Source organism: Bariatricus sp. HCP28S3_D3 (assembly GCF_052065755.1).
Classification (GTDB): domain Bacteria; phylum Bacillota; class Clostridia; order Lachnospirales; family Lachnospiraceae; genus Allocoprococcus.
On record NZ_JBQHTK010000004.1, the window covers coordinates 57672 to 115342 of the forward strand.

A 57671-nucleotide genomic window follows, 5' to 3' on the forward strand; every position below is an offset into this window, starting at 1 on the left:
ATCAGTCGTAATTGTTCGATAATTACACAAATAATCACATCATTACCATATTGATTGCCGGTATGGCAGGCTCATTCCTCACATCTAAAGAAAAGGAAGGTAAAAAATTATGAAAAAAATGGTATCATTTGTAACTGCACTCGTTTTATGTGCAAGTTCTTCATTGCCGGTATTTGCCGCGACACCCAAATATTCTATCAGTATGCCAAAGATTCCGCAGATCCATGTTGAGTTATCCGACAGTGTGAAGGAAGCTGTCAATCAGGCTGTAAAGAAGCAGATTGAAAAGATGATTCTGGACAAACCGGAGTTGACTTCAACTACGTATCGCCATAAAGGGAAAATATATGGCACATATTCATTCCTCAAGATTGAATGGGGAGAAGTAGAAGGTGCGACTTCTTACAAAGTGGAGATTACCAAACCGGATGGAACCAAAAAGACTTATGAGACATCAAATGCTTATCTCAGTGTGAAAGAAGGAAGTGATGACTTTATCACAGAATGTCCGAAACAAAAGACGGAAAACGGTGTTGAGTGTGCGACGGTCAGAGTGCGCGCGTATGGTGAGGATGAGACTTACAGTGCGTGGTCTGAAGAAGAGCGCATCAGCTGTAATGCAATCCATTCGTAGTACTTAAGCCGTGTGCAAACGACGGTGATGATTATTGCGTTGTCCTCTGTAAAAATGTGAAAGAGAAAAAGGATTGCGGTGTACGGGTGGCATCGCAATCCTTTTATATAGCATTTTCTTATAGTATTTTCTGTATGTTGTTTTTGATCTTTTCTGTGAGTGCGGCATACTGGATCAGTTCATCTTCTGTAAAACCTGCATATTTGGCCTGCTCGAAATTACTCTGGGCAGCGGCGATCTCATTTTGAATCGGAGATGCAAGCGGAAGGAATGTGATCTTCAGCTCTTTTGTGGTGCGATTTTCTTCACATTTCAGCATGTTTTTTAAGGAAAGCCGTTGAAGTAAAAGTGAGAGACTGCGCACGGTGATTCCAGCAAAGTCTGCAATTTCCTTTCTGGTTCCGATATGCCTGAGCTGGCTGAGACATAAAAGCAGACGCACTTCGCCCAAAGTGAGATTGTTCTTCTGGGCAATCGGTTCCAGATAGTAATCCAGAAGCTTACGGTCACGATAGTCATCCATAAGAATGCCTTCTCCTGCAACAACTTCCTGACTGACGCTGTTGCGTTCTTCCCCAAGCTTTTTGGAGCCGGAGAAGAAAGAAGGTGGTACAGCTCCGTCGCCTGCCGCGTCCACCAGAAAGCGATAAACCTGCAGACGGTTCTTCTCATAATCTTCCTCATCGAGGACATGTTTGTAAAAATTATTATAGTATTCAAATACCATCAGTTTCATTTTAATGGTTTTGCTGATACTCATTCCCTGGCTTGCGAGGGAACCTTTTGTCTTCACATAGTAATAAACCGGAACCTGCAGTGCATAGAAAACTTCTGCATGCCTGATATACTCAAGATTAAACATAAAATCTTCACACCAGCTGATCTGAGGGTTCATTCGAAGATGGTATTTTTCAACGATGTCACGTCGATAGAGCTTGTTCCAGAGGACTCCGTAATAGAAATCAGCAGGATTCTGGAGCATATGTGCGGAAAATTCTTCCTGAGTCAGTACGCAGTCATCGTCGATATCTCCTTTCTGGGCAACTCGTTTTCCTACAACTCGGTAGAAATCAGAGATGACCATATCACAATGATAGCGCTCTGCTTCTTCGACAAACAGTCTGGTGGCGTTCGGAGTGATCCAGTCATCGCTGTCGAGAAACTGCAGGTAAGTGCCGCATGCAAGATCCAGCGCCATATTCCTGGTTTCGGAAACTCCGGTATTTTCTTTATGTATCAAACGGATTCTGGAATCTTCAGCAGCATAACGGTCACAGATCGTTCCTGAAGAATCGATACTGCCGTCATCGATGAGTAAAAGCTCAAAATCCCGGTATTCCTGGTTGATAATACTTTCAATACAGCGGGAAATCGTTGCCTCGGCGTTATAAACCGGTACAATAATACTTACGGTCGGGTTCATCAGTGCACACTCCTAACTATTTATAAACTAGTAACATTGTATCGCATTTATCCATAAAAATACAGTGGATTCTCAAAAATGTCTGGTGTAAAATAATGGCATGGTTGCAGGAAACGGGAAAATTCCTTATAATATAGAAGTGATTTTGGAAAATGGATTGGAAAAGGATTCATATATCATGGAAAACAGCAGAATAGTCTGGAAGAATCAGAAGAAGATGAGAACAGGATACACCACCGGAAGCTGTGCCGCCGCTGCTGCGAAGGCCGCTGCTGTCATGCTGTTAACCGGTGAGAAAATACAGAATGTCAGGCTTATGACACCGGCCGGCATTTTGCTCTATCTGGAAATTGAGCACATTGAGAGACAGAATGATTTCGTCAGCTGTGCGGTGAAAAAGGACAGCGGGGATGATCCGGATGTGACGAACGGAGTCTATGTATTTGCTAAAGTTGCAAAGAATGAGTCCGGCCGGATCACGCTTGACGGAGGGGAAGGTGTGGGCCGCGTGACGCGCAAAGGCCTGGAGCAGGCGGTCGGAGAGGCGGCAATCAATAAGATCCCCAGACAGATGATATTAAATGCCGTTGAAGAGCAGATGAAACTGGCCGGATATGACGGAGGCCTGGAAGTGGTTATTTCCATTCCGGAGGGAAAGAGGCTTGCTGCGCAGACGTTTAATCCGCGGCTTGGCATTGAAGGTGGCATTTCTGTACTTGGAACGACCGGAATCGTGGAGCCTATGAGTGAACGGGCACTGACCGATACCATTTTCATGGAAATGAAGATGCTGAAAGAAAACGGGGCATCTTACTGTTATCTGGTTCCGGGAAATTATGGAACGGATTTTTTGAGAGAAAGTCTTGGTTATGACGGGAATCTGGCTGTGAAATGCAGCAACTATATAGGAGAAGCACTGGATGATGCGGTTTGTCTGGAAATGGAGGGTATTCTTCTGGTTGGGCATATCGGCAAGCTGGTGAAACTGGCCGCCGGTGTCATGAACACACATTCCAGACAGGCGGACTGCCGGATGGAAGTGCTGGCGGCTCATGCGGCAGTTGCAGGGGCCAAAAGGGAGGATGTGGTCAGCATCATGGAGTGCATTACGACAACGGAGGCACTGGATATTCTGAAAAGTGCCGGGATTCTGGAAACGACGATGCGTGGCATCATGGAGAAGATCGAGGAACATATGAGGCATAGAGTGGGGGATCGTGTGGAAACAGCAGCGGTCATGTTTGAGACATCTTACGGGATTCTCGGGAAGACGCCCCTTGCCGATGAGATAGCGGCTAGTATACAAAAAAGGTTATAGAGCAGGGAGAAAAAAGTCATGAAAGGTAGATTTTATGTGGTAGGAACGGGACCGGGGGATCCGGAACTTCTGACGATAAAGGCAGTCAGGATTCTGAGGGAGAGTGACATCATTGCGATTCCTGTTTCGGGTACGGACTTTTCGGGGACCTATTATGAAGAAGAGAAGGAAACAGCTGTGAGGGAAGAACTGCTGGAACGCTGCGCGGCATGGAAAATCGTGCGGCAGGCGGTACCGGAACTGGAAAAGAAAGCAAAGCTGTATTTGTCCATGCCGATGATGAAGCAGAAGGATATTCTTCGGAACATTCATGATGAGGATGCAAAAGCAGCGGCAGGGTGGCTGGAGAAAGGAAAAACGATTGCATTTATTACACTCGGGGATCCATCTGTGTACTCGACGGGGATGTATCTTCATCACAGGATCAAAGAATGGGGATTTGATACCGTTATGGTTCCGGGAGTGCCGTCTTTCTGTGCTGCTGCTGCCCGGATTGATATGGAAATCGCGAAAAACCGGGAGGAAATCCATATCATCCCGGCATCTTACGGAGTGAAGGAGAGCTTGTCGCTTCCCGGGACAAAGATTCTCATGAAAGCGGGTAAGAAGCTCCCGGATGTCAAAGAAGAAGTTAGATCCCGGGGCATGGAAATCTGTATGGTGGAGAATTGTGGAATGGAGCAGGAGAGAATCTACAGATCAGCGGAGGAGATTCCGGATGAGGCGAGTTATTATTCTCTGCTGATCGTGAAGGAGGAAGAATGATGATTCAGTTTGTAGGAGCAGGACCGGGAGCAGAAGATCTGATCACGGTTCGGGGGCAGAAGCTGCTCATGGAGGCGGACATTGTGGTTTACGCAGGATCTCTTGTGAATCCGAAACTGCTGGATATGTGTAAGGAAACATGTGAAATATTCAACAGTGCATATATGACACTGGAGGAAGTGTTGGAGGTATTGATCCACGGGGAGAGAGAAGGAAAGCATGTTGTGAGATTGCACACGGGGGATCCTTGTCTGTATGGGGCAATCAAGGAGCAGATGGATGCGCTTGATGCCGAAGGGATTTCCTATGAAGTATGCCCGGGGGTCAGTTCCTTTTGCGGGGCAGCATCGGCACTAAAAGCGGAATATACACTTCCCGGAATTTCCCAGTCGGTGGTGATTACCAGAATGGCGGGACGTACGCCGGTGCCGGACAGCGAATCCATCCGCAGTTTTGCAGTGCATCAGGCGACGATGGTGATCTTCTTAAGTACCGGTATGCTGGGTGAACTTTCAAAAGAGCTGATTGCAGGAGGATATCCGGAAGATACACCGGCGGCTATCGTGTACAAGGCAACCTGGCCGGAGGAAGAGGTGCATCACTGCGAGGTGAGGACTTTGAAAGAAACTGCAGAAAAATATGGGATCCGTAAAACAGCGCTGATTGTTGTAGGGTCCATCTTAAATGGAGATTACAGGCGTTCGGAGCTCTATAATCCGGCGTTTACGACTGAATTCAGACAAGGAAAGGCAGAATAAGGAGCAGGTATGGGAAAAGTATATGTAGTGGGAATCGGCCCGGGTGCGAAGGACCAGATGACGGTACGAGCGGCAAAGGTTTTAAGCGAATGTCAGGTAATCGTGGGTTATACGGTGTATATTGATCTGATCAAGGAAGAATATCCGGACAAGATCTGTTTGTCTACTCCGATGAGGCAGGAGGTGCAGCGTTGCCGGATGGCGCTTGAGGAGGCCGGGAAAGAACAGAATGTAGCAGTGGTCTGCAGTGGAGATGCAGGGATATATGGAATGGCAGGGCTGGTGTATGAGCTTGCAGCGGATTATTCGGGTGTGGAGATTGAAGTAGTTCCAGGTATCACAGCCGCTTCCGGAGGAGCCGCAATACTTGGAGCGCCGCTGATGCATGATTTTGCAGTCATCAGTCTCAGTGATCTGATGACGCCCTGGGAAAAAATAGAAAAGCGTCTCCGGATGGCTGCAATGGCAGATTTCGTAATCTGCATTTACAATCCTTCCAGCAGGAAAAGAGTGGATTATCTGAAGAAAGCCTGCCTCTGTATGATGGAATATAAAAAGGAAGATACGGTGTGCGGCATTGTAAAAAATATCGGTCGGGAAGGCGAATGTATGAAGATACTGAGTCTTAAGGAACTATCTGAGACGGATGTGGATATGTTTACGACTGTATTTGTAGGAAATGAAGAGACCAGAATAATCGGAGATAAAATGGTGACGCCAAGGGGATACAAGAATGTGTAGAAATTGCAGGGTTTTCTGTGTCGGAGTCGGAGTGGGAGATCAAAAGCTTCTGACGCTGGAAGCAGAGGAATGTATTGAAGAAAGTGATCTGATCATCGGAGCAGCCAGGATGGTAGAATTATTTGCGGATGGGAAACGGCCGCAGTTTATAGAATACCGGCCGGAGAGGATCCGGGATTATCTGGTGGAACATATAGAATATGAAAAATGTGCGGTCCTTTTTTCCGGGGACACCGGATTTTACAGCGGGGCAAAAGCACTGGTAAAGGTCTTGGAGGAAAGTGGGATTGCGGTGCAGATTCTGCCGGGGATTTCTTCAATCGTGTATTTGGCGGCACGCCTTCACACAAGCTGGGAAGATGCTGCGATCTGCAGCATTCACGGAAGAAAGCAGAATTTTATCCAGGCAGTCAGAGAGAACCGAAAGACGTTTCTGATTCTTGGTAAAGATTCCGGCGCGATGATCTGTGAAAAACTGGAATACTACGGACTGCAGAATTTGAAGCTCTATATTGGAAATCGCCTTTCTTATGCGGAGGAAGAGATTCTTACCGTTCAGGCATCGGACGCGAAACCGGAGAATTTCGCGGAGCTTTCTGTTGTGATGATCGAAAACCCGGAGCCATCACGGAGAGCCTGTGTGCATTTGCCGGATGAAGCATTTATCCGTGGAAAAGTGCCGATGACGAAGGAGGAAATCCGAACGTTAAGTCTTGCCAGTCTTATGCTCACCCGGGATGCGGTCCTCTATGATGTCGGCGCCGGAACCGGATCTGTATCGGTCGAAGCGGCACTTCAGGCGCCGGGGATCCGCGTTTATGCTGTGGAAAAAAAGGCGGAGGGCATTGAACTGATTCTGGCAAATAAGAAAAAGTTTATGACGGACAATCTGGAGGTTATTCATGGTGTGGCACCGCAGGTGCTGGAAGGCCTGGAAATACCCACCCATGTATTTATCGGAGGAAGCTCCGGAAATCTGAAAGAAATCCTGCGATGCGTCCGCAGGAAGAATCCGGACGCAAGGATCGTGATCAATGCAATCTCGTTGGAAACACTGAAAGAAGTGATGGAAGCTGCAGAAGAAGGACTTCTTCAGGAACCTGAGATCCGTCAGATCACGGCATCAAGAGCGCATAAGCTTGGAGATTATCACATGATGATGGGAATGAATCCTGTTTATATTGTATCAGATGGGAGAATAGATGGATAAATGAAAATACCTGGAATTATGATTGCGGCTACGGCGAGCGGAAGCGGGAAGACGGCAGTCACCTGTGCCCTGATGGAAGCTCTTGTGAAAAAAGGAATAGGTGTGGCAGCATGCAAATGTGGTCCGGATTATATTGATCCCATGTTTCACCGGAACGTGCTGGGAATCGATTCGGAAAATCTGGATCTGTTTTTCTGCGAAAAAGAGCAGCTGCGCTCTTGTTTTACACGACATGCGTCAAATGCCGATGCAGCCGTCATTGAAGGCGTTATGGGATATTATGACGGGATGGGCCTTGGCACAGAGGAGGCGAGCTCCTATGATGTGGCACGAACGCTTGGCGTTCCGGTGATCCTGGTGCTTCCGTGCCGCGGAATGGCTCTGTCGATTCTGGCTGTGCTAAAGGGAATGCTGGAATTCCGGAACGACAGCCATATCAGCGGAATCATTCTAAACCGTATTTCACCGTCACTGTATCCGAAAATGAAAGAGATGATCGTGCACGGGCTGCGGGAGATGGGGCATGATGTGAAAGTGCTGGGATATGTGCCGGAACATCCTGCGTTTCAGCTGGAGAGCCGTCATCTGGGACTCATCCTTCCGGAGGAAATTGCTGATCTTAAGAAACAGATTGAAGAGGCGGCAGAGATCCTTGAGAAAAGTGTGGATCTGGATGCGGTGCTCGCACTGATGGATTCGGATGTAGAAAGAAAGAATTCAGCAGAAAGCGAAGTGGTACCGGGAAACCGGGATGCAAAGGAGCCTGTTACAATTGCTGTTGCGTGGGATGCTGCGTTTTGCTTTTATTATAAAGAAAATCTGGAAATTCTGAAAACGCTTGGATGTAGGCTGGTCTGGTTCAGTCCTCTGGAGGATAGCAAGATACCTGAAGAGGCAGATGGGATACTGCTTGGCGGAGGATATCCGGAAATCTATGCCAGACAGCTTTCTGCCAATGCATCCATGAGACAGGATCTGAAAGAAAAGCTGAATCAGGGAATGCCGTGTATCGCAGAATGCGGAGGGTTTCTGTATCTTCTGGAACAGCTTCAGGGAACGGACAAAAGCTTTTATCCGATGGTAGGATTGCTCGAAGGAAGTGCAGAAAAGAAAGAGCGGCTGATCCGTTTCGGGTACATGAATGTAAGAGCAGAAGCAGACGGATGTTATCTGCGGAAGGGAGAGTGTATCCGGGGACATGAATTCCATTATTGGGAAGCCCAAAAAATAGGAGAAGACTGTCTGGCTGAGAAGCCGGACGGAAGACGGAGCTGGAGAGAAATCCATATGAAGAACAGGATTTTTGCGGGATTTCCGCATCTTTACTGGGGCTCAAACCCGGAATTTGCCGTAAGATTTGTGAAAGAATGCCAAAGGAGACGAAAAGAATGCAGGAGAAAATAAAAACAGAACAGGAACAGCTGGAAGAGATAAAAATGCAGATTCGGCCTCTGGATGAAAAGAGCATGGATCTTGCAAAGAAGAGGTGGATGAGCGTTGCAAAGCCACTGTTCAGTCTGGGGAAGCTGGAGAAAGCAGTGATTCAGATTGCGGGGATCCTGGGAACAGATTACTATGAATTGAAAAAGAAGGGCCTTATTATCATGTGTGCCGATAATGGAGTGGTAGAAGAGGGAGTCACACAGACCGGGCAGGATGTGACGGCGGCTGTGGCGGATAATTTCACCAAAGGGCAGGCGAGTACCTGTATTATGGCTCAGGTAGCAAATGTTGATGTCTTCCCGGTTGATATCGGAATGGTATGTGATGTTGCTTCTGTCACAAAACCGGCTGATAAGGTGGCGTACGGCACAGCCAATCTGGCCAAAGGACCGGCAATGACCCGGGAACAGGTGCTGCAGGCAACTATGGTCGGCATCCGTCAGGTGAAAGAAAAGAAAGAGGCCGGTTATGCCATCCTGGCGACCGGAGAAATGGGAATCGGAAATACGACTACCAGCAGTGCGGTGGCAGCGGTGCTTTTAAATGAAGAAGCAGAGACTGTAACAGGAAAAGGAGCCGGACTTAGTAGTGATGGACTGAAGAGGAAGATCCGGGTCATCCGGGAAGCAATTGAAAAACAGAAACCGGAACAACAGGATGTGATCGATGCCCTTTCTAAAGTGGGCGGCCTGGATATAGCGGGCCTTATGGGGGTATTCCTGGGAGGAGCCATGTATCGGATTCCAGTCGTGATCGACGGGTTTATCTCTGCTGTGGCGGCACTTTGCGCGGTACGTCTTGTGCCGGAGGCGGCCGGATATATTCTGCCTTCTCATGTGTCAAAGGAACCTGCCGGGCAGCTTGTACTGGATGCGCTCGGCATGTCTCCACTTTTGACCTGTGACATGTGTCTCGGTGAAGGAAGCGGAGCGGTGGCGGTGATGCCGCTCCTTGAAATGGGCCTTCAGGTGTATCGGAAAATGGGAACATTTTCGGAAATGGATATTGAGCAGTATCAGGTATTATCATAACAGTGTGGAGTGAGTACGATGAATTGGATACAATCTTTGATCATTGCATGTTCCATGTATTCCAGGATCCCGATGCCGGTGATCGAATGGAATGAAAAAAATATGAAGTATGCGATGTGTTTTTTCCCGCTGATAGGCGTGGTGACAGGGGGTATACAGTATCTTGCCGGAAGCGTGATGTACCATCTTTCTGTAGGGAGAATTTTGCTCGCGGCGGTGATGACGTTACTCCCTGTCGTGGTAAGCGGCGGAATTCACCTGGATGGATTTATGGATACGATGGACGCGCTTGGTTCCTGCGGGGACCGGCAAAAGAAGCTGGAAATTCTGAAGGATTCTCACAGCGGAGCATTCGCTGTCATGGGAATGGGATGTTATCTGGTGTGGAGTCTGGGAATCTGGTCGGAACTTACGGAAGAAATGCTGGCACCGGCTGCGTGTATCTATGTCATTTCCAGAGCCCTCAGCGGATATTCGGTGGTCACTTTTCCTGCGGCGAAAGACAGCGGGCTTGCGCGGACCTTTCAGGATCGCGCACAGAAAAGAACGGTGCAGATTACGTCTGTCCTGTGGCTGCTTGCGGGAGCTGCGCTGATGTTGTGGACGGATGCACGTGCTTCGATAGGAGCGGCCATCGGCGTTTTCTGTTCTTGGGTCTATTATCGCAGGATCTGCAGAAAACAATTTGGAGGAGTGACAGGGGATCTGGCAGGATTTTTCCTTCAGGTCAGTGAACTTGCCATGCTGACAGGAATGGTGGTGATGCAGGCATGGAAGTGATATTGATCCGTCATTTTAAGACAAAAGGGAATCTGGAAAAAAGATATATCGGAAGAACGGATGAGCCGCTTGACCGGATGGCGATACCACAGCGTATGCAGGAACTGAAGACCGAGCGGGTAATTGTAAGCCCGATGAAACGTTGCAGGCAGACCGCGGAGATCCTCTTCCCCGGGCAGACACAGACTGTCTGTGATAGCCTTAGGGAATGTGATTTTGGAGAGTTTGAAGGTAAGAATTATTTAGAATTGTCAGCGAATCCGCTTTATCAGGGATGGATTGATTCCGGCGGTACGATGCCATTTCCGGGAGGGGAAAGTCATGATGGATTCCGGAAACGGTGTGTGCAGGGATTTGAGCATATGATGGATCAGCTTGAGAAGGATGCCTGTAAAAATGCCGCTTTTGTTGTTCACGGAGGAACAATCATGTCAATTCTGGAAACGTTTGATCCGGAACACAGAGAATTTTATCACTGGCAGGCGGCAAACGGAGAAGGATTTCGAATTAAGATTCCGGACGAAGCATGGAAGTCCGGCAGAAAATATTTTGCGGAGATTGAGAAACTATGAGAATACTTTGTGTCTGTGTGGCAGGTTTTGTGCTGGATGCCATTTTGGGGGATCCGGTGTGGCTGTATCATCCGGTGCGGCTGATTGGGAAATGGATTGAAATCATGGAAAAGGTGCTTCGGGCGATATGCGGAGAAACAGACCGGGCGCTGCACGTGGCGGGGATCGTTCTCTGGTTTGCAGTCGTTATCGTTTCGACAGGGATTCCTGTAATTCTTTTATACTTTATAAATTCTGTAAATCCGTGGCTGGCATTTGTCGTGGAAATGTTCTGGTGCTATCAGATTCTTGCGGGGAAATCACTGAAAACGGAAAGTCGGAAGGTGTATGATCGTTTGAAGGAACATGATCTTCCTGGAGCGAGATATGCGGTCTCCATGATCGTCGGAAGGGACACGAAAAATCTGAGTGAGCAGGGTGTGACAAAGGCAGCTGTAGAAACGGTGGCTGAAAATACATCTGACGGGGTGATCGCGCCACTATTTTACCTGATGATAGGCGGGGCGCCCCTCGGATTTTTCTATAAAGCTGTGAATACGATGGATTCTATGGTAGGATATAAGAATGACAAGTATCTGTATTTCGGAAGGTTTGCTGCGAAAATGGATGATCTGTCCAATTATATTCCGGCAAGGCTTTCCGCATTTTTTATGATACTGAGTGCGTTTTGCCTTGGAATGGATGGCAAAGGAGCCCTTCGGATCTATTTGCGTGACCGGAGAAAACATGCCAGTCCCAATTCGGCACAGACAGAAGCAGTCTGCGCAGGGGCGCTGGGAGTACAGCTGGCGGGAGATGCATATTATTTTGGAAAATTATATCATAAGGAAACGATCGGTGATCCGGTCAGAGAAATAGAGGCGGAGGATATTGTCCGGGCTGGCCGTCTGATGGACGGAACAGCGGTGTTAACGCTGATCGTACTGGGCCTTCTCCGGATTGTGGTTTTTTAGAAATAACAGAAGAAGTGTACAAATCAACAGAAAGGGGAAGAACATTGGAATATATACATGGCGGAGATATTTACACATACACGGGAATGACAGACTTTTCCGTTAATGTAGGACCGTTTGGACCAAGTATGGCAGTGATGGAAGCGGCGAGAAAGGCAGTCGCTGAGATTGGTAATTATCCGGACAGCCGGTGCGGGAAGCTGAGAGAGGCGTTGGAAAAAGACACCGGAATACCGGGAAAACAGTTCGTCTTTGGAAACGGCGCTGCAGAGTTGATTTACGATGTGGTTCGTGCGGTGCGTCCGAAGAAGGCAGTCATCAGTGTTCCGACGTTTGCAGAGTATGAGCAGGCCCTTCAGACAGAGGAATGTGAAATTCTGTATCATGAAAAGAAAGAGGAGGAAGGATTTGCGCTGGGTGAGGATTTCCTGGAGTTTTTGCGGGATGATGTGGATATAGTGTTCCTTTGTTCACCGGATAATCCGTCCGGAAGAAGCGTGCCGAAAGGACTGCTTCGAAAAATACTGAGAATATGTGAAGAAAAACAGATCTTTATGGTGTTGGATGAATGTTTTCTGGATTTTATGGAGAATGCATCCGAAATGACAATGATAAAAGAAGCGGCAAAGAGCAGTTATCTCATGGTGATCCGGGCATTTACCAAAATGCATGCCATGCCCGGACTCCGCTCGGGGTATGCAGTGAGTAGAAATGAAAGCATTCTGGAGAAAATGGAACGATGTCGGCAGCCCTGGAATGTATCAATCCCTGCTCAGGCGGCATCACTTGCGGCACTTAAGGAAAAGAAAAGAGTGCAGACGACCAGGGAATTTATTACCAGGGAAAGAAAATGGATGGAAGAAGGGCTGGCGGAGATTGGAGTTACCTTCTTCCCATCGGAAGTAAACTACATTTTGCTGAAAAGTGATCTGGATCTGTTTGAGAAGATGAAGGAATATCGGATCCTGATCCGGGACTGCAGCAATTACCGGGGACTAGAGAAAGGATTTTACAGGATTGCGATCCGGCAGCGCGGGGATAATCACAGATTGCTGGAAGCATTGTATGATATATATTCGAAGAGTGTGAAGGTAGAAGAAACGGAGGAGACAGATGGCGAAATCGATCATGATCCAGGGAACGATGTCTAATGTGGGCAAGAGTATTCTTGTCGGAGGGCTATGCCGCATTCTGAGGCAGGACGGCCTTCGCGTAGCACCGTTTAAATCCCAGAATATGGCACTCAATTCCTTTATCACCACGGAAGGTCTGGAGATGGGGCGCGCTCAGGTGATGCAGGCTGAGGCGGCAGGTATTCAGCCGTCTGTTGATATGAATCCAATCCTGCTGAAACCGACCACGGATACGGGATCGCAGGTAATCGTGCGGGGTGAAGTGACGCGAACGATGTCTGCATCGGAATATTTTCGAAAAAAGAAAGAATATATACCGATGATTCTGGAAGCGTATCATCGGTTGGAAGAACAGTATGATGTTATTGTGATCGAAGGTGCCGGGAGTCCGGCCGAGATCAATCTGAAACAAAATGATATTGTCAATATGGGACTGGCGGATATGGTGGATGCGCCGGTCCTTCTGGCGGGCGATATAGATCGTGGCGGAGTGTTTGCACAGATCGTGGGGACGATTGAACTTCTGGAAGAACATGAGAGGATGCGGGTCAAAGGAACGATCATCAACAAATTCCGGGGGGACAAAGGAATTCTGAAACCGGGACTTACGATGTTGGAGGAAAGAACCGGGATACCGGTCTGTGGGGTGGTACCGTATCTGCACCTTGACATTGATGAAGAGGACAGTCTGACGGAGCGGTTTGAAAGAAAAGGTGGTTCCGGCCTGGCAGACATTGTTGTCATACGGCTTCCGAGAATCTCGAATTTTACAGATTTTGCACCGCTGGAACACAGGAAAGAACTTTCTGTCCGATATGTCTCATCTGCAGGGGATTTTGGTAATCCGGATGCGGTTCTGATCCCGGGGAGCAAGAATACGATGGAAGATCTGTTGTGGATGCGCCAGAATGGTCTGGAAGGGAAAATACTCCGGCATGCGTCTTCCGGAAAATTAGTTTTCGGGATCTGTGGCGGATATCAGATGCTGGGAGAGGAGATTCTTGATCCTGAACAGGTGGAAAAAGGCGGCAGCATTCAGGGAATGGGACTGCTTCCGATTTGCACTGTTTTTCAGGGGGAAAAGACAAGGAGCAGAATTCATGGATGTTTCGGTGATACACAAGGAATCCTGAGCGGACTTTCCGGATCACATCTGGAAGGATATGAGATCCATATGGGCAGGACAACTCTGAGAAAAGGAAACCCGCTCCTTAAGATTCAGGAAGAACTGCATGAAGAGACGGGAAAAGTGGATGGCACCTGGCAGGGAAATGTGTATGGTTGTTATATCCATGGAATCTTTGATTCGGCTGAAGTGTCGGACGGATTGGTAAGGGCTGTCTTAAAAGCAAAGGGAGTGGATACGGATCAAGTCATGACGATGGATTACAACCGATATAAGGAAAATCAATATGACCTTCTCGCAGATGCCCTGCGGGAGAATCTGGATATGAATTATATTTATGAAGTAATTGAGAAAGGGATGAAGATGCCATGCAGTCTGTGATTCGAATCGGAAGCAGAAAAAGTAAGCTTGCGGTGATACAGGCCGAAATTGTAAAAAAACGGATTTTGCAGTTTCATCCGGAACTGGAAATTGAAATTGTAACGATGAAAACAACCGGAGATAAGATCCTGCATCAGAGCCTTGAGAAGATCGGGGGAAAGGGGCTGTTTGTGAAAGAACTGGATCATGCACTCATGGAGGGCAGGATCGATCTGGCAGTGCACAGTCTGAAAGATATGCCTTCGGAAATATCGAAGGAGTTACCGGTCTTTGCATTTCCGAAAAGAGGAGATCCGCGGGATGTGCTGGTCTATTCAGAGCAGGCCGTGCAAACGGGAAGGCTACAGATCATTGGGACCGGCAGCAGGAGAAGGCAGATCCAGATGGCAGAACGGTTTGGGGACTGCAGATTTGAAGGAATACGGGGAAACATCCGGACCCGCTTGGAGAAGCTGGAGACGGAGTCATACGATGCTCTTGTACTGGCGGCAGCAGGACTTCAACGGCTGGGGTTGGAGTCGCGGATCGGAAGATATTTCGATGTGGAGGAAATGATCCCGGCAGCGGGTCAGGGGATTTTGGCAGTGCAGGGAAGAAAAGGAGAAAACTGGATCTGGGAAGAGATTCTGGATCACAGAGAGACGCGAGCAGCAGCGCTTGCTGAACGGCAGTTTATTGCGGAACTGGGAGGAGGGTGTACATCACCGGTTGCGGCACACGCGAGGACGAAAGGGGAAGAACTCTGTCTGTCGGGACTTTATTATCGTGAGTCGGATGGTCGGTTTTTTAAGGAAAAGATCGCGGGGACTTGTCAAAAAGCGCAGGAAGCAGGCGCCCTGCTTGCAAAAGAGATGAGACGGAAATATGGTGATTGATAAAAAAATCAGGGAGACGGACATGGAGCAGCAAGGAAAGGTATGGCTTGCGGGAGCAGGACCCGGTGATGTCGGCCTATTAACAATAAAAACAAGAAAAATCATGGAGGAGGCAGATACAATCGTATATGATGCACTGGTCAGTACAGAAATCCTCAGCTTGATTCCGGATGAAAAAGAAATGATTGATGTAGGAAAACGCCAGGGAAATCATCCTGTCCCGCAAAAAGAGATCAATCAGATTTTGCTGGAAAAGGCAATGGAAGGAAAAAAGGTACTCCGTCTTAAAGGCGGGGATCCATTTGTGTTTGGAAGAGGAGGAGAGGAGGCAGAAGTGCTTGCGGAACACGGAATACTATTTGAAGTGGTTCCGGGAGTTACATCTGCAGCAGCTGTTCCGGCCTATGCAGGAATTCCGGTGACACATCGCGATTACACGTCTTCTTTTCATGTAATTACAGGACATCCGAGAAAAGACGGAAGCAGCCGGATCGATTATCCGGCGTTGGTTTCATTAAAGGGGACATTGGTTTTCCTCATGGGGATCACTTCGCTTGGAAAGATCTGTCGTGGACTTATGGATGCAGGTATGGATCCAGATACCATGGCAGCTGTCATAGCGAAAGGAACAACGGCTGGACAAAAAAATGTGGTTTCCACGTTGGAACATTTGGAAGACGAAGTCCTGCTTTCCGGAATCGGGACACCTGCATTGGTCGTAGTCGGGTCGGTCTGTTCACTGGCAGGACGGTTTGCTTGGAGGGCAGCTCTGCCTCTTAACGGGAAACAGATTGTAGTGACCAGACCCAGGGAAAATCCGGGACATCTGGCTGGGTGGCTGAGAACATTAGGAGCACAGGTCATTGAAATGCCTACTATACGTACCAAGGTGATCTCGCCGAATGAGAGACTATGTGAAGTGATGAAAAAATTCGGAACATGTGCCGATCAGGAATGGCTGATATTTACCAGTGCGATCGGTGTGCGGGTATTCTTTCAGGAACTGAAACATCTTAAAATCGATCTGCGGCAGCTGCTTGGGGGACCGGCGGATATAAAAATTGCCGCAATCGGTGCTGCAACAGAAAGGGAGCTTGCAGGAACAGGCATTTTTGCGGATGTGGTTCCGGAGATTTTTAACGCGGAGAGTCTGGGAACTTGTATTGCAGAAAAGGCAGCTCCGGGAAGTCATATCGTCATTGTGCGGGCGGAGCAGGGATCTCCCGAATTGTTGCCTCCACTTGCGAGAAAGAGACTTGCTGTTGAAGATATTCCGCTCTATACTACGGTGTATACAGGAAATGATGCTGTGACCGGAAGAGTGAAGCATCTGCTTGAAAATGGAGAAATTGATATCGTAACATTTACCAGCGCTTCTACGGTAAGAGGGTTCATGGCTTCTTTCGAGGAGAGTGGATTTGAAAACATGTGCGCAGTTTGTATCGGGGAGCAGACAAAAAGAGAAGCCGAGCGTTGCATGAAGACATCGGACGAGAGAAATGCACTACAGATTCTGACGGCAGAAGAAGCCTCAGAAGAAGGAATCCTTCAGACAATTTGTGATCATTTCCTGCAGAATACGAAAAGAGAATGAATATGGGGAACTATATTATAAAAAGAATTTTAACAGGCATTTTTTCTTTGTTTGTTCTGATCACGGTTACATTTTTCCTGACGAGAAGTATGCCCGGAAGCCCATTTCAGAGCAGCAACATTTCACCCAATATGGTAGAAACGATGGAAAAGGAATATGGACTGGATGAACCGGCAGCAGTTCAGTATAAGAATTACCTGACAGGCTTGTTAAGGGGAGAAATGGGGATTTCTTATAAAAAGCAGGGTGTACGGGTTTCTGATGTAATCGCAAGGGCCTGGCCGTATACGGTGAAAGTCGGAGGACTGGCAATCCTGACGGCGCTTGTTCTGGGAACGGCGCTGGGAATCTGTCAGGCGTGCAGTAGAAAGACTCTGGTAAGAGAAGGAATTTTTATCGGAACTGTACTTGGAGGTGCGATTCCGAATTTTGCGGCGGCAGTCTTGCTTTTGCTGATATTTGGAGTAAAGCTTGGGTGGTTTCCGGTTTCCGGTCTTTTATCCCGGGCGCATTATGTGCTCCCGGTCTTATCTCTTGCTTTATATCCGACTACGGTTGTGGCTAGAATGATGAACCAGTCCATACGGGAGGAGTCTGCAAAAGAATATGTGGTCATGGCAAAAGCGAGGGGAATCAGCCAGAAGAAAATTTTGTATTGTCATATTCTGAGGCATGCGTGGACTTCGATCCTGGGGTATCTGGGCCCTGCGGCCGCTTATCTCATTACCGGAAGTTTTGTGACGGAAACGGTATTTAATATCCCGGGACTTGGAAGAGAATTTGTGAATGCGGTATCCGGAAGAGATTATACGATGATCATGGGACTCACAATCTTTATGGGAATGGTCGTTATTATCGTTAATCTGGCAATGGACATCCTGCGTATGATACTGGAACCGTCGGTAAGGAGGAGCAAATGAAGACTTTCTGGAAAAGTAAATACAGCCGTCTGGGAATCTGTATACTGCTGGTATTGACTTTTTTTACGGTTTTGGTTCCGTTTCTTCCGTTTTATGATCCGGTTACGCAGAATGTAGATCTGAGAAATGCAGGTAGTTCTTTGATGCATTTGTTTGGCACCGATAAATTTGGCCGTGATATTTTCAGCAGAGTGTGGTATGGGGCCGGAATCAGTATGAAGGTGGGCATTCTTGCCAGTCTGATCTCATCGATAGTGGGACTTCTGTATGGCGGGATTGCCGGATATGCCGGAAAGAAAACGGATATGATCATGATGCAGGCAGCAGATATTGTGGATTCGATTCCATCGCTTTTGTATGTCATCCTGTTCATGCTGCTTTTCGGAGCCAGTGTAAAAACGGTGATTTTGGGAATCTGTATCTCCGGGTGGACACGGATGGCGCGCGTAGTTCGTGGCGAGATTCTGCGATTAAAAGAGATGGATTACATTCTTGCGGCCCGTCTCGAGGGATCCGGGGCAATGCGGATTCTGATCAAACAGATGCTTCCGAATCTGAAGGAAAAAGTGATTTTGAACGCAGTACTGCTTGTCCCGGAAGCTATTTTCACAGAGGCTTTTTTGAGCTTTCTGGGTGTTGGAATTGCTGCACCGGCTGCAAGTCTTGGCACTCTGATCCAGGAGGCAAGAAGCCAGATGCAGATTTATCCTACACAAATGATGTGGCCGGTACTGGTGCTGGTCTTATTGATCTTTTCGCTGAATCTGATCGTCAGGGAGAATTAGGTTATGAGTTTACTTAAAATAGATGATTTAAGTGTAAAATTTCATAAACGGCAGGAAGGAGACGGTGTAGTAAACCATTTCTCATTTGAGCTGAGAGAGGGAGAAATCACTGGACTGGTGGGGGAATCCGGTTGTGGAAAGACCACGGCAATGCGAGCGGTCTTGGGACTGCTTTCTTCAGAGACAGAGGTTTCTTTTGGGTATATGGAAGCCGAAGGAGAAGAAATCCTGCGAGGATACCACGAAATGGGCGGGGATTGTCCGGAAAAGATGAAGAAATTGAGAGGACATGTAATTTCTATGGTGTTCCAGGAACCGTCGGCGTATCTGGATCCTGCAATGACGGTGGGAAAACAGCTGACAGAGACGATAAGAGAGCATGTTCGATGTAGAAGGAAAGATGCGGAACAAGAAGCCGGTAAGCTTCTCAAAATGGTGGAGATCACGCGGGAGAAAGAGGTAATGAAGCAGTATCCGTTCGAACTGTCGGGAGGAATGTGCCAAAGGGTTTCAATCGCACTTGCGCTTGCCTGTCATCCGTCTGTTTTAATTGCGGATGAGCCGGTGACTGCGTTAGATGAAGCCATCCAGGAAGATATTCTGATCCTTCTTCGGCGGATCGCAAAAGAAAATGACATGGCAGTCATGCTGATCAGTCATGATCTGAGTGCGGTCGCTTCTATCTGCGACAGAGTTCTGGTTATGAAGGAAGGAAGTCTGATAGAAGAAGGTTCTGTGGAAGAGATTTTCCAAACACCCAGACACGAATATACAAGAGAATTGCTGCGATGTATGAAAAATCTGGGTCAGAGGGAACTTCGGGAGGTCCAAAGAAATGCAGAAGAGATTCTGAAGCTTGAGCATGTGAGTAAATCTTACAAAGTGACAGAAGCGGTCAAGGATGTGAGTCTGACGATTTTTCGAGGAGAATGCTATGGCATAATCGGGGAGAGCGGATGTGGTAAAACGACGCTTGCACGGATGATAACCGGAATGTTGAGACCGGATGCGGGAGAAATTCGGTATATGGGAAAGCCTATTGTGCCTTTAAGAAAATGGAAAAAGAACCGGCATCAGGAAGGAATACGTATGATTTTCCAGAATCCTCTTACGGCTTTGAATCCGGCATTAACAATCGAACAAATGTTGACGGAGACGATTTTTGCCGGTGGGAAAACAGACAAAATAGAAATGAGAGAGCGCTATGTAACAGCATTGGAAAGAGTGGGAATGGGAGAAGAGGTATTGACGAAATATCCGGATGAATTTTCGGGAGGACAGAGACAGAGACTTGCTCTTGCCCGTGCACTCTTAAGAAATCCCAGCTTCCTGGTCTGCGATGAGCCGGTATCGGCACTGGATTTTCCGGTGCAGGAACAGATACTGAGGCTATTAAAGGAAATACAGAAAAAAGAGAAAGTGACAATTTTATTTATTTCTCATGATTTACATGCAGTGCACTTTTTATGCCAGAGAACGTGTGTGATGTATCTGGGAACGATGGTTGAAGAGGGCTACACAGATGAGGTTTATAGGAAGCCTCTTCATCCCTATACCAGAGCACTTCTGAATGCAGGACACAGAACAGAACCAGAAAGTGTAAGGCAGAACTCAGAATCTGAAAATATGAATCTGGAGAATACAAATATGAGAGAGGAAGAGTCACATGGTTGTCCTTATGCCGGAAAATGTCCGGATGTCAGAGCGTATTGTTATCGAAAACGTCCAAAGATGTATTCAATCGATGGACGAAGAGTGGCATGTTTTTTATATACGGAACGGTAAACAAGAGGAGAGACAGGATGAAGAGAATATATGCAGTATTGACAGTGCTTCTTGCTGTCAGTTTGATTTGCGGCAGCTGTAGCCAAAAGAAAGATGAAATAAGAAATGAAGAGAAGGAGCTTACAGTGGCAATCAGTGCAGATACCGGATCAATGGATCCGGCCGGAAGTATTGCGCTGACCTACCTCGCGTATTCTGTAACTGCACTGGACGAACTTCTGACATATGACTCTGATGGAAGGATTGAGTACCGCGCAGCTAAATCTTATGAAGTGAATGAAGACTCAACGATTTGGACATTTCATCTGCGGGAAGAGGCGGTGTGGTCGGACGGAAGTCCGGTCACTTCTTCTGACTTTGTAAATACAATGCAGCGTGCGCTGGATCCGGTGAGCCAGAGCGGATATGCTGTCTATCTCTTTCCAATCCGGAATGCAGAGGCAATCTATAATGGGGAAAAAGGGATAGAAGAACTGGGGGTGGAGACTCCGGATGAGTATACACTGATTTTTTATCTTGAAAGTCCCTGTGTGTATTTCCTGGATCTGCTGCGCCTTCCGGTCTATACGCCATCCTGTCAGAAATATGCGACTGAGACCGGAAACGGCTGGGATAAAGATCCATCGACCAGTGTCTCAAACGGTCCTTTTTATCTGAAAGAATATGTGCCGGAACAGTATTTTGTGCTGGAAAAGAACGAACGGTACTGGAATGCAGATCAGATCCAATTGAACAGAATCACGTACCGCTTTTTTGCAGATCAGCAGTCCATGGCGAATGCATATGAGGCGGGAGAAGTGGATGTGGCGACTTCTCTCCCATCCTATGTTATGGAACTGTATCAGGGAAAAGCAGATCTGGTTGTGACAAATCAGATCGCAACACGGTACATTTACCCGAATCTGGATGTGGAGCCGCTTCAGGACGTGCGGGTCCGGAAAGCACTGAGTCTCGCAATCGAGCGGGAAGAACTCTGTAAAATCGTAGGCGATGATACGGAACCTACCGTCAATCTTGTCGCAAAGCGCATGAAAGATAAGGCTACCGGCAATTATTTTGTGGAAGAAGCGGATCCTCCATTTGAAGAGAATATAGAAGAAGCCAGAGAACTGCTGGCGGAAGCAGGCTATCCGAACGGAGAGGGCTTCCCGACATTGACTTATAATTACCCTACACTGGAGTTGGATTCGGATACGGCGCAGGTTCTGAAGGAACAGCTGAAACGAAATCTGAATATCAACGTGGAACTGAAGGCGCAGGAACTTCAGGTTAATTATTCCGATCGCCATGCAGGAAATTTTGAATTGTGCCGGATGAACTGGACGGCGGATTTCACAGATCCATATACCTATTTGTCGCTCCTTCTTACCAACAGTACATATAATTGCAGCGGAGTGAAGGATGCAGAATATGATGCACTGGTAAAGGCATCGGACTCTGAGACGGATCCGGAGAAACGATCACAGCTTCTTCATCAGGCGGAACAGCTTGCGGTGGGAAAGCAGTTTTATGTGATACCGTTATTCTCGATGAAGAGCTGCAATTTGATACGGCCGGAAATTATCGGGATTACGCAGATAGCCGCTACCGGTGCACTGGAATACCGGTACGCAGACAGGAGGTAGGAGTATGTTCCATCTGGTGACAGGAGGAAGCGGAAGCGGAAAATCGAAATACGCAGAACAGCTGATCACGGAATTTGGAGAAAAAGAGCCCTGGAGAAAACGGTATTACCTTGCTACGATGATGCCCTTTGGGGAGGAGACAAAACAGAAAATCGAACGCCACCGGAAAATGAGAGAAGGAAAAGGGTTCTGTACTGTTGAATGCTATCTGGATTTGAAAAAACAGCTTATCGGGCTGTTTGATGAAGAAAAACAAGCATGTAAACCATTGGTTTTGTTGGAGTGTATGTCGAATCTTGCCGCAAATGAACTATATGAAGAGAACGGTGCAGGGGAGAATTCGGCTGAAATAATTATGGAAGGAATCCGCTTTCTTGTCGATCACAGCTGTCTGCTTGTGGTCGTTACAAATGAAGTTTTTGCCGAAAGTGTACCGGATTCCCCCGAGATGACTGTATATAAAGAGGTGCTTGGGACGGTCAACTGCCGTATGGCAGGAATGGCAGATCAGGTAACGGAAGTGGTTTACGGAATTCCGGTGGAGGTGAAGAGATGAGAATGATCATTGGCGGGGCATTCCAGGGAAAAATGGAATATGCCCAAAAAGAATATCCCGGGATCAGATGGGTGGATGGAGCGGCGTGCTCGGAAGAAGAGCTGCTTCAGTGTGAAGGAGTCTATCATTTTCATCTGTATATCCGAAAGTCAATGGAAAAATATGAAGAGATGAGACTGTTTGCAGACAGAATCATTCGGGAAAATCCACAAATTGTGATCATAACAGATGAAATTGGATACGGACTCGTCCCGATCGATGCTTTCGAGCGCAGATATCGTGAAGAGACAGGACGGATCTGCACCAGGCTTGCAGCATTTTCCGAACGCGTGGACCGGGTGGTGTGTGGTATCGGACTGCCAATCAAAGGAGGAGATGTGCGATGAAAATAGAATTGGAGCAGGTAAAGCCTGCGGAGATAGAAAAGAGAAGTTTTGAGATTATTACAGAGGAACTGGGAGATACGATCCTCATTCCGGGGACGGAGCCAATCGTAAAGCGATGTATCCATACCAGCGCTGATTTTGATTATGTCGACAATCTGGTTTTTTCGGATCATGTTGTGGAAAGGGCGCTTAAAGCCCTGCGCGGCGGTGCGTCGATCGTGACGGACACTCAGATGGGAAAATCAGGGATCAACAAAAAGAAGCTGGCTGAATACGGAGGACACGTGTACTGCTTTATGTCCGATGAGGACGTGGCAGAGGCCGCAAAAAAGGGAGGAACAACCCGTGCCCAGGCCAGCATGGACAAAGCGGCCGGGTTAAGCGAGAAGCTGATTTTCGCAATCGGTAACGCGCCGACAGCGCTGGTGAGATTGTATGAATTAATTAAAGAAGGTAAAATAAATCCCGAGCTGATCATCGGAGTGCCGGTGGGATTTGTGAATGTGGTACAGTCCAAAGAGCTGATCCTTGGACTGAAGGATACACCTTATATCGTCGCAAAGGGAAGAAAAGGAGGAAGCAATATCGCAGCATGTATCTGCAATGCCCTTCTTTATATGCTGGATCAGGAGGCGTAAACCATGCGGAAGTCTTATTTCCCTATGTTTGTGGATATTTCGGAGAAAAAGATCGTTGTGATCGGGGCAGGCGTGATCGCGGCACGGCGTATACGGACCCTTTTGGCATTTTCAGGGAACATTCATGTCATAGCATCTGAGATATGTGAAGAGGTCCTGAGACTGAAAGAAGAACAGAAGGTTCATTGTATCAGAAAAAAGTTCGAAGAGCAGGATCTTGCGGGGGCGGACATCGTGTTTGCAGCCACTAACAATCACAGATTGAACAGGCAGATCGTGTGTTACTGTAATGCACATGGAATCCCGGTCAATACTTGTGATCAGAAAGAACTGTGCGATTTTTATTTTCCATCTATTGTTATAAAAGACGAAATCGTGATCGGAATTGGCTCCGGTGGGACGGATCCCGGAAAAGTAAAGTCTGTCAGAGAAAGAATTGAAGGGATGTTGGAGTGAGCGGTGTACGCTGTACAAAGACAAAAATATGAGGTTTGTGCAAATTGTTGCAGCGTATTTGGTAAAAATATATAAAAATACGGGATTGGGTTTGTACTTTGTGCATAAATGTGTTCTTCAGTGAAAAACGTTTGTTTATGTGCGTGACACAAAAACATAAACTTGTAGAATGTGCGCAATACACGGAAAAAAGTGTTGAAAATCCGGCTGATTTTCCTTATGATATAAGTAACGGTTAAGGGAAATATTTCAAGCACGGAGGTTGAAAACATGAATGATAATATGATGTGGGCACTGGTGAAAGAAAAACCGGAACAGGGACTTTGGATGAAGAGAGTACCGATCCCGGAGGTTGGACCAAATGATGTGAAGATCAAGATCCACAAAAATGCAATTTGTGGTACGGACGTACACATTTATCAGTGGAATGACTGGGCACAGCACACGATCCCGATCGGACTTACAGCCGGACACGAGTATGTAGGCGAAGTTGTAGAAGTCGGAGCCGGTGTACAGGGATTCAAACCGGGCGATCTGGTATCCGGTGAAGGACATATCACCTGCGGCAAATGCCGTAACTGTCTGGAAGGACACAAGGAGAACTGTAAAGATGCAAAGGGCGTTGGCGTAAACAGAAACGGTGCGTTTGCTGAGTATCTGGTAATTCCGGCATCCAATGTATGGCCATGCAACCCGGCTATCGATGAGGAACTCTATGCAATATTTGATCCGTTTGGAAATGCAACACATACAGCACTTTCTTATGATATGCTTGGCGAAGACGTTCTGATTGCAGGTGCCGGTCCGATCGGTATTATGGCAGCAGCAATCGCAAAATTCTCAGGAGCAAGACATGTTGTTATTACAGATATGAACCAGTATCGTCTGGATCTTGCGAAGAAACTCGGAGCAACAAGAACGGTCAATCTGACACAGGAAAAACTGCCGGATGTCATGAAGGAAATCGGAATGACAGAAGGATTTGACGTGGGTCTTGAAATGTCCGGAAGCCAGGTGGCTCTTCATGATATGATCCACAACATGAAACATGGTGGAAATATCGCACTTCTGGGTCTTCAGAGAACAGATGCTACGGTAGATCTGGAGACCGTAATCTTCAACGGACTGAATATCCGCGGTATTTACGGAAGAAAAGTATGGGATACATGGTACAAGATGTCTACTATGGTTCAGGCCGGACTGGATATCTCTCCGATCATCACGCATCGTTTTGACATCAGAGATTACGAAAAGGGATTTGCAGCAATGATTTCCGGAGAATCAGGAAAAGTAATTCTTGACTGGGCACATATCAACGATTAATAGAAAGGGGACCGCAGTAAATGGCACGTAAGAATGATATTTTAAGTATTTATACAAAAGAAGTAGAAGACATTAAGGAAGCAGGACTTTTTAAAGGCGAGGCTCCGTTCGTTTCTCCGCAGGGAGCTAGAGTAAAGATGGAAGACGGCAGAGAGTTGCTTTGCATGTGTGCAAATAACTATCTTGGACTGGGAGACAGCCCGCGTCTGATTGAAGCAGCAAAGAAAACATATGATGAAAAGGGATACGGAGTTGCATCTGTCCGTTTTATCTGTGGAACACAGGACATTCATAAACAGCTCGAGAAGAAGATCTCCAGCTTCCTCGGAACCGATGACACGATTCTTTACTCTTCCTGCTTTGATGCAAACGGTGGCCTTTTTGAGACGATCCTGACAGCAGAAGATGCAGTCATCAGTGATGAACTGAATCACGCATCCATCATCGACGGAGTACGTCTCTGCAAAGCAAAACGTTTCCGTTATAAAAACAACAATATGGAAGACCTGGAAGCACAGCTGAAAGCTGCAGATGAAGCAGGCGCAAGAATCAAACTGATCGCAACAGACGGTGTGTTCTCTATGGACGGAATCATCTGCAATCTGAAAGGTGTATGTGATCTTGCTGATAAATACAATGCGCTGGTTATGGTTGATGACAGCCATGCCGTTGGCTTTGTAGGAAAACATGGACGCGGAACTGCAGAGTACTGCGGTGTAGAAGGACGTGTTGATATCATTACCGGAACACTTGGAAAAGCACTTGGCGGAGCTTCCGGCGGATATACGAGCGGACGTAAGGAAATCATCGATCTTCTTCGTCAGAGAAGCCGTCCGTACCTGTTCTCCAATTCTCTTGCACCGGCAATCGCAGGCGCAAGCATTGAGATGTTCAACATGCTGGAAGAAAGCACAGAGCTTCGCGATCACTTGGAAGAAGTGACTGCTTACTACCGCAAACAGCTCGTTGATAACGGCTTCGACATCATTCCGGGAACCCACCCATGCGTACCGGTTATGCTGTATGACGAAAGACTGGCAGGCGAATATGCAAAGAAAATGATGGAAAAAGGTGTATACGTAGTAGCCTTCTCTTATCCGGTCGTACCGAAGGGAAAAGCAAGAATCCGTACACAGGTTTGCGCAAGCCATACAAAAGAAGATATCGATTTCATTGTAAAATGCTTCAAGGAAGTTAGAGAAGAAATCGGAAGATAATTATAGATAGATTTTGGAGGATGTCTCTTTGGGGAAGGAGATGTCCTCCTTTTTTGTGCTTCGGAGAAACGGGTTGAATAGTTGCCAACGATGAAGAATGTTCAGTTGTAAATGAAGAAAGGAACTGATATACTGAAAAAGAATGTATTTAAAGTCAGAGATTTGTTTTTGTAGGCTAAATGGTAGTAATTGCGTAAAGATAGATATGATGGAGCATTACAAATGAAAGAATGGAAAGAAAGATTCGATGAAACATCACTGGAATGGGGCAAAAAGGCATGCTTGAACAGAAAGGTTGTTGATTTGACCAGGACAGAGAAAGGGTATTCGGCAGCAGTATTAGAGAGACAACGAGCAGAGGTTGTTATCAAAATGACGGATGATGACATTTCACGTATGAACTGCCAGTGCGCAATCGCGAAAAGTGGGAAAAACTGCAGGCACATGGCGGCAGTACTCTATGCGATTGACATGAGAAAAGAGGCAGAACAGAGTCGAAAAAATGAAGAGGAACTCATGAAGCTATGGAGGGAGAACGAAGAAAAGCATGCAGCAGAAGAGCAAAAAAAATCGAAGCTTCAGATAAAAAGGAGAAGAACAGCATATGAAAAAGAAGAACTGAAGCGTCGTGAAGAAGAAAGAGTTGCGGAAGAAAAGAAACGCCTGGAGGAGGAAGAAGCGGCACGCGAAAAGAGACGAATCGAAGAAGAAAAAGCTGTGGAAGAAAAGAAACGTCAGGAAGAAGAAAAAGCTGCAAAGAAGCTTGCCAGAGAGCAGAGAAAAGCGAAAAAAGCACGGCAGGATGAGGAACGAAAGAAAATAGCAGAACAGCGCCGCGAAAAAGAGGCGGAGAGAATCCGTGCGGAAGAGGCCAGGAAGGAAGAAATCCGAAATAAGAAAAAGGAAGAAGCGAAAAGGCGAGAAGAAAAACGGCGTCTGGAGGAAGAAGGAAAACGCAGAGCTGAAGAACTGAAAAAAGAGGAAGAAAAGCGCAAGGCTGAGAAACTCAGGAAGGCAGAAGAAGAACGGATTGCAGAGGAACTGCGCCGAAAAGAAGAACAGCGGCTGGCCGAGGAGAGAATGCTGTCTGAAGTAAAGAAGCGTCAGCAGGAAAGAGCAAGAAGACAGATGCTGAAAAAGGATTATGAGACTTTGGAAAATCCATGGCATGATGACTCAGAAGAAATGGATTCAGAAAAGGCTCAAAAGAGAATGAATGCATTAGAGAACTATTCTTACTTCAGACCCGAGGTTATCAGAAATGCGATGAAATTTTCGAAGGCAGTGCAGAGTGAAGCTGAGAAAGTGATCAGAAACGGCAAACTCAGATTAGATGAGGTAGGAACCGGTTATAATCAGATGACAAGAGAAATACTGGGACAGATCAGTTTCAGTTGTGAGGAAGACGGGATCGAATTTCCGGTTTATGTCCAGTTTGCCAGAGATGAACTGTTGTCTCTTCAGTGTCATTGCCCTGAGTGCCGGATGAATTATTATGGCTGGTATTATTCGAAGAATCAGTTTTGCAAGTATAAGGCGGGAGCCTTACTTGAGACAGAAAGGATTTTAAAGGATCAGAACATCGGAGATGCAACGGACTACAGTGGAAAACGGGTCCTTTCCTCTTTTTCCAATAAACGAATGACGAAATTTGTGTCGGATATGGAAGCAGAACCGAAGAATCTGCGTCTGGTTCCGAGACTGGTCATGAAGGATGGAAAACTGACACTGACTTTCAAGGTGGGAGAGAACAAACTGTTTGTAGTAAAAAAATTGAATGAATTCTGTGAGAATGTTAAGAATGCTTCAACGGCAGTGTATGGAAGCAGTACGAATATTAATCATAATATTGAGAATTTCACAGAAGAAAGCCGGAAATGGATCCATTTTATTAATCAGATTGTCCGGGATGAGAATGCATTTGCGCGGAGAATGATGGAATCAAGAAACTATTATTCTTACCAGAAGCAGGATGTGGGAGGTTCTGTTGATCTCTATGGATGGAGGCTGGACGAATTCTATAATCAGATGGGAGGAGAGCCTGTCGAGTACGAAAACCGCGACAAGTCACCGGTGAAAAAGATTTATCTGGAACCGGGAATCGGTGAACCGAAGATCCAGATGAGAATCAGTGCGGATACACTGGGGACGCACAAGGAATTCCATGGAGTGAGAGTCAGAGGAAACTTGCCGGAATTATTCTATGGAGTAGATACAGCCTACTATATCAGTGGTACTCATTTTATGAAAGTGGAACCAGAATTTCTTGGCAAAATGGAACCTCTGACAAGAGCGGCTGATGGTGGCTCAATTGCCTTCTTGGTAGGACGCAATCATATGGCAGAGTTTTTTTACCGTACTCTTCCACAATTACGTGAAGTAGCAGATATTACGGAAGCGGAACCGGAAAAATTCCGTTCGTATCTGCCGCCGGAAGTACAGTTTCGATTTGATCTGGATGCACCGGAGCAGGATGTCGTATGCCGTGCACTGGCGTGTTACGGAGAACAGGAGTTCTCTCTGACTGACTATTTTGATGATGAATTAATTGAAAACATGGCTGCCTTTCGTGATTATGAGAGAGAACAGGAAACCATAGCATATCTGTTTCAGTATTTACCCGAAATTAATTGGGAAAGTGAAAGCTTCAGTTGTGGAAAAGATGAGGAACGAATCTATAATCTGATGAAGAACGGGCTGGATAAGATGCTGGAGCTGGGCGAAGTGAGATGCACGAAAAGCTTCCTGGGATACCGTACGATCAATAGAGTTCGTGTATCTGCGGGGGTATCTGTCTCCGAGGGAATGCTGAATCTGGAAATTTCGACTACGGATGTACCGATGCAGGAACTGTTGGAACTTCTGCAGAGTTATCGCACAAAGAAAAAATATTACCGGTTAAAGGATGGCTCCTTCGTTGATCTGGAGAATTCTCCACTGGAAGCTTTAAATGAGATGATTCAGGGACTGCATGTGAAGCCAAAAGAGTTCCTGAAAGGCCAACTACATCTTCCGATGTATCGGACGCTTTATCTGGATAAACTGCTGGAAGAAAACGAGAGCATTTACAGTAACAGAGACAGTCATTTCCGTAAGATCATTAAAGGATTTAAGACGGTAAAGGAAGCGGACTTTGAAGAGCCAGAGAGTTTAAGCAAAGTGATGCGTCCTTACCAGAAAGATGGATTTAAGTGGCTGCGAACACTGGAGGAGTGGGGATTTGGCGGAATCCTTGCGGATGATATGGGACTTGGGAAGACGCTGCAGGCGATTGCTGTGCTTCTTTCTGCAAAACAAGAAGGAAAAGAAGGAACGTCTCTAATCATAGCGCCGGCTTCTCTGGTCTTCAACTGGCAGGAAGAGTTCAGCCGCTTTGCATCGGAACTTCGGGTAAATGTGGTTGCCGGTACGCAGAATGAGCGCCGGAATATTGTTGAAAACTGGAAGGATGTGGATGTGCTGATTACGTCTTATGACCTGCTCAAACGTGATATTGGGTTTTATGACGAAAAAACATTTCTCTATGAGATCATTGATGAAGCGCAGTATATAAAAAATCATTCAACAGCTGCAGCCAAAGCAGTTAAGGTGATACAAAGCAAAACCAGGTATGCTCTGACGGGAACCCCGATCGAGAATCGCTTAAGTGAGCTTTGGAGCATCTTCGATTATCTCATGCCGGGATTCTTATATTCTTACGAAGCTTTCCGAAAAGAACTTGAGATTCCGATTGCAAAGAATCAGGATGAGGCTGCTACAAAGAGACTACAGAAGATGACGGCTCCTTTCATCCTGAGAAGGCTGAAAGAGAATGTTTTGAAAGACCTTCCGGAGAAAATGGAAGAAATCAGGTATGTCAAGTTTGAAGATACACAGCAGAAGTTATATGATGGACAGGTACTGCATTTGAAACAGGTAATTTCCGAGCAGGACAATCAGGAGTTTAATAAGAATAAGCTGCAGGTATTAGCGGAAATCACGAAGCTTCGGCAGATTTGTTGCGATCCTTCGCTTTGTTTTGAACACTATCGCGGAGAAGCCGCGAAGGTTGATGCATGTCTGGATCTGGTGCAGAGTGCGATGGATGGCGGACATCGTATCCTGCTGTTTTCACAGTTTACTTCTATGCTGGATATTTTGAAGGAGAATTTTGATAAGGCGGGAATCCCGTATTTCCTGATAACGGGAAGCACCGCAAAAGAAAAACGTCTTGAGCTTGTCAGGGAATTTAACGAAGGAGATACGCCGGTATTTTTGATTTCATTGAAAGCAGGTGGAGTCGGACTTAATCTTACCGGTGCAGATGTGGTCATCCATTATGATCCATGGTGGAATCAGGCGGTTCAGAATCAGGCGACAGACCGTGCGCACCGAATCGGTCAGACGCGGAAAGTGACAGTGTATAAACTCCTGGCGAAGAACACGATTGAGGAGAAGATTCAAAAGCTGCAAGAGAAGAAAACTGATCTTGCTACCCAGATCTTAAGTGGAGAGAATGGATATTTGGGAAGTATGAACCGAGATGAATTGCTGGAACTTCTGGATTCCAATCAGGCATAAAAAAGGGGAACGCAGTTTTGCGTTCCCTTTTAAAACATTTGCATTTCAATCACTGATTCAATGCGCCCAGAGACTTATAGAATTCCGGGTAAGAGACATCGACACACCGGCTGTCCTGTATTGTGGTCGTTCCCGCAGCAGCAAGTCCGGCGATGGAAAATGCCATTGCGATGCGGTGATCCAGATAGCTGTTGATGTCCGTGCCGTGGAGAGGATTTCCACCGTGGATGATCATGCCGTCTTCGGTAGGAACCACGTCTGCGCCCATGGCAAGCAGAGCTTCCGTTGTTGTTTTGATCCGGTCGGTTTCCTTCACTTTGAGTTCAGCGGCATCTTTGATCACAGTTGTTCCTTCTGCGAAAGCTGCCATTACAGCGATCATTGGAATCTCGTCAATGAGAGTCGGGATGATCGCACCTTCTACCGTCGTACCGTGAAGTGAACTGGATCTTACAAGCAGATCGGCGGTCGGTTCTCCGCTGGCACTGGTCTGGTTTACATAAGTGATATCAGCGCCCATAGCGCGGCATACTTCGAGAAGTCCGGCGCGGGTCGGGTTGATCCCGACATTTCGGATGAGCAGTTCAGAGTTCGGCACCAGAAGTCCGGCGGCAATGAAGTATGCTGCGGAAGAAATGTCACCGGGAACCTGAATCTGCCGGGCAAAAAGTTCTTCGCATGGCTGAATGGAGGCCGTGGCGCTTCCGTCGTCATGATTGATGGTTATTACATTTGCCCCAAATCCATTCAGCATCAGCTCCGTATGATTGCGGGACAGCGTAGGCTCTGTAACTTCAGTCACACCGTCGGCATAAAGTCCTGCGAGAAGAACGGCGGATTTGACCTGCGCGGATGCCACCCTGGAACGATAGTGAATATGTTTCAGCTCCGGGTGTGATCCGGGATTCAGGTGATGGTTGATCTGAAGCGGCGCACAGCCATTACCGTTCTGACTTTGAATATCGGCACCCATAAGGGACAGCGGTTCCATAATCCGTTTCATGGGGCGCGAATTCAGAGAGGCATCTCCCGATAAAGTGGTGGCAAAGGGCTGCCCGGAGAGGATTCCGGAGATCAGGCGGGTGGTTGTACCGCTGTTCCCGACATCCAGCGTTCCGGCCGGAGCGGTCAGACCATGAAGCCCCCTGCCGTGAACCAGTATCTTTTCCGGCGTATTCTCAATTTCGATCCCCATAGCGCGGAAACATCCGATCGTAGACAGACAGTCCGCTCCCTGAAGAAAATGAGTAATCTCAGTTGTACCTTTGGCCAGTGCCCCGAACATAACGGAACGATGGGAAATGGACTTGTCTCCGGGGATTTCAATCTCACCGTGAAGTCCGTGGGAAGTATGAATTTCCATAATTATGTATATTCCTTTCTGATTGTAGATTCGTTATCTTTCATATATGATATACCGATGCTTTCTGAGCAGAGCGGAAGCTTTATCGCAGGAATTGCCGTCGTAGAATTCAATTCTAAGAACGCCTTCTTCAAATTCGCGGTTATTTACAATTCCGATATTCTTGATATTGACACCGCCGCACGCAAGGATCGTAGCGATTGTTGCAATGCCGCCGGTCTCATCCGGTATGTCGCAGTAGATGGCGAACGTCTTCCGGATCGGTCCCGATGAACCGTCAGGGATCGAATTCCTGTAATTTCTGGAATGGTCAAACATATCATAAATTGCCTGAGAATCGCCTGCATCGATCAGTGATTTAGCCTGAGTCAGCATCTGAATATATTCATCCAGAATCCGGGAAATATTCTTTCCGTTCTGAAGGCAGATATGCTGCCACATCGTCGGTGAAGAAGAAGCAATCCTTGTGATATCCTTAAAACCGCCCGCCGCAAGATTCTTCATCAGTTCATCCGGAGTATCGGTATTCCGCACAAAATTAACCAGGGATGCGGCGATAATATGCGGAAGATGACTGATCGTGCCGGTAATCTGATCATGGATCTGATAATCAAGCACGACAGGAATGGAATGGAGAGCCTCCACGAACTCGGAATAGCTCTGTATTTTTTCTTTGGAAACTTCCGGAGAAGGAGTAAGGATGAAATAAGCGTTTTCAATTAAAAGCGGTTTGGAATTTGCAAATCCGCTTTTCTCAGAACCGGCCATCGGGTGACCGCCTATGAAGTATTTCCCCAGTCCCAGACGTTCAATCTCCTCATGCATCGGAGTTTTTACACTCCCAACGTCAGTGAGAATCAGTCCGTCATGGAGATAGGGCGTCATCATCTTCAGGTATTCGGTATTAAATGCCACAGGGGCACAGAGGAAAATGTAGTCGCAGTCGCGGAAATTGTCATCGATCGACGTGCAGGCTACATGAATGACCGATTCCTGTGTTGCAAGTGCCAGTGTTTCTTTATTATTATCGAATGCAATTATCTCGTAATCCGGATAGTAACGGCGGATGGCCCGGGCAATGGACCCGCCGATCAGTCCGAGACCAATAAATCCGATTTTCTTCTGTTTCATAGCTAAAGAATCCTTTCTAAACATTAACTTTCATTTTAAATGATAAAACGAATTCTGTCAATAATGCAACGCTTTAAAGTGAAAAAGCAATAGGAGTTGCGATATTTTTGTTAAAAATAAATAAAATAGTTGTAACTTTGAACAATATTTAGTACAATGTACCCATGAGAAACTTTTTACAAGGAGGCAGCAGCATGAAGGTTTACAGAACGGATGAAATAAGAAACGTTGTTCTTTTGGGACATGGGGGATGTGGAAAGACAAGTCTTGCAGAGGCAATGGCTTATGTTTCAGGAGCAACGAACCGTTTGGGCAGCATTGACGGAGGAAATACGATCAGTGATTTCGATAAAGAGGAGCAGAAGAGAAAGTTCTCAATCAGCACAAGTCTGATTCCGATAGAGTGGGAAAAAGCAAAGATCAATATTCTGGACACTCCTGGATATTTCGACTTTGTAGGTGAAGTAGAGGAAGCTGTAAGTGCGGCGGATGCAGCGGTGATCGTTGTTTCTGGTAAGGCTGGTGTTCAGGTCGGAACCGAGAAAGCATGGGAACTCTGCAACAAGTATAAACTTCCGCGAATGATTTATGTAACAGAGATGGATGTGGATGATGCAAGTTTCCGTCAGGTAGTGGAAGATCTGACAGCAAGATACGGAAAAGTAATCGCACCTCATTTCATGCCGATTCGTGAGAACGAGAAGCTGGTTGGCTATGTAAACGTTATTAAGAATGCGGCAAGAAGATATACAGGTCTCGGACAGAAAGAAGAATGTGAAATTCCGGAATATTCAAAGGAGAATCTGCAGATTTACCGTGAGAAACTTCTTGAAGCAGTGGCTGAGACGAGTGAAGCCTTTATGGAACGTTATTTCGAAGGAGATGAATTCTCTGTAGAAGAGATTCGTTCTGCTATGAGAAGCGAAGTTATGGACGGTTCGATCGTTCCGGTAGCGATGGGCTCCAATATTCAGGCGCAGGGCGTAACCAATCTCCTTTCTGATATTGTACGTTTCTTCCCGAGTCCGGAATATCGTGAGTGTGCAGGAATCAACCGTAAGACAAATGAGATCTTTGAGGCAAATTATGACTTTGCACAGCCGAAGAGTGCATATGTATTTAAGACTATGGTTGATCCGTTTATCGGAAAATACTCTTTTGTGAAAGTATGTTCGGGCGTACTGAAAGGCGATGATATCCTTTATAATGCAGAGACAGATGCAGAAGCAAAGCTTGGTAAAATCTACACCCTGAACGGAAATAAACCGGTAGAAGTGAGCGAGCTTTTTGCCGGAGATATCGGAGCAATCGCAAAACTTGGTACAACAAGAACCGGTGATACGCTCTCTACAAAGAATACTCCGGTTTCTTTTGGAAGAACCGAATACTCCAAACCATATACATATATGAAATATGTAGTAAATAATAAAGGTGATGAAGATAAAGTTTCCCAGGCACTTGCAAGAATGATGGCAGAAGATGTAACACTGAAAGTGGTGAATGACAGTGAGAACCGTCAGTCTCTTATCTATGGTATGGGCGATCAGCATCTGGAAGTTGTGGCAAGCAAGTTGGCAGAACGTTATAAAGTTGGTATTACACTTGAGACTCCGAAAGTTGCATTCCGTGAGACGATCCGCAAGAATTCCGATGTGGATACCAAGTATAAGAAACAGTCCGGCGGACATGGACAGTACGGACATGTTAAGATGAGATTTGAACCGTCCGGAGATCTGGAGACACCGTATGTATTCGAAGAAGAGGTTGTGGGAGGAGCTGTTCCGAAGAACTACTTCCCGGCTGTTGAGAAGGGACTTCAGGATTCTGTTGTTAAGGGACCTCTGGCAGGATATCCGGTTGTTGGCGTAAAAGCAACTCTTTACGATGGATCTTACCATCCGGTAGATTCCTCAGAAATGGCATTTAAGACTGCAACATGCCAGGCATTTAAGAAAGGTTTCATGGAAGCAGGTCCTGTTCTTCTGGAACCAATTGCATCCGTTAAGGTTACGGTTCCGGATGATTATACCGGAGATGTAATGGGAGATCTGAATAAACGTCGTGGAAGAGTTTTAGGAATGAATCCGGTTGCAGGCGGATATCAGGTGATTGAGGCGGATGTGCCGATGACAGGTATGTTTGGATATTGTACAACGCTTCGTTCCATGACGGGCGGACGTGGTACATATTCTTATGAATTTGCCCGTTATGAGCAGGCACCGAATGATGTTCAGGAGAAGGAAATCGCAAAACGCGCTGCAGAAGAGGCGTAAATTCAATTTGATAGAACAAGAGAAAAGCCGGGCATTTTGTCCGGCTTTCTTTAACAACACTAATTCGTTTTAAATTACAGACCTCGCTATTGTACTTTTGACATAAAAGTGGTATGCTACGTAGGTAAATCTAAAGAAAAATGAAGGGTAGCCTTAAATGAAAATTGTAATTATTGGGGACGGAAAAGTTGGACATAAATTGACGACACAATTATCCGAAGAAAATTACGATGTCGTACTGATTGATCGAAATGAAGGGAAACTGAAAGAAGCAATCAATAATTTGGATATTATGTGCATCAACGGGGATGGAGCAGATGCTCAAATCCAGAGACAGGCGGGAGTTCCGAATGCAGATCTGGTTATAGCCTGTGCGTCTACAGATGAATTGAATATGGTAAGCTGCCTTCTGGCAAGAAAACTGGGAGCAAAGCACACCATTGCACGTGTGAGAAATCCTATCTACTATCAGCAAATTGATCTTTTGAAAGAGGATCTCAGACTAAGTATGGCAGTGAATCCGGAACTTGCGGTAGCATTTGAAATCTCACGGGCGATTCTTCTTCCCGATACCGCAAAGGTTGAGACATTTATGAAAGGAAAAGCTGAGCTCGTAGAATATATTGTAAAAGAACAGAGCAGGCTGGACGGGATGAAGCTTTCTGATATTTATCAGAAGTATCAGATTAAACTGCTTATCTGTGCGGTGCGAAGAGGGAATGATGTGATTATTCCGGATGGAGATTTTCTGGTAAAGGTCGGGGACAGACTTCACTTGGTCGCTTCCCATAAATATATCGAAGAGTTTTTCCGATTTGTCGGAAGAAAAAGAAAAGTAAAGAAAGTCATGATCTGCGGAGGCAGCCGAGTGGCATATTATCTTGCAAAACAGCTGATTGCTCTTGGAATGCAGGTGAAGATCATTGAAAAAGATCTGAAAAAGTGTGAGTCACTCTGTGAAGAGCTTCCGAAGGCGACTATTATATGCGGAGATGCAGCAGATCATGATCTGCTGATTGAAGAGGGCATTGAAGAAGCAGATGCCATGATCAATCTTACTAATGTGGATGAGGAGAATATTATACTTGCATTGTTTGGAAGAACCAAGGGTGTGGATAAGATAGTGGCTAAGGTCAATGAAGACAGCAGAGCACAATTGGTGCAGGAACTGGATATTGATGCTTTGGTTTCCACGAAAACAGCGACTGCTGACGCGATTATGAGTTATGTGCGTGCTCGTCAGAATTCGCTTCGCAGCGTCAATGTTGAATCCATGTATCAGCTTGTCGGCGGAAGAGTAGTGGCTCTCGAGTTTATTATCAAAGAAGAGACAAATTATACGAATATTCCGTTGAAAGAACTTAGTTTTAAAGCGAACAACCTGATTGCTTGCATTGGGCGGGGACGTCAGGTGATCATTCCGGATGGTGATGAATGTATGAAGGTCGGGGATAGTGTAGTGATGGTAACGACAGAAAAAAAAGTACAGGATATCACTGATATAATGCTTTAGCAGGAGAATGTAAGCAATGAATAAGAAAATGACAAAATATATCATTGGAAAAATGCTTGGGGTTGAGGCGATTCTGCTTTTAATTCCGATGATGGTAGGGCTTATGTACAGTGAGAAGGAGTCGGCATATTTTCTTGTGGCGTCGACACTCCTTTGCGTCTGCTATTTCATATGGGGAAGAAAAGAACCCGAAGATACGATGATTTACACGAAAGAAGGGCTGATCATCGTGGCGACGGCATGGATCTTCTGGTCACTGTTCGGAGCGCTTCCATTTTTTCTGTCCGGGTGTATACCGAATTTTATCGACGCGTTTTTTGAGACTGTTTCAGGCTTCACCACGACGGGATCGACTATACTTATGGATATCGAAAGTATGCCCAAATGTATGAATTTCTGGCGTGCACTGACGCATTGGATCGGTGGTATGGGTGTGCTGGTGTTTGTAATGGTGCTGACATCCCTTGATGAAAAGAATTCCATGCATCTGATGCGTGCGGAAGTTCCGGGTCCGGAAGCAGACAAACTGGTCCCAAAGGCAAGGGGAACGGCGCAACTGTTGTATGGTATGTATTTCATTCTGACTGTATTGGAAATCATCCTGCTCCTTTGCGGAGGGATGAGCCTTTTTGACAGTGTGACGCATGCATTCAGCACAGCCGGAACCGGAGGATTTAATTCCTACAATAACAGTGTGGCACATTTTAACAGCGCTTATATTGATGGTGTGATCACTGTTTTCATGATTTTGTTCGGGATTAATTTTAACATGTATTTCCTCCTGTTAATGAAAGATGTTAAAAATGTTCTGAAAAATGAAGAACTTCGTGCTTACCTGGGAATTATCGCAGTCGCTGTCGTGATGATAGTGGTGAATATCACTCCAATGTATCACTCTGTTGGGAAAGCATTTCGCTATGCTTCTTTTCAGGTGGCGGCAATCATAACAACGACGGGTTTCGTGACTGTGGATTTTAATCTGTGGCCGGAACTTTCGAAAATGGTGCTTCTGATTTTGATGATCATTGGTGCGTGTGCAGGGTCGACGGGTGGTGGTATCAAGGTTTCCAGATTTCTGATCCTGATCAAGAGTATCGGACGGGAATTGAAGTCGATGCTGCACCCGAAGGGAGTATCCATTGTAAAGGTAAACGGAAAAAGGGTGAAAGAAGAGACCATGCGGGGCGTATATGTTTATATCAGTGCATATATTATTATTCTTGCTCTTTCTGTTTTGCTTGTTTCTGCGAACAATTATAATTTTGAGACATCCTTTACGGCGGTACTTACGACTCTGAACAATGTTGGACCGGGGCTGGGACTGGTCGGTCCGGTGGAGAATTTTGCTAAATTCAATAGCTTTTCAAAACTGGTACTTTGCTTTGATATGCTGATCGGAAGACTGGAGATATTTCCATTCCTGATGTTGTTTACACCAACACTTTGGAATAAAAAATTTTAAAAGAGGAGGAAATGAATGTGAAAAAGAAAGGAACTATTCTGGGAGTTGTTATTTTTTTGATTTTGGCAGGAATCTACTATTATCTGGCGCTCCCAGCATTTAATATTCATTCGGCGGATGTATGGTACTTTATTCTTGTACTGGTTGCCGTTGTTGGAATTATTTATGCCCTGAAAAGAGGAATTTCAAGAAGAAAGGAGATCAGTGATTCCAAGTTTTTGAAGGTGATCATCGGACTGTTCATTGTTCTTCTGCTGGTATACCTGATTGGAAGCTTTCTTTCTTCACCGGTGATCAACGCAAAGAAATATCAGCAGCTTCTTAAGGTGGAGGACGGAGAATTTACACAGGATATTGAAGAACTGTCCTTTGATCAGATTCCGCTTCTCGACAGGGATTCGGCACAGATTCTGGGTAACCGCAAGATGGGAAGTATGTCTGACATGGTTTCGCAGTTTGAAGTCGATGATATTTACAGCCAGATCAACTACAAAAACCGTCCGGTCAGGGTATCTCCGCTTCGGTATGCCAGTCTGATTAAATGGTTTACAAACCGCAAAGAAGGAATCCCGGCTTATATCCGGATCGACATGGCCAGCCAGACAACGGAAATGGTAAAGCTGGACGAAGGTATGAAGTATTCGACCAGTGAGTACTTTGGAAGGAATATTTATCGTCATCTGAGGTTTGCGCATCCGACTTATATTTATGGGGATCTCAGTTTTGAGATTGACGATGACGGAGTTCCATACTGGATCGCACCGGTAATGAAATACAATATCGGTCTGTTTGGCGGGGTAACCGTAGGACGTGTGGTTTTGTGTAATGCCATTACCGGTGAAATGGAAGACTATAAGATCGATGAAGTACCGGAGTGGATTGACCGTGCGTATTCAGCAGATCTTCTGATAGAATTATATGATTATTATGGCTCGTTAAAGCATGGTTTCCTGAACAGCATACTGAGTCAGAAAGACTGCCTGAAGACGACGAACGGCTATAATTATCTTGCAATCGATGATGACGTATGGGTTTATACAGGTGTAACTTCTGTAAACAGCGATCAGTCCAACGTCGGGTTCGTGCTGATGAATCAGCGAACGATGGAGACAAAATACTATGCAGTCGAAGGTGCGATTGAGGACTCTGCCATGGATTCAGCTGAAGGTCAGGTGCAGAATCTGCATTATGTGGCTACGTTCCCGCTGCTTCTGAATATCTCGGGCGAGCCGACGTATTTCATCGCACTGAAAGATGATGCCGGTCTGGTCAAGAAATATGCGATGGTAAACGTCCAGAAGTACCAGTTGGTTGCGATTGGTGATACGGTCAGCAAATGTGAGCAGGAGTATAATGAACTTCTCCTTACCAATGGAGTGAAAGAAGCAGAAAAAGATGAAAGAGAAGTTCTGGAAATCAAAGGAAAGATCACTAAAATTGCACAGGCGGTCATTGACGGAACATCGCATTATTATATCATGATCGAAGACTCGGAAGATATTTTTGATGTGTCTGTTGTGGACTATATTGATATCATCCGATATGAAATTGGTGATGAAGTAACTGTAGAATATAAAAAAGGAGAGAAGACGAACACGGTTTTGTCTCTGGAAAAATAAAGAAATGGATATCTGCCGGCGAGAATGTCGGCAGATATTTGTCTATGTATAGGAACAAAAAAGGACGCAACATTTATATGTTACGTCCTTTCCCTTGTTTATTTTCAATCTTAATTCAGAATCTGGCAGCCTTCCATGTTCACATCACCGAGCTGTTCATTTGTAGCGCTGATGCTGATATAGAAATCGATATTGTTGTCTTTAGAAATCTTTTTCAGTTTTTCAATAAAAGCAGGAATATTTTCAAGAGCGATATTAGCATGTTTTAAAATACCGTCAATGAAAATTGCCTGAATATCGTGGTCTGCACTTGTCATACCGTAAATGAATCCCAGGTATTCATCGATGTTCGTGATTACATCGTAATCATCCATGCAGATAGCGCGGATGTTGAAAGATAAGCTGTATGTATCGCGATGGCTCTTCTTGATAAAAAATACATGTCCGTCGCAACCTTTCACCAGTTCATTCGCACGCTCGATCATCTGCTGTGTTTTTCCACTACCCTTTGGGCCTGTTAATAAATTTACCATATCTACAAGTCTCCTTTTTACGTATATTTTGTACTAAAAATGGTACTCTTTCTCTTGGAACCATTATACACTAATCACAAAGGATAAACAACCCCATTTATTTGCAACTTTTTAGGAAGTGTGATACAATTAGCCATGCAGACGTAAAGATCGATTGAAAAGAGGATGAAAAATGACAAAAGTAGATATTATTTCAGGTTTTTTAGGTGCAGGTAAAACAACATTTATAAAAAAGCTGATCGAGGAGGTGTTTCCCGGAGAGAAGCTGGTTCTGATTGAAAACGAATTCGGCGAGATCGGTATCGACGGCGGTTTTCTTAAAGATGCAGGAGTTGAGATCACAGAAATGAATTCAGGATGCATCTGTTGTACACTGGTCGGGGATTTCAGCAAAGCACTTCAGAAAGTTCTTACAGAGTATCAGCCGGACAGAGTGATCATCGAACCATCCGGAGTCGGAAAACTGTCTGACGTAGTAAAGGCTATTGAAGGTGTCAAAGAAGAGGCAGATATTGAGATCGATGGCCGGATCACGGTTGTGGACGGGAAAAAGGCAAAGATTTATATGAAGAATTTCGGAGAATTCTTCGAAAATCAGGTGGAGCATGCATCCACGATCGTAATCAGCAGAACACAGATGATGAAGGATGAAAAGATTGAAGAATGTGTTCATATTTTGAGAGAGAAGAATCCGGATGCGGCCATTATTTCAACACCGTGGGAAGAACTTGGAAAAGAAGCAGTACAGCGCGCATTGGAGCATGGTGCCGAGATTGAAGGCATTCTGGAAGAACACCATCACCATGAAGAGGAAGAATGTTGCGATCACGAGCATCATCACCACCATCATGAAGAGGAGGAATGCTGTGATCACGAGCATCATCACCATCATCACGATGAGGAGTGTTGTGACCATGACCATCATCATGACCATGGTCCGGATTGCACTTGCGGATGCCACGATCATCATGATCACCATGGACATCACCATGCGGATGAAGTATTTACAAGCTGGGGCAAAGAAACAGCTCACAAATATATCGAGGATGAACTTGATTTTATCCTGAAAGCATTGACAGAGACGGAAGCTTACGGAACGATTCTTCGCGCAAAAGGCATTATTCAGATGGAAGACGGTTCATGGAAGCAGTTTGATATGGTTCCGGAGGAATTTGAGATCCGTGCAGGACAGGCTGATTATACAGGCCGCCTTTGCGTGATTGGAACAGATCTGAAGGAAGACGAGCTTATGAAGCTGTTCCATATTTAGACCGGAGGTGGGAAAGATGATGACACCGGTTTATATCTGTACAGGATTTCTGGACAGCGGCAAAACGACTTTCGTGAAGGATACCCTCATGAAGCAGGAATGGATCGAAGATGGGCCGACACTTCTTTTACAGTGCGAAGAGGGTGAAGAAGAGTACTCAGAGAGTTATCTGGATGAAAATGGTATGTTTCTCCTTGAAATAGAGGAACGGGAGCAATTGAACGGGGATTTCTTTGATAATTGTGAACGCACGTATCACCCGGCGCAGGTTGTCATTGAGTACAATGGTACATGGGATCTTCAGGAGATCATGGACGAGGAATATCCGGAAAACTGGGAAATCCAGGGCGTTTATTCTACGGTAAATGGCGAAACGCTGGATATGTATCTGAAAAATATGCGCAATATGCTGATGAGCCAGCTCACCGAATCGGAGCTGATCGTCATCAACCGCTGTGGAGAAGGGACAGACCGGTCTGCATTTCGAAGAGCATTGAAGATCCAGAACCCGCAGGCACAGCTGATCTTTGAGGATGAAGACGGACAGATCATCCCCCAGACGGAAGAAGACCTTCCATTTGATATCAAAGCGGATGAGATTGAGGTCGATGATGTGGATTTCGGAACCTGGTATGTGGATGCGTATGAGCATCCAGAGCATTATCTGCACAAAGAGATCACATTTCTGGCGCAGACGTTCCGACCGAAAGGAATGCCGGATAACCTAATGATTCCGGGAAGACAGATCATGACCTGCTGTGCGGACGATGTGAGATTTTATGGGTATCCGTGCAAAATATCCGGAAAACTGCAGTTTGAACAGAGAGGATGGGCTCGGATCAAGGCGCGTTTTGAATATGAATCTGTACGAAGATTTGCTCCGAAACAGCCGGTACTTTATCTGTTGGAGATGGAAAAAGCTCAAAAGCCGGAAGAAGTAGTAGTCTATCTTTAACTGAGGTGAAAATGACAAAAACAGAAGAAAAATATCAGATTTTAAAACAATATTTTGGATATGAAGATTTCCGCCCCGGACAGGAGAAGCTGATCGACAGCATCCTGTCCGGGCGGGATGTGCTCGGAATCCTTCCAACCGGAGCAGGAAAATCACTCTGCTTTCAGATTCCGGCACTTATTATGGAAGGAATCACTCTTGTAATCTCGCCGCTGATCTCACTTATGAAGGATCAGGTGGCATCTCTTAATCAAGTCGGAATTCATGCAGCATTCCTCAACAGTTCCCTTACATATGGACAATATCAAAAAGCACTCGCGTTTGCGGCAGAAGGACGATATAAGATTATCTATGTAGCACCGGAAAGGCTGGAGACTGCAGAGTTTTTAAGTTTTGCACTGCATGCAAAGATTTCAATGGTGGCTGTGGATGAAGCACACTGCGTATCCCAGTGGGGACAGGATTTCAGGCCCAGTTATCTTAAGATCACCGATTTTGTGGACAAGCTTCCGGTGCGCCCGGTCATCAGTGCATTTACCGCTACTGCGACGAAAGAAGTCCGTGAGGATATGATCGATATTCTGATGCTGAGGGATCCGGTACTGGTGACAACAGGTTACGACCGGCCGAATCTCTATCTCGGGGTACAGACACCAAAGGATAAATACAGTGCCCTGAAACAATTTGTGGAAATGCATCCGGGACAGTGCGGGATCATTTACTGTCTGACCAGAAAGCTGGTGGAGGAAGTGTGTGTCCGCCTGGAGGACGACGGATTTTCGGTGACCCGTTATCATGCGGGACTTTCCGATAAGGAAAGACGTGAGAATCAGGACGATTTTATCTATGACCGGAAGCAGATCATTGTTGCGACCAATGCATTTGGTATGGGCATCGATAAATCCAACGTCCGTTATGTCGTGCATTATAATATGCCGAAAAATCTGGAATCCTATTATCAGGAAGTCGGACGATGTGCGCGGGATGGAGAGCCCGGAGAATGCATATTATTTTACAGCGGGCAGGATGTGGTTACAAATCAGCGGTTTATTGAATACAATCAGGATAATGAAGAACTGGATGATTTTACCCGGGCAATCGTGATGGAGCGTGACCGTGAAAGACTGAAGAAAATGACGTATTATTGTTTTACAAATGAGTGCCTGCGAGACTATATCCTTCGTTATTTCGGTGAGTATGGATCGAATTACTGTGGAAATTGTTTCAACTGCCTGAGTCAGTTTGAAACGGTCGATGTGACCGTCGAGGCGGAAAAGATTACAGAATGCGTGAAGACAAGCGGACAGAGGTATGGAATCAATGTGATTCTGGATACCGTACACGGTGCGAACACTGCAAAGATCAGACAATATAAAATGGATAAAAATCCATGTTACGGGACTCTGGCGAAAGTACCGGCGTGGCGGCTCCGTCAGATTTTCAATCATTTATTATTGGAAGAGTATCTGACGACAACGAATGACGAATATATGCTGGTGAAGCTGACTGAAAAATCCGATTCCCTACTTGAAGGTAAAGTTTCGGTCTCCATGAAAATGGCGAAGGAACAGGAGAAAACGGAAAAGACTGCGGTGAAAAAGAAGAAAAAAACGGCTGGGGTACTGCTTTCAAATGAACAGGAGGCACTCTTTGAAAAGCTGCGTCAGCTCAGGATGGAGATCGCAAAAGAAGAAAAAGTTCCGCCATATATTGTGTTCTCGGATAAGACCCTGGTACATATGTGCCAGGTGAGGCCGGAAAATAAAGCGCAGATGCTTAAGGTAAGCGGTGTTGGGAAATTTAAGTATCAGAAGTATGGGGAGAGCTTTCTAGAAGTGATATTGAATTGACACACGTAATAATACGTAGTATAATTGCAAGTAAAGAAAGGAGCCACATAAGAATGCCGATAACTCCCAAGGAGATGATAAGACTTCTCAAAAAGAATGGAACAGGCAATTCTAAAACAGGCGGGGATAACAGATAGATAGTATAAAAATGGAGGTGTCTTTATGGGCAAAATGTTTTATCCTGCGATCTTTCATCAGGAAGAAGGTGGATTCTGGGTGTCCTTTCCAGATTTGCCGGAGTGTTATACAGAGGGGAATGATATGAAACATGCTTATGAAATGGCAGTGGAAGCACTGGGGCTTGCACTTGTTAGCAGGAAAACGGAAAAAGAAATGATTCCTGAACCATCAAGTCCGGAAAACATTCATGTAGAAGATGGTGTGTTGGTTGTAATCAGTTTTGACATGATGGAATATCAGAAAAAGCATAATTCAAAAGCCGTTAAAAAGACATTGAGCATCCCTGAGTGGTTAAATGAAGAAGCTATGGCGTTGGGAATTAATTTTTCACAAGTCCTTCAGGAAGCTTTGATTCAGAGAATTCAAGCAAAGGGAAGAGGATAATGTACATCACGTATGAGATAATTAAGTCTTCAAGGAAAACAATAGCAGTGGAAGTGCGCCAGGACGGTTCTGTCCTGGTACGCGCTCCGCGGAATTGTCCACAGTCCAGAATTGACACATTTCTAAAAGAGAAACAAGCATGGGTTCTTGCCAAAGTGGAGGAACAGAAGGAGAAAGAAGCGGATTCGATGAAAATCCAGCCGCTCAGTGAAGCGGAGCAAAGATTGTATAGAGATAAAGCGAGAGAAATTTTTGAACAGAAGGTTTCCTATTATGCCCAAATGATGGGTGTCAGTTACGGAAGAATTGCGATTCGCGACCAGAAGACCAGATGGGGAAGCTGCAGTGGCGAAGGAAATCTGAACTTCAATTGGAGGCTGATATTTGCCCCGGCGGGAGTGCTGGATTATGTAGTGGTGCATGAGCTCGCTCATCGGAAGGAAATGAATCATTCTCCACGCTTCTGGAAGGTTGTGGAAGATACCATGCCGGAATACAGGAAGTATCAGAAGTGGCTGAAGGAGAATGGGAGAGGACTTCACAGGTATTGATTGAAAGGATTTTTGGAAAATGTGATAACTGCCCTGGGAACGGCATTTATTGACAGTGCAGTTGAAATCTGCAGCTGGTTACAGTTGTTTGAGTCAGAAGAAGAGAAAGAATGTTTTATACAATTGTATACTGGATTGTAACAAGAAATGGGAGACATGAGGAAAAGCTGAATTAAATATAACTGGATCAATCACCTGTTTGTTACTTTGAGAGATTGTGATTGATCCACTTATTATCGCTCGTTACACTAGTGTTCTAGCAATCGTACCCCCATCTTAAGATTTCCGGCTTCGGATATTCCACCCCAAAAGTTTCAATCTCAATTTTCTTAATAAATTCATCTGTAATAGGCTGCTTAATTACAATATCAGGCCCTTCTGAATGATCGGTAATGTCACGAAGAGGAACATTTTCAATACGTTCTATTTCCTCAAACCCATCGATAACCCGTCCGAAAGCAGCAAATTTGCCTTGGAGTCTTTCCTTAACATCGTCGGATAATGTAATAAAGAATCCGCAACCATGCGCTTCTTTGCTTGCGTCACCGGCCATGCCCAGAACACCTTTTCCAAATTGAATTGGATTGTTAAATCCATTAGAAGCAAACTCCCCGTTAAGTACCAGGTCGCAGTCAGGTTCTTTTGAAAAATCATAAGTTGACTGAATGACAAAGCCCGGAACAACACGAGAAATGAGTCGATTAGTGTACATACCCTGCGTTATGCACCATATAAAACTATTTACAGTGTTTGGCGCATATTCGGGATAGAGTTCGGCGGTAATAATTCCCTGATTCGTATATATTTTTGCAATTGGATGTTTCATCAGAGTCACCTCGTTCATTTATTCTGATCTTATTATACTACAGAACCCCCAATAATGAAAAATAAAAAAAGATTTTATTGAGAGTAAATGGTATTATGATAAAAGTGGATAAAATCCGGAAAGGGAAAAAGCATAGTGGGATAAAGTCATTGAATGTGGCTAATAACTCTTTTGAAGGAATCTTTAGCATAAAGGAGTGAATTTCGAATGTTTCAAACGAAGAAAAAGAAGATTATCAACTATCTTAATGAGAAAAATACGGCGAATGCTGAGCTCTCACCGTTTGATCTTTTATTATCTGATTATATTAGTGGTGAACTAAAAATCAGAATGGAAGAAATGGATATTGTAAAACCAGACATATATATTGATTGGCTTCCGGATTATAAATGTATAGGGATTCAGGGGAAGTATAAGCAATATTATGTGGATTTACAGGTTGAGCCAACAGAGATTTCGATTGGATGTGATCCGGATGAACCGGATGAGCACACTGTATTTCCTTTAGAAAGCAGAGATCAGATGTATAAAGCAGTAAAAGATATACTGGTTTATTTGAAGTAATGATTTTGAATGGAAGAGGCTTGTTATGAAGAAATACACAATTGGTTTGATTATAATGCTATTGGCTTTGCTATCGTTAATAGGCTGCGGCAGAGACGAGAAGACAGATTATAGCGAGTATACTTTTTTCACCGATATTGATTGGTGTCGGGAGACAGAGATTGATGTAGAGCATATCTGTTTTTCTTCGGATGGCAGTTTCAGTTATTATTATGGATGCGGGAATCCTGCGAATGATTCTGATTTATGTGAGGGTTATACATATGATGATGAAGGCAGAAACTGGGGAACAAATTCAGTGTTCTTTATGGACGGAGGTATGAGAGAATGAATGAACTTCTTTTTGGAGCAGCATACTATGAGGAGTATATGCCATATGATCGTTTGGAGCAGAAAGTGGATTTGCCGGAATATGCTTATCCGATTATTGTACGAAAGGGAACGAATGATTTCGGTAAAAAAGTCAAATATTTCTTAAACTACTCCGCTGAAGCAAAGAAGGTGCCATATACTTATGAAGATGGCGTGGAATTGTTATCCGGAAGACGGATTGAAGCACAGGAAATGCTGGAGATTCCGGCATGGGGTGTTAAGATTATTGAGGGATAGCCTCTTCGATATATATAATAGCGTACACGGAATCGATTCCGTGTACGCTAATCTTATAGTCTATTTCTTACGTGGAACGATCTCCAGCCAGTATCCGTCCGGATCGGCGATAAAGTAGATTCCCATGGCAGGATTTTCAAAGCAGATGCAGCCCATTTCTTCATGCAGTTTATGGGCGGCTTCGTAGTCATCTGTCCGGAAAGCAAGGTGGAATTCACATTCACCGAGATCATACGGCTGTGGATGATCCTGAAGCCAGGTCAGCTCCAGTTCAAAATCGCTCTCGTCATTTCCAAGATATGCAATGACGAAATCTTCACCGTTCACACGGCGTTTCTCTTTGAGTCCCAGAGCTTTCTCATAAAAGGCCAGAGATTTGTCCAAATCTGTTACATTGTAATTTTCATGATACATTTGAAATTTCATAAAGGTCCTCTTTTCCGCGCGGATGCGCATGATTGATAGTAGAATAAATGGGGATACCGATTATTTGGCATCTGCGGTTTCTGTCAGAATAATCCGGTTCTCATACTGCGGATATTCTGCAAGAAAACGTGTGATGATCTCAGGCTGTTCCCAATAATGCATGGGATAAATGCGGTCGCAGGATATTTTCTTCAAAAAATATAACATGCCCCGGGCATAATCGTTCTCCTGTCTTGGATCCAGAACAACGAAAGCTGCAGTCAGTGCCGAGCCGTCAAGATCCTGAGCCAGTGTATCGATCTCTTTCCGGTAGCTTCCGGTCATCTGCCGGTTGTAGGAGTCGGATTCTTCTTCCCATACCCAGTCGTTCAGATCACCTGCGTGGTAGAAGCATTCTTCCTTGTCGCGAATGAGAAATGCCACTCCTTTATCCGTAGAAAGAAAGGTTGACAGTGTCTGTCCCTGTGGCAGGCTGTAGGTGCGGCGGGACGAAACAGATAGGAGAGGGATGTCCTTGGGAACCGTTCTCCCTGAAATGTCACGCGACAAAACGGCATGAATCTGTTCCATTCCCATGTCCTTCAGTAAAGAGAATACGGAAGGATGATAATGATCTGCGTGTTTGTGGCTGGCCAGTACCAGAATGGGTTTCTGCGGATTCAGCTCCGGGAGTTCTCCCTTAAAATAATCAAACAGATAATAGCAGCTTTCGGTTTCTGCCAGAAAACAACTGTGGTGAATATAGGTCACTTTCATAAGCATTTCCTTTCTGTCGGATTTTGATCTACCGGTTTATTTATAGTAACTGTTCAGAGCCAACCTCGAAAACACTTCGTGTTTCCTCAGTGTGGCGTATCCGCCAAATAGATTTGTACAAAAAAGTGCTCATGAATGCAAGCATTCAACGCCCTTTTTTGACAAATCTGCTTGGCTCTGAACAGTTACATTTTACAATATTGAGAGGTTTTTTACAAGAAGGTGTACATTGCTATTTCTATGGGGGATTGGTATAATACGAAGAGAAACGCTGCCTCTATATATATAATAGAGGAATCGGGGACATGGACCCGGAAAACAAATAAAGAGAACACTCTGATCGAATGGGCAGGTCAGACAGAAAATAAGAGAGGGCGAATGCCCGGAAAGGCAGATAATTATGGAAAACAGCAAAGCAAAAGATCAGAAAGTACTTCAGATGGTCCGCAGTCAGAAGGAGATGTATGTGATTTTTTCGGAATGTACGAAAATGCCGTATGTAGTGTGTGATCCGAAAACATATGACGATGAAATTCTCATCTATTTCAATGTAGACGAATGCAAAAACAAAGTAAGACAACTTATGAATGAAAAAATTCCGGTAAAAATCGTTAAAATCGAAAATCGGAGTTTCCTCGAGTTTTATGTCAGCCTTTATCCGATGGGGGTAAATGAGATCGTATATGATCTGGGATTGCCGAAAGAGATAAGAATACAGCTGGCGGATCTGGTGACCAGGAAGAACGACGGGAAGATGCCGAACGGACAGGAACGAATCGAAAATTCCGAATTTCAACTGACGGCACTTTACTATATGCAGGAGGCGCGGAGACTTCCGCAGGAAAAGGTTCTGGAAAGTGAAGAACTGCGCGAACTGAGCGAAGAGATGATGGCACATTTCCAGAAAGGAAAGTATTTTGTTGTATCTAAAGAAGGAAAAGAGATGGTGATTCTCAAACAGAAAGATGGAAAAGTATTTCAGCCGATCTTTACAGACGTGCAGGAGCTTGGAAAATTCCTGAGTGTACACCGTAAGGAGAAGCTGCAGACCGGAATCGTAGAAGCGGGAAAACTGATTGAAATACTGGTGCCGGGAGCCGAGGGCGTAGCGGTGAATCCCTTTGGTGTGAATCTTCAGATGAAAATGCAAAAGAAACAATAATGAAAGAAAACGAAAGTAAAAATAAAAAAATAAAAAATAATCAAAAAAGGACTTATAATTTTCGCAAAAGTATTGTATAATGGATACGATATCAAAATACAACTCAAATGGAGGGTAAAACAATGAAAATTGCAATCGGCTGTGATCCAAATGCAACAGAGTACAAAACAATCTTAACACCGTTCATCGAAAGTCTCGGACATGAATGTGTAGATTTCGGAAGTGATGATCCGATTTATGCAAATACTGCAATCCGTCTGGCTGAGGCTGTAGCTGCAGGGGAGTGTGAACGGGGAATTCTCATCTGCGGGACGGGTATCGGTGTATGTATCGCTGCAAATAAAGTAAAAGGAGCATATGCAGCACTAGTGAATAATGTATATCAGGCACAGAGAGCCCAGCTTAGTAACAATGCAAACATCATCACGATGGGCGCACAGGTTACCGGAATTGAACTTGCAAAATGTCTGGTTAAAGAGTACTTAAGTGTATCTTATGATCCGAATTCACGTTCTGCCCCGAAAGTAGCAAGAATTACAGAGTACGAGAATGAAAAATAAGAAAAATAAGAGATAATAATCAGAGAATACCGTCGTAAAAGATAAGCATCGAGCGAAGCAGAAAACTTTTCCGGCGGTATTTTCATTGCCATGCATATGTCAAAGATGTCCAGTGGATCTTTTTTAATTGCCATGCATATGTCAAAAAGGTCCAGTGGACCTTTTTTAATTAAAAGTTTACAATCCTGTTATTGAATATCTGGGGCGCAGGTTCTATAATGTGCATATTAGAGTATAGAAATGGAGATTTTTTTATGTTTTTTAGCGCTTATGGAATGATTGTGAAAGCAATTTATACTTTTTTTCAAACATTGATCTATGTAGTGCCTGCACTCCTGATTGCAATTTCCATGCATGAATTCGCACATGGATATATGTCTTATCTTCTTGGGGATCCGACACCGAAGATGGACGGAAGGCTGACACTGAATCCGTTCCGTCATCTGGATGTATGGGGAACCTTGTGCCTGCTGGTTTTTCATGTCGGATGGGCAAAGCCGATCCGGGTCAATACACGGAATTATAAAAATAAACGAAGAGATATGATTCTGGTGGCAGCAGCGGGGCCTCTGATGAATTTTATTCTGGCGTTTCTGTTCATGCTGCTTTACGGTCTGATCTACAAATTCGGAACCAGCGGAGTGCTCTTGAATTATCTATATGTGTTGAGTTATTATGGGGCACAGCTGAATGTGGGACTTGGGGTATTCAACCTGATTCCGGTGCCGCCGCTTGACGGGGCAAATATTCTGGCAGAGATCGTGCCTGCGGTTAACAGATTTTACAGCCGTTTCCGGCAATATGGATGGCTGATTCTGCTGCTTCTTCTCGGAACAAGAGTGCTGTATGTTCCGATGGAAGCGCTGATGAGTGCGATACTGAGTGTGCTGAAGAATGTGGTATGGTTCATACTGCGGATCGGCGTTGTTGTGGGAAGCGGCGGAGGAACCATTTTATAGTGGACTAAGGGGGAGTGAAGATGGGGGAATTACAGAATCATGCAGTGGAGATCATCCGCGAAGTCAAGAAAGCTGTTGTCGGAAAGGATGATGTGATCGAGCAGATCATGACTGCGATCATAGGAGGCGGCCACATTCTGATCGAGGATATGCCGGGGGTCGGGAAAACGACGATGGCACTGGCATTTTCCAAAGCGATGGGAATTCAGGAAAAGAGAGTACAGTTTACGCCGGATGTGATGCCGGCGGATCTGACCGGTTTTTCCATGTATCAAAAGGAAACCGGAAGATTTGTTTACCAGCCGGGAGCTGTGATGTGCAATCTTTTTCTGGCGGATGAGATCAACCGTACTTCTCCGAAGACGCAGTCAGCGCTTCTGGAAGTTATGGAGGAAGGATGTGTGACGGTGGACGGTGTGACGCGAAGCACCGGAAGGCCGTTCGTAGTTATTGCGACCGAGAATCCGGAGGGGTCGGCGGGGACACAGCTTCTGCCGGAATCGCAGCTGGACCGCTTTATGATCTGTATCCGGATGGGGTATCCGACGGTAGAGGAAGAGGTAGAGATTCTAAAGCGCCGTCAGATGGGCAACCCGGTGAATGAAGTGCAGAATGTGACGGGAGCGGAGCAGATCCTCTGGATGCAGGAAGAGGCATCTCAGGTGTTTATCCACGATTCCGTGTTTGAATATATCGCCAATCTTGCAAAGGCAACCAGAGAACATGAGCTTCTGACTGCCGGACTCAGCCCGAGAGGAACAGTGGCACTGGCGGCGATGGGGAGGGCAAGAGCATGGCTGAAAGGGAGAAATTATGTTCTGCCGGGAGATATCCAAACGGTATTTGGAAGCGTTGCGCTTCACCGGATCCGCCTGAATACCAAAGCGAAAGTGGGACATGCAAGGCCTGAGGAGATCCTGGAGCAGGTCTTAATGCAGGTGAAGGAACCGAATGTAAGGAAGAGATAATGTTTCGATAAAAGCGGGGAGCATGGGGAGACTATGATCAAACGTGCATGTATTTATATGGCGGCGGTATTGCTGACATTATATTGTTTTTTCCTGTATGAGGATGAAATCGTGGCGGCCATGCTGGTGGCCGAATTGATCTATTTTCCGCTGGCGTTCGGGTATCTGATGCTGCAGAAGAGGAAGATCATTGTCGGTCTGGATGACGTTCTGCCAATTGCGGAAAAGAATCAGGAAATTCCGGTTCGGCTGAGCATGAAAAATGCTTCATCCTGGGCTGTGGCGCGGTATCGAATTGAACTGTCCGTGGAAAATGAATTTACCGGGGAAGCGTTCCGGCATGAAGTGAGCGGGACGGTGAAGGCGGGGCAGGAAGAGAAGGAAGTACTTCTGCTACGTTCGTCCAGATGTGGAAATCTGATCATCAGACTGGAAAAGTGCTGGCTCTATGACAGCCTGGGAATATTGAGGGCAGCTTTGCTAAACGGGAGAAGAGCTGCGTTTCGGCGACGCCGGGAGATGGCGGTACAGCGGCAGTCGGTGGGAATTCTTCCCGATTGCCATCTGATTCCGGTGGAGGTGACGAGACGCACACGGGAATTTCCCGCGGATGCAGATGAGTACTCGGAGCGGGAGAGCGGAGACGATCCGTCAGAGACGTATCAGATCCGAGCGTACAGGGAGCAGGATTCGATTCATGATATTCACTGGAAACTGTCGGCAAAAGCCGATGAGCTTCTGGTCAAGGAACATGGAAGACCGCTTGGCTGTGTGGTCTTGCTCTGGCTGAATCTGGAAAAGAAACCCGGGCAAAGGAGAACGCGCCGGAACAAAGACTCCAGAAAAGAGAAACGGATCGCCTCTGGGGTTCTGGAGACGGCAGCCTCGATTTCATTCTCCCTGGTGGAAGCAGAGTGTGTGCATATGGCAGCATGGTATGAGAAGGCCAATCAGAGAATCTGTAAAAAGAGGATCAGTCGGACGGAACATGTTTATGAGCTGATGAACCGTCTGCTTTTTGTGGAGGAATACGATCATTCGGATGAAGTGGAGGCTTTATATGAGGAAGCCTTCCGCGGGGAACAGTTCAGTACGAAGCTGGAATTGTGTTCAGACGGTACTTTGCTGGTACATGGGGAGAAAAGGTGTGTTGTTCCGGCAGACGAGGAAAAGATCGCATGGGAAGAGATGTATCTGATTGTATAGTTCCGGTTCAAGGGGAGAAGATGAGGGGCCAAGATGAATGGATTAGAGATTATAGACCGTTCAAAAAGAGAACAGACGGCAGGATATGCGGTAAAAGAAGCGGCAGCAGTGTACGGAATGCTGGTGCTGGTTTTTGCCGCATATTTTTCTGTTTTTGAGGTCCATAACCGGATCATAGAACTCTTTCTTCTGCCGATACCGGCATCAGGGATCGCTGTCTGGGCGGGCGGAAGAAATAACAGGAAATGGCTTTGTATTCTCACCGGTGTTACTTCGGCAGTACTGACGCTTACACCGTGGAATTTTCTGAATGGGATTTCCTGTTTTGCAAATGATTATATCCGGCTTAACAACGAGTTTTATGGGGTGAGCCAGCCGTTTCTTAAGGTGGATGAGATTCCGGCAGATATTCTGGCGGCTCTGCTTGGAACCCAGATTCTTCTGGCACTTCTTCTGAAACTGGCGGGAAATTCAAAGCATGGCGCACGCGGAAATGTCTTAGTGATCCTGGTAAGCGCCCTTCCGGTGGCAATGGCTGCCACGGTCGGTAAAATGCCTTCGACAGCCGCTTCCTGGTGTCTGCTTGGTGGAACGATCTTTTATTTAAAATGGAAGACGTGCGAAAGTGTGCCGCTGAGAGAAGTGGCCGGAATCCTAATGATACTGGGCGTTCTGTTTGGGTGTACGCAGGCATGCATGCCGTATATCCGGACATATAAACTGGAGCATGAGGATCGCCTGATTGAGATCTATGACAGACTGACCCAGATGCAGCAGATCGATATGCAGGGGATTCTGGAAGCCCGTTTTGGTAAAGAAGGGACTTACTCAGGAGGAGGGATTGGAAAAGGAAATCTGGAACATCTGAGTGAATTCAAGCCCACCGGCGAGAAAGCACTGGAAGTCATAGTGACGGAAAAACCCAGGGAAACACTGTATCTAAGAGCATATACCGGGGTAAATTATACCGGAAGGGCATGGGAGAAAGAAACGGCTTCTGCATTTCGGCAAGGCATGCCGTCGGCCTTGGGTGAATCCGGCCGCAGGGCACTGATGAACGAACCGTTTACAAGGATCAGCGATGGGACGGCCGGTTCGGAACAACAGAAGATCGTCATCCGCAGAGAAGGAGCTTCTTCCGATTATTCTTATATACCGTATTTTGCGGAAGTAAAGCAGAATGATAAAATCTATCTGGATGCCTGGGTGAAAGGAAGATGGACGGATGAACAGGAGTACAGCTACTTCCCGGCGGCAGAGGCAGAAGGAATATCATCGGGAAAGCTTGCCGAAGAGTCTGATATCTGGAATGAATACAGGACATTTGTTAAGGAAGAGTACAGCACGGCTCCGGACGGACTGGAGCAATTGAAAGCATTAACCCGTTCGATGGATCACAGCAATGTGGAACAGATGTCAGATGAGATCGATTGGCTTTTTGGGGAAACGCTGGGACTTCGTTACAGTAAGACACCGGGAGAAGTGCCGGAAGGAAAAGAATTTACGGAATATTTTCTGACAGAGAACCGGAAAGGGTTCTGCGTTCATTTTGCTTCGGCGTCAGCGCTCATATACAGGATGTGCGGCTATCCATCACGGTTTGTTGAGGGATATGCAGTCCCCTCTAATGCATTTGTGCGAGAAGAGGACGGAACTTACCGTGCTGCGGTGACGGATGAGATGGCACATGCATGGTGTGAGACGTTTGACGATGAGATTGGCTGGGTGGTGCGGGAGCATACGCCGCCGTACCTGGATGAGACCGATGCGGCAGGCGCTTCTGATGGCTGGGAAAACGAAAAGCCGGATACCATGGAAAATGAAGAGAAACCGGCTCAAACAGCTCAGACCCAGGAAGAGGCTCAGCCGACGCAGCCGGAAACGGAGACAGATGATGGGGGGAACGTGGCAGATGAGCTCGAACAGAAGGCGGATGCCGCGGAAAATCCTGATAACGATGAAGTGAGAAATGTGCCGGGGTCTTTTCAAACGATTGTAAAGAAAATGGCAGTTGTCGCAGCAATGGCGGCGGGAGTGGCATGTCTGGTTCTGTTCATTTTCGCTGTATTTGGAGGCCTTGTAAGGCAGAAACGATATGCCGGTTTCCGAAGGAGAAAAGAGAATCGGGGAATCGCCAACCTGTATCAGGCCGTATATGAAATTTGTCTGTTTGACGGCATGGAGCCGGATCAGCAAGATGAGAGGATGACTCTGGAAAAAATGAAAGCACAATTCACCCAGCTTTCAGAGGAAGAGTGGGAATGGATGTATCTGTGCGCGGAAAGGGCTGCGTTCTCCGGTGAGGAGATCACAAAAGAGGAACAGAAGCAGATGTTCCGGTTGTACCAGAAATTCCGCAGGGCATACCTGAAGACGTTGAACAGAAAAAAGAAATTCTGGTTCTTATATGGGAAAGGATTGTAGATGTAAAAATACCGGGTCGGCAGGGTGCCGCCCGGTATTTTTCTATTCTTTTGATGGCTCTGTTTTGGTCGTTGCGGTTCTGGCACTGATGCCGTTGATCTCAACACGGTCGTCGACTGCGATGACCAGGCATTTTCGGCCGTCGATGATGCGGGTCTCGACCAGATCGGCGCATTCCGGATTCACCTGAATGGTAATGTCCGGTGTTTTAATCTCAAATTTCTTCGTGTTCGCGACATTGGCGGCCAGGAGAGAAGTGTTCTCTCCGGCGGCAGCATCAAACTGTTCGTCGAAGGTTTCCAGTTTCGCTTCTTCCACACCGCTTTTGGCGAGCAGATATTTCACTTCTGCTTTATCCAGTGCAAGTGGTTCCGGATTTTCTGCGTTCTGCTCAATCAGTTCGTTCAGGTTCTCATGGATATTTTTGACTACTTCATATTCGCAGTCGTCACCAAGTGTTTCCTCGATCAGAGCTTTGAAGGTTTCCTTCTGGCTCCCGGCTGTGAGCGGAGGTACGCAGCCGAGCAGGACATCGGTGAGGCCGTTGGAAAGGTTCTCTGCATTCTTGGAATAATACAGGAGACTGTGGATATCGGTGCTTCGGTCGTTAAATGCCGGGAATAAAAATCCGGCATCCGGCATTTCCACGATCCAGTCGCGGATCCTTTCATGGAAACTGTTTTCATCGGCGTGATAGCTGAGCGCCGGTTTGGAGAGTTTGACCGGACAGAAGCAGCAGAGGATGTAGTCAAAGACTTCATCCGATGCGTCAAACATTTCTGTTCCGTCTGAAGCTTTTCCGGGAATATCATAAACAGCGTGTATCAGCAAAATCAGATAATTTTCCGGGAAATCATAGGAATCAATTACCCGATTGTAGAATTCGGTGAGAAGGTCATCGTCAGTTAGACGGCTGTTCCTCAGCTTCAGGAGAAATTCCTGCGTACCGCCTTCGGATTCCGTCTCAAGCGGGAATTCCATGTTTAAAAGATTTTTCCCGATGGTACCGGAAAGGGATTTGCGAAAAATATCAAAATATTTGAACATCTCCTCTTCCGGAAGGGAGAGGAATGCTTCTTTCAGTTCCGTCTTTTTCTCTTTTTCCCCGTCTACATAACATCCGCAGATCCGGGTGATCG

The 57671-nt window shown here is 45.8% G+C and carries 52 protein-coding genes (1 of these 52 only partly in view); 44 read left to right on the top strand and 8 right to left on the bottom strand.

The genetic code is table 11. The features are described from left to right. Positions 1–109: 109 nt before the first annotated feature. Positions 110–634 (top strand): hypothetical protein, encoded by a 525-nt coding sequence (locus ACTNB3_RS04880; protein WP_441024658.1) that lies wholly within the window; start codon positions 110–112, stop codon positions 632–634. Positions 635–752: 118 nt separating this feature from the next. Here ACTNB3_RS04880 and ACTNB3_RS04885 read toward each other — a convergent pair whose 3' ends face one another. Beyond that, positions 753–2057, bottom strand: a complete 1305-nt coding sequence (locus ACTNB3_RS04885) for a glycosyltransferase family 2 protein (RefSeq protein ID WP_441024659.1) — start codon at positions 2055–2057, stop codon at positions 753–755. A 178-nt stretch (positions 2058–2235) separates the two neighbouring features. On the opposite strand from ACTNB3_RS04885, the gene cbiD reads away from it, so the two are divergent. From cbiD to ACTNB3_RS05010, 25 genes are all read left to right on the top strand, one after another. Next, positions 2236–3375 carry a cobalt-precorrin-5B (C(1))-methyltransferase CbiD gene (cbiD, locus tag ACTNB3_RS04890; protein WP_441024729.1) on the top strand — a complete coding sequence of 380 codons (1140 nt, stop codon included), beginning with the start codon at positions 2236–2238 and terminating at the stop codon, positions 3373–3375. Between the two features lie 18 nt (positions 3376–3393). After that, the gene (gene cobI / locus ACTNB3_RS04895; RefSeq protein ID WP_441024660.1) at positions 3394–4140 is read left to right on the top strand and encodes a precorrin-2 C(20)-methyltransferase; all 747 of its coding nucleotides are present in this window, start codon (positions 3394–3396) and stop codon (positions 4138–4140) included. Next, positions 4140–4898, top strand: a complete 759-nt coding sequence (gene cobM / locus ACTNB3_RS04900) for a precorrin-4 C(11)-methyltransferase (RefSeq protein ID WP_441024730.1) — start codon at positions 4140–4142, stop codon at positions 4896–4898. Before cobI ends, cobM begins: the two co-directional genes overlap by 1 nt. 9 nt (positions 4899–4907) lie before the next feature. After that, on the top strand, positions 4908–5639 hold the full coding sequence (cobJ, locus tag ACTNB3_RS04905; RefSeq protein WP_427820604.1) for a precorrin-3B C(17)-methyltransferase: 732 nt from the start codon (positions 4908–4910) through the stop codon (positions 5637–5639). After that, positions 5632–6849 (top strand): precorrin-6y C5,15-methyltransferase (decarboxylating) subunit CbiE, encoded by a 1218-nt coding sequence (cbiE, locus tag ACTNB3_RS04910; protein ID WP_441024662.1) that lies wholly within the window; start codon positions 5632–5634, stop codon positions 6847–6849. The genes cobJ and cbiE overlap by 8 nt, the downstream gene beginning before the upstream one ends. Further along, positions 6850–8253: a cobyrinate a,c-diamide synthase gene (locus tag ACTNB3_RS04915; protein WP_427820606.1), complete on the top strand. Its 1404-nt coding sequence runs from the start codon at positions 6850–6852 to the stop codon at positions 8251–8253. Then, entirely contained in the window at positions 8238–9323 is a 1086-nt protein-coding gene (cobT, locus tag ACTNB3_RS04920; RefSeq protein ID WP_441024663.1) for a nicotinate-nucleotide--dimethylbenzimidazole phosphoribosyltransferase, read from the top strand. The genes ACTNB3_RS04915 and cobT overlap by 16 nt, the downstream gene beginning before the upstream one ends. Positions 9324–9341: 18 nt before the next feature. Beyond that, the gene (locus ACTNB3_RS04925; protein ID WP_427820608.1) at positions 9342–10103 is read left to right on the top strand and encodes an adenosylcobinamide-GDP ribazoletransferase; all 762 of its coding nucleotides are present in this window, start codon (positions 9342–9344) and stop codon (positions 10101–10103) included. Further along, entirely contained in the window at positions 10094–10675 is a 582-nt protein-coding gene (locus tag ACTNB3_RS04930; protein ID WP_427820609.1) for a histidine phosphatase family protein, read from the top strand. The genes ACTNB3_RS04925 and ACTNB3_RS04930 overlap by 10 nt, the downstream gene beginning before the upstream one ends. After that, entirely contained in the window at positions 10672–11628 is a 957-nt protein-coding gene (gene cbiB, locus ACTNB3_RS04935) for an adenosylcobinamide-phosphate synthase CbiB (protein WP_441024664.1), read from the top strand. Before ACTNB3_RS04930 ends, cbiB begins: the two co-directional genes overlap by 4 nt. A 44-nt stretch (positions 11629–11672) precedes the next feature. Beyond that, positions 11673–12779 carry a pyridoxal phosphate-dependent aminotransferase gene (locus tag ACTNB3_RS04940; RefSeq protein WP_427807228.1) on the top strand — a complete coding sequence of 369 codons (1107 nt, stop codon included), beginning with the start codon at positions 11673–11675 and terminating at the stop codon, positions 12777–12779. Beyond that, positions 12742–14268 carry a cobyric acid synthase gene (locus ACTNB3_RS04945; RefSeq protein ID WP_441024666.1) on the top strand — a complete coding sequence of 509 codons (1527 nt, stop codon included), beginning with the start codon at positions 12742–12744 and terminating at the stop codon, positions 14266–14268. Before ACTNB3_RS04940 ends, ACTNB3_RS04945 begins: the two co-directional genes overlap by 38 nt. Further along, positions 14256–15143 (top strand): hydroxymethylbilane synthase, encoded by an 888-nt coding sequence (hemC, locus tag ACTNB3_RS04950; RefSeq protein ID WP_441024667.1) that lies wholly within the window; start codon positions 14256–14258, stop codon positions 15141–15143. The genes ACTNB3_RS04945 and hemC overlap by 13 nt, the downstream gene beginning before the upstream one ends. Then, entirely contained in the window at positions 15133–16737 is a 1605-nt protein-coding gene (gene cobA / locus ACTNB3_RS04955) for a uroporphyrinogen-III C-methyltransferase (protein WP_441024668.1), read from the top strand. The genes hemC and cobA overlap by 11 nt, the downstream gene beginning before the upstream one ends. A 2-nt stretch (positions 16738–16739) precedes the next feature. Beyond that, positions 16740–17657 (top strand): ABC transporter permease, encoded by a 918-nt coding sequence (locus ACTNB3_RS04960; protein WP_427820614.1) that lies wholly within the window; start codon positions 16740–16742, stop codon positions 17655–17657. Further along, positions 17654–18442: an ABC transporter permease gene (locus ACTNB3_RS04965; protein ID WP_441024670.1), complete on the top strand. Its 789-nt coding sequence runs from the start codon at positions 17654–17656 to the stop codon at positions 18440–18442. The genes ACTNB3_RS04960 and ACTNB3_RS04965 overlap by 4 nt, the downstream gene beginning before the upstream one ends. A gap of 3 nt (positions 18443–18445) precedes the next feature. Further along, positions 18446–20227: a dipeptide ABC transporter ATP-binding protein gene (locus tag ACTNB3_RS04970; RefSeq protein ID WP_441024671.1), complete on the top strand. Its 1782-nt coding sequence runs from the start codon at positions 18446–18448 to the stop codon at positions 20225–20227. Positions 20228–20244: 17 nt separating this feature from the next. Next, positions 20245–21852: a peptide ABC transporter substrate-binding protein gene (locus tag ACTNB3_RS04975; RefSeq protein WP_441024672.1), complete on the top strand. Its 1608-nt coding sequence runs from the start codon at positions 20245–20247 to the stop codon at positions 21850–21852. Between the two features lie 4 nt (positions 21853–21856). After that, complete coding sequence (locus tag ACTNB3_RS04980; RefSeq protein ID WP_441024674.1) at positions 21857–22408, top strand: bifunctional adenosylcobinamide kinase/adenosylcobinamide-phosphate guanylyltransferase; 552 nt, start codon at positions 21857–21859, stop codon at positions 22406–22408. After that, positions 22405–22794: a bifunctional adenosylcobinamide kinase/adenosylcobinamide-phosphate guanylyltransferase gene (locus tag ACTNB3_RS04985; protein ID WP_427807238.1), complete on the top strand. Its 390-nt coding sequence runs from the start codon at positions 22405–22407 to the stop codon at positions 22792–22794. The genes ACTNB3_RS04980 and ACTNB3_RS04985 overlap by 4 nt, the downstream gene beginning before the upstream one ends. Continuing rightward, complete coding sequence (locus tag ACTNB3_RS04990; RefSeq protein WP_427807239.1) at positions 22791–23432, top strand: precorrin-8X methylmutase; 642 nt, start codon at positions 22791–22793, stop codon at positions 23430–23432. The genes ACTNB3_RS04985 and ACTNB3_RS04990 overlap by 4 nt, the downstream gene beginning before the upstream one ends. Positions 23433–23435: 3 nt before the next feature. Beyond that, a complete protein-coding gene (locus ACTNB3_RS04995; RefSeq protein WP_427807240.1) occupies positions 23436–23888 on the top strand; it encodes a precorrin-2 dehydrogenase/sirohydrochlorin ferrochelatase family protein in 453 nt (150 codons plus the stop codon). A 270-nt stretch (positions 23889–24158) separates the two neighbouring features. Continuing rightward, positions 24159–25211, top strand: a complete 1053-nt coding sequence (tdh, locus tag ACTNB3_RS05000; protein ID WP_427807241.1) for an L-threonine 3-dehydrogenase — start codon at positions 24159–24161, stop codon at positions 25209–25211. A gap of 20 nt (positions 25212–25231) precedes the next feature. Beyond that, positions 25232–26428: a glycine C-acetyltransferase gene (locus ACTNB3_RS05005; RefSeq protein WP_427807242.1), complete on the top strand. Its 1197-nt coding sequence runs from the start codon at positions 25232–25234 to the stop codon at positions 26426–26428. A 222-nt stretch (positions 26429–26650) separates the two neighbouring features. After that, positions 26651–30988, top strand: coding sequence for an SNF2-related protein (locus ACTNB3_RS05010; RefSeq protein ID WP_441024676.1), 4338 nt, complete (start codon positions 26651–26653; stop codon positions 30986–30988). Positions 30989–31037: 49 nt separating this feature from the next. Here ACTNB3_RS05010 and aroA read toward each other — a convergent pair whose 3' ends face one another. Then, a complete protein-coding gene (gene aroA / locus ACTNB3_RS05015) occupies positions 31038–32351 on the bottom strand; it encodes a 3-phosphoshikimate 1-carboxyvinyltransferase (RefSeq protein WP_427819909.1) in 1314 nt (437 codons plus the stop codon). A gap of 33 nt (positions 32352–32384) precedes the next feature. Continuing rightward, the gene (locus ACTNB3_RS05020; protein WP_427807245.1) at positions 32385–33482 is read right to left on the bottom strand and encodes a prephenate dehydrogenase/arogenate dehydrogenase family protein; all 1098 of its coding nucleotides are present in this window, start codon (positions 33480–33482) and stop codon (positions 32385–32387) included. Between the two features lie 194 nt (positions 33483–33676). On the opposite strand from ACTNB3_RS05020, the gene ACTNB3_RS05025 reads away from it, so the two are divergent. From ACTNB3_RS05025 to ACTNB3_RS05040, 4 genes are all read left to right on the top strand, one after another. After that, positions 33677–35755: an elongation factor G gene (locus ACTNB3_RS05025; RefSeq protein ID WP_427807246.1), complete on the top strand. Its 2079-nt coding sequence runs from the start codon at positions 33677–33679 to the stop codon at positions 35753–35755. A 157-nt stretch (positions 35756–35912) separates the two neighbouring features. Next, entirely contained in the window at positions 35913–37268 is a 1356-nt protein-coding gene (gene trkA / locus ACTNB3_RS05030; RefSeq protein ID WP_427807247.1) for a Trk system potassium transporter TrkA, read from the top strand. 16 nt (positions 37269–37284) lie between these two features. Next, entirely contained in the window at positions 37285–38730 is a 1446-nt protein-coding gene (locus ACTNB3_RS05035) for a TrkH family potassium uptake protein (protein ID WP_427819907.1), read from the top strand. An 11-nt stretch (positions 38731–38741) separates the two neighbouring features. Continuing rightward, positions 38742–40349, top strand: coding sequence for a CvpA family protein (locus ACTNB3_RS05040; protein WP_441024678.1), 1608 nt, complete (start codon positions 38742–38744; stop codon positions 40347–40349). 110 nt (positions 40350–40459) lie between these two features. Here ACTNB3_RS05040 and ACTNB3_RS05045 read toward each other — a convergent pair whose 3' ends face one another. Continuing rightward, the gene (locus ACTNB3_RS05045) at positions 40460–40882 is read right to left on the bottom strand and encodes a hypothetical protein (RefSeq protein ID WP_427807250.1); all 423 of its coding nucleotides are present in this window, start codon (positions 40880–40882) and stop codon (positions 40460–40462) included. A gap of 172 nt (positions 40883–41054) precedes the next feature. Between ACTNB3_RS05045 and ACTNB3_RS05050 the strand changes: the two genes are divergently transcribed. From ACTNB3_RS05050 to ACTNB3_RS05070, 5 genes are all read left to right on the top strand, one after another. Next, positions 41055–42152: a CobW family GTP-binding protein gene (locus ACTNB3_RS05050; RefSeq protein WP_441024680.1), complete on the top strand. Its 1098-nt coding sequence runs from the start codon at positions 41055–41057 to the stop codon at positions 42150–42152. Positions 42153–42168: 16 nt separating this feature from the next. Next, complete coding sequence (locus ACTNB3_RS05055; protein WP_427807253.1) at positions 42169–43107, top strand: TIGR03943 family putative permease subunit; 939 nt, start codon at positions 42169–42171, stop codon at positions 43105–43107. A gap of 11 nt (positions 43108–43118) precedes the next feature. Then, positions 43119–44957, top strand: a complete 1839-nt coding sequence (recQ, locus tag ACTNB3_RS05060) for a DNA helicase RecQ (RefSeq protein WP_441024681.1) — start codon at positions 43119–43121, stop codon at positions 44955–44957. Positions 44958–45119: 162 nt separating this feature from the next. Further along, positions 45120–45521, top strand: a complete 402-nt coding sequence (locus tag ACTNB3_RS05065) for a type II toxin-antitoxin system HicB family antitoxin (RefSeq protein ID WP_427819904.1) — start codon at positions 45120–45122, stop codon at positions 45519–45521. Then, positions 45521–46072: a M48 family metallopeptidase gene (locus ACTNB3_RS05070; protein ID WP_441024682.1), complete on the top strand. Its 552-nt coding sequence runs from the start codon at positions 45521–45523 to the stop codon at positions 46070–46072. The genes ACTNB3_RS05065 and ACTNB3_RS05070 overlap by 1 nt, the downstream gene beginning before the upstream one ends. A gap of 256 nt (positions 46073–46328) precedes the next feature. Here ACTNB3_RS05070 and ACTNB3_RS05075 read toward each other — a convergent pair whose 3' ends face one another. Next, a complete protein-coding gene (locus ACTNB3_RS05075) occupies positions 46329–46898 on the bottom strand; it encodes a peptidylprolyl isomerase (RefSeq protein ID WP_441024683.1) in 570 nt (189 codons plus the stop codon). Between the two features lie 207 nt (positions 46899–47105). Here ACTNB3_RS05075 and ACTNB3_RS05080 point away from each other — a divergent pair, with 207 nt between their 5' ends. From ACTNB3_RS05080 to ACTNB3_RS05090, 3 genes are read left to right on the top strand one after another with little or no spacing between them, the layout of a single operon-like run. After that, complete coding sequence (locus ACTNB3_RS05080; RefSeq protein ID WP_427819901.1) at positions 47106–47462, top strand: hypothetical protein; 357 nt, start codon at positions 47106–47108, stop codon at positions 47460–47462. A gap of 25 nt (positions 47463–47487) precedes the next feature. Next, a complete protein-coding gene (locus tag ACTNB3_RS05085) occupies positions 47488–47793 on the top strand; it encodes a hypothetical protein (RefSeq protein ID WP_441024684.1) in 306 nt (101 codons plus the stop codon). Beyond that, positions 47790–48071 (top strand): Beta-galactosidase C-terminal domain, encoded by a 282-nt coding sequence (locus ACTNB3_RS05090; protein WP_441024685.1) that lies wholly within the window; start codon positions 47790–47792, stop codon positions 48069–48071. Before ACTNB3_RS05085 ends, ACTNB3_RS05090 begins: the two co-directional genes overlap by 4 nt. Positions 48072–48131: 60 nt before the next feature. On the opposite strand, the gene ACTNB3_RS05095 is transcribed toward ACTNB3_RS05090, so the two are convergent. After that, complete coding sequence (locus tag ACTNB3_RS05095; protein ID WP_427807260.1) at positions 48132–48497, bottom strand: VOC family protein; 366 nt, start codon at positions 48495–48497, stop codon at positions 48132–48134. 60 nt (positions 48498–48557) lie between these two features. Continuing rightward, positions 48558–49253, bottom strand: a complete 696-nt coding sequence (locus ACTNB3_RS05100) for an MBL fold metallo-hydrolase (RefSeq protein WP_427819899.1) — start codon at positions 49251–49253, stop codon at positions 48558–48560. Positions 49254–49653: 400 nt separating this feature from the next. Between ACTNB3_RS05100 and ACTNB3_RS05105 the strand changes: the two genes are divergently transcribed. The 6 genes from ACTNB3_RS05105 (at position 49654) to ACTNB3_RS05130 (ending at position 56532) form a co-directional block, all read left to right on the top strand. Next, the gene (locus ACTNB3_RS05105) at positions 49654–50415 is read left to right on the top strand and encodes an SseB family protein (RefSeq protein WP_441024686.1); all 762 of its coding nucleotides are present in this window, start codon (positions 49654–49656) and stop codon (positions 50413–50415) included. A 122-nt stretch (positions 50416–50537) separates the two neighbouring features. Then, complete coding sequence (locus ACTNB3_RS05110; RefSeq protein ID WP_427819897.1) at positions 50538–50975, top strand: RpiB/LacA/LacB family sugar-phosphate isomerase; 438 nt, start codon at positions 50538–50540, stop codon at positions 50973–50975. 254 nt (positions 50976–51229) lie between these two features. Beyond that, on the top strand, positions 51230–51934 hold the full coding sequence (locus ACTNB3_RS05115) for a site-2 protease family protein (RefSeq protein WP_441024688.1): 705 nt from the start codon (positions 51230–51232) through the stop codon (positions 51932–51934). Between the two features lie 20 nt (positions 51935–51954). Continuing rightward, positions 51955–52902, top strand: a complete 948-nt coding sequence (locus tag ACTNB3_RS05120) for an AAA family ATPase (protein WP_427807265.1) — start codon at positions 51955–51957, stop codon at positions 52900–52902. A 33-nt stretch (positions 52903–52935) separates the two neighbouring features. Then, complete coding sequence (locus tag ACTNB3_RS05125; RefSeq protein ID WP_441024689.1) at positions 52936–54108, top strand: DUF58 domain-containing protein; 1173 nt, start codon at positions 52936–52938, stop codon at positions 54106–54108. A 33-nt stretch (positions 54109–54141) separates the two neighbouring features. After that, positions 54142–56532 (top strand): transglutaminase-like domain-containing protein, encoded by a 2391-nt coding sequence (locus ACTNB3_RS05130; RefSeq protein ID WP_441024690.1) that lies wholly within the window; start codon positions 54142–54144, stop codon positions 56530–56532. A gap of 42 nt (positions 56533–56574) precedes the next feature. Here ACTNB3_RS05130 and ACTNB3_RS05135 read toward each other — a convergent pair whose 3' ends face one another. Next, a protein-coding gene (locus ACTNB3_RS05135) for a DUF4317 domain-containing protein (RefSeq protein ID WP_427819893.1) crosses the window boundary here: on the bottom strand, positions 56575–57671 show its 3' portion. The gene runs 55 nt beyond the window's last position; 1097 of the gene's 1152 nt are visible here — the last part of the coding sequence; its start codon lies beyond the right edge, outside the window — the gene reads right to left on this strand; the stop codon is at positions 56575–56577.

Coding starts and splice junctions, on each gene's coding strand:
- ACTNB3_RS04880 (WP_441024658.1), top strand. CDS start 110: ATGAAAAAAATGGTATCATTTGTAACTGCACTCGTTTTATGTGCAAGT.
- ACTNB3_RS04885 (WP_441024659.1), bottom strand. CDS start 2,057: ATGAACCCGACCGTAAGTATTATTGTACCGGTTTATAACGCCGAGGCA.
- cbiD (WP_441024729.1), top strand. CDS start 2,236: ATGGAAAACAGCAGAATAGTCTGGAAGAATCAGAAGAAGATGAGAACA.
- cobI (WP_441024660.1), top strand. CDS start 3,394: ATGAAAGGTAGATTTTATGTGGTAGGAACGGGACCGGGGGATCCGGAA.
- cobM (WP_441024730.1), top strand. CDS start 4,140: ATGATTCAGTTTGTAGGAGCAGGACCGGGAGCAGAAGATCTGATCACG.
- cobJ (WP_427820604.1), top strand. CDS start 4,908: ATGGGAAAAGTATATGTAGTGGGAATCGGCCCGGGTGCGAAGGACCAG.
- cbiE (WP_441024662.1), top strand. CDS start 5,632: ATGTGTAGAAATTGCAGGGTTTTCTGTGTCGGAGTCGGAGTGGGAGAT.
- ACTNB3_RS04915 (WP_427820606.1), top strand. CDS start 6,850: ATGAAAATACCTGGAATTATGATTGCGGCTACGGCGAGCGGAAGCGGG.
- cobT (WP_441024663.1), top strand. CDS start 8,238: ATGCAGGAGAAAATAAAAACAGAACAGGAACAGCTGGAAGAGATAAAA.
- ACTNB3_RS04925 (WP_427820608.1), top strand. CDS start 9,342: ATGAATTGGATACAATCTTTGATCATTGCATGTTCCATGTATTCCAGG.
- ACTNB3_RS04930 (WP_427820609.1), top strand. CDS start 10,094: ATGGAAGTGATATTGATCCGTCATTTTAAGACAAAAGGGAATCTGGAA.
- cbiB (WP_441024664.1), top strand. CDS start 10,672: ATGAGAATACTTTGTGTCTGTGTGGCAGGTTTTGTGCTGGATGCCATT.
- ACTNB3_RS04945 (WP_441024666.1), top strand. CDS start 12,742: ATGGCGAAATCGATCATGATCCAGGGAACGATGTCTAATGTGGGCAAG.
- hemC (WP_441024667.1), top strand. CDS start 14,256: ATGCAGTCTGTGATTCGAATCGGAAGCAGAAAAAGTAAGCTTGCGGTG.
- cobA (WP_441024668.1), top strand. CDS start 15,133: ATGGTGATTGATAAAAAAATCAGGGAGACGGACATGGAGCAGCAAGGA.
- ACTNB3_RS04960 (WP_427820614.1), top strand. CDS start 16,740: ATGGGGAACTATATTATAAAAAGAATTTTAACAGGCATTTTTTCTTTG.
- ACTNB3_RS04965 (WP_441024670.1), top strand. CDS start 17,654: ATGAAGACTTTCTGGAAAAGTAAATACAGCCGTCTGGGAATCTGTATA.
- ACTNB3_RS04970 (WP_441024671.1), top strand. CDS start 18,446: ATGAGTTTACTTAAAATAGATGATTTAAGTGTAAAATTTCATAAACGG.
- ACTNB3_RS04975 (WP_441024672.1), top strand. CDS start 20,245: ATGAAGAGAATATATGCAGTATTGACAGTGCTTCTTGCTGTCAGTTTG.
- ACTNB3_RS04980 (WP_441024674.1), top strand. CDS start 21,857: ATGTTCCATCTGGTGACAGGAGGAAGCGGAAGCGGAAAATCGAAATAC.
- ACTNB3_RS04985 (WP_427807238.1), top strand. CDS start 22,405: ATGAGAATGATCATTGGCGGGGCATTCCAGGGAAAAATGGAATATGCC.
- ACTNB3_RS04990 (WP_427807239.1), top strand. CDS start 22,791: ATGAAAATAGAATTGGAGCAGGTAAAGCCTGCGGAGATAGAAAAGAGA.
- ACTNB3_RS04995 (WP_427807240.1), top strand. CDS start 23,436: ATGCGGAAGTCTTATTTCCCTATGTTTGTGGATATTTCGGAGAAAAAG.
- tdh (WP_427807241.1), top strand. CDS start 24,159: ATGAATGATAATATGATGTGGGCACTGGTGAAAGAAAAACCGGAACAG.
- ACTNB3_RS05005 (WP_427807242.1), top strand. CDS start 25,232: ATGGCACGTAAGAATGATATTTTAAGTATTTATACAAAAGAAGTAGAA.
- ACTNB3_RS05010 (WP_441024676.1), top strand. CDS start 26,651: ATGAAAGAATGGAAAGAAAGATTCGATGAAACATCACTGGAATGGGGC.
- aroA (WP_427819909.1), bottom strand. CDS start 32,351: ATGGAAATTCATACTTCCCACGGACTTCACGGTGAGATTGAAATCCCC.
- ACTNB3_RS05020 (WP_427807245.1), bottom strand. CDS start 33,482: ATGAAACAGAAGAAAATCGGATTTATTGGTCTCGGACTGATCGGCGGG.
- ACTNB3_RS05025 (WP_427807246.1), top strand. CDS start 33,677: ATGAAGGTTTACAGAACGGATGAAATAAGAAACGTTGTTCTTTTGGGA.
- trkA (WP_427807247.1), top strand. CDS start 35,913: ATGAAAATTGTAATTATTGGGGACGGAAAAGTTGGACATAAATTGACG.
- ACTNB3_RS05035 (WP_427819907.1), top strand. CDS start 37,285: ATGAATAAGAAAATGACAAAATATATCATTGGAAAAATGCTTGGGGTT.
- ACTNB3_RS05040 (WP_441024678.1), top strand. CDS start 38,742: ATGAATGTGAAAAAGAAAGGAACTATTCTGGGAGTTGTTATTTTTTTG.
- ACTNB3_RS05045 (WP_427807250.1), bottom strand. CDS start 40,882: ATGGTAAATTTATTAACAGGCCCAAAGGGTAGTGGAAAAACACAGCAG.
- ACTNB3_RS05050 (WP_441024680.1), top strand. CDS start 41,055: ATGACAAAAGTAGATATTATTTCAGGTTTTTTAGGTGCAGGTAAAACA.
- ACTNB3_RS05055 (WP_427807253.1), top strand. CDS start 42,169: ATGATGACACCGGTTTATATCTGTACAGGATTTCTGGACAGCGGCAAA.
- recQ (WP_441024681.1), top strand. CDS start 43,119: ATGACAAAAACAGAAGAAAAATATCAGATTTTAAAACAATATTTTGGA.
- ACTNB3_RS05065 (WP_427819904.1), top strand. CDS start 45,120: ATGGGCAAAATGTTTTATCCTGCGATCTTTCATCAGGAAGAAGGTGGA.
- ACTNB3_RS05070 (WP_441024682.1), top strand. CDS start 45,521: ATGTACATCACGTATGAGATAATTAAGTCTTCAAGGAAAACAATAGCA.
- ACTNB3_RS05075 (WP_441024683.1), bottom strand. CDS start 46,898: ATGAAACATCCAATTGCAAAAATATATACGAATCAGGGAATTATTACC.
- ACTNB3_RS05080 (WP_427819901.1), top strand. CDS start 47,106: ATGTTTCAAACGAAGAAAAAGAAGATTATCAACTATCTTAATGAGAAA.
- ACTNB3_RS05085 (WP_441024684.1), top strand. CDS start 47,488: ATGAAGAAATACACAATTGGTTTGATTATAATGCTATTGGCTTTGCTA.
- ACTNB3_RS05090 (WP_441024685.1), top strand. CDS start 47,790: ATGAATGAACTTCTTTTTGGAGCAGCATACTATGAGGAGTATATGCCA.
- ACTNB3_RS05095 (WP_427807260.1), bottom strand. CDS start 48,497: ATGAAATTTCAAATGTATCATGAAAATTACAATGTAACAGATTTGGAC.
- ACTNB3_RS05100 (WP_427819899.1), bottom strand. CDS start 49,253: ATGAAAGTGACCTATATTCACCACAGTTGTTTTCTGGCAGAAACCGAA.
- ACTNB3_RS05105 (WP_441024686.1), top strand. CDS start 49,654: ATGGAAAACAGCAAAGCAAAAGATCAGAAAGTACTTCAGATGGTCCGC.
- ACTNB3_RS05110 (WP_427819897.1), top strand. CDS start 50,538: ATGAAAATTGCAATCGGCTGTGATCCAAATGCAACAGAGTACAAAACA.
- ACTNB3_RS05115 (WP_441024688.1), top strand. CDS start 51,230: ATGTTTTTTAGCGCTTATGGAATGATTGTGAAAGCAATTTATACTTTT.
- ACTNB3_RS05120 (WP_427807265.1), top strand. CDS start 51,955: ATGGGGGAATTACAGAATCATGCAGTGGAGATCATCCGCGAAGTCAAG.
- ACTNB3_RS05125 (WP_441024689.1), top strand. CDS start 52,936: ATGATCAAACGTGCATGTATTTATATGGCGGCGGTATTGCTGACATTA.
- ACTNB3_RS05130 (WP_441024690.1), top strand. CDS start 54,142: ATGAATGGATTAGAGATTATAGACCGTTCAAAAAGAGAACAGACGGCA.